General features: G+C 61.3%; 52 protein-coding genes and 1 other RNA gene (2 of these 53 running past the window's edge). 13 read left to right on the forward strand and 40 right to left on the reverse strand.

Annotated elements, in window-relative coordinates:
• A protein-coding gene (locus AB4Z24_RS00525) for an AsmA family protein (RefSeq protein WP_441705039.1) crosses the window boundary here: on the reverse strand, positions 1-440 show its beginning. The gene continues 3,595 nt to the left of window position 1, outside the view; 440 of the gene's 4,035 nt are visible here — the first part of the coding sequence; the start codon lies at positions 438-440; its stop codon lies beyond the left edge, outside the window.
• A gap of 570 nt (positions 441-1,010) precedes the next feature.
• On the opposite strand from AB4Z24_RS00525, the gene AB4Z24_RS00530 reads away from it, so the two are divergent.
• The gene (locus AB4Z24_RS00530; RefSeq protein ID WP_441705040.1) at positions 1,011-3,455 is read left to right on the forward strand and encodes an ATP-dependent helicase; all 2,445 of its coding nucleotides are present in this window, start codon (positions 1,011-1,013) and stop codon (positions 3,453-3,455) included.
• A 264-nt stretch (positions 3,456-3,719) separates the two neighbouring features.
• Entirely contained in the window at positions 3,720-3,917 is a 198-nt protein-coding gene (locus tag AB4Z24_RS00535) for a hypothetical protein (protein ID WP_441705042.1), read from the forward strand.
• An 80-nt stretch (positions 3,918-3,997) separates the two neighbouring features.
• On the opposite strand, the gene AB4Z24_RS00540 is transcribed toward AB4Z24_RS00535, so the two are convergent.
• Positions 3,998-5,185, reverse strand: coding sequence for a J domain-containing protein (locus tag AB4Z24_RS00540; protein ID WP_441705044.1), 1,188 nt, complete (start codon positions 5,183-5,185; stop codon positions 3,998-4,000).
• Positions 5,186-5,587: 402 nt separating this feature from the next.
• Between AB4Z24_RS00540 and AB4Z24_RS00545 the strand changes: the two genes are divergently transcribed.
• From AB4Z24_RS00545 to AB4Z24_RS00560, 4 genes are all read left to right on the forward strand, one after another.
• Positions 5,588-7,039, forward strand: coding sequence for a DUF3754 domain-containing protein (locus tag AB4Z24_RS00545; RefSeq protein WP_441705046.1), 1,452 nt, complete (start codon positions 5,588-5,590; stop codon positions 7,037-7,039).
• A 14-nt stretch (positions 7,040-7,053) separates the two neighbouring features.
• The gene (locus AB4Z24_RS00550; protein WP_441705048.1) at positions 7,054-7,929 is read left to right on the forward strand and encodes a 50S ribosomal protein L11 methyltransferase; all 876 of its coding nucleotides are present in this window, start codon (positions 7,054-7,056) and stop codon (positions 7,927-7,929) included.
• A gap of 45 nt (positions 7,930-7,974) precedes the next feature.
• On the forward strand, positions 7,975-9,786 hold the full coding sequence (locus AB4Z24_RS00555; protein WP_441705050.1) for an aminopeptidase P family protein: 1,812 nt from the start codon (positions 7,975-7,977) through the stop codon (positions 9,784-9,786).
• 84 nt (positions 9,787-9,870) lie between these two features.
• Positions 9,871-10,053: a hypothetical protein gene (locus AB4Z24_RS00560; RefSeq protein ID WP_441705052.1), complete on the forward strand. Its 183-nt coding sequence runs from the start codon at positions 9,871-9,873 to the stop codon at positions 10,051-10,053.
• Positions 10,054-10,067: 14 nt separating this feature from the next.
• Here the strand turns inward: AB4Z24_RS00560 and ligA are convergent, their stop codons facing one another.
• From ligA to AB4Z24_RS00655, 19 genes are all read right to left on the reverse strand, one after another.
• Complete coding sequence (gene ligA, locus AB4Z24_RS00565) at positions 10,068-12,209, reverse strand: NAD-dependent DNA ligase LigA (protein ID WP_441705054.1); 2,142 nt, start codon at positions 12,207-12,209, stop codon at positions 10,068-10,070.
• Positions 12,210-12,311: 102 nt separating this feature from the next.
• The gene (locus AB4Z24_RS00570; RefSeq protein ID WP_441705056.1) at positions 12,312-13,181 is read right to left on the reverse strand and encodes an outer membrane protein assembly factor BamD; all 870 of its coding nucleotides are present in this window, start codon (positions 13,179-13,181) and stop codon (positions 12,312-12,314) included.
• Positions 13,182-13,414: 233 nt separating this feature from the next.
• Positions 13,415-14,356 carry a UDP-3-O-acyl-N-acetylglucosamine deacetylase gene (lpxC, locus tag AB4Z24_RS00575; protein ID WP_441705058.1) on the reverse strand — a complete coding sequence of 314 codons (942 nt, stop codon included), beginning with the start codon at positions 14,354-14,356 and terminating at the stop codon, positions 13,415-13,417.
• 377 nt (positions 14,357-14,733) lie between these two features.
• Positions 14,734-16,281 carry a cell division protein FtsZ gene (ftsZ, locus tag AB4Z24_RS00580; RefSeq protein ID WP_441705060.1) on the reverse strand — a complete coding sequence of 516 codons (1,548 nt, stop codon included), beginning with the start codon at positions 16,279-16,281 and terminating at the stop codon, positions 14,734-14,736.
• Positions 16,282-16,377: 96 nt separating this feature from the next.
• Positions 16,378-17,634 (reverse strand): cell division protein FtsA, encoded by a 1,257-nt coding sequence (ftsA, locus tag AB4Z24_RS00585; protein ID WP_441705061.1) that lies wholly within the window; start codon positions 17,632-17,634, stop codon positions 16,378-16,380.
• 11 nt (positions 17,635-17,645) lie between these two features.
• Complete coding sequence (locus tag AB4Z24_RS00590; RefSeq protein ID WP_441705063.1) at positions 17,646-18,650, reverse strand: cell division protein FtsQ/DivIB; 1,005 nt, start codon at positions 18,648-18,650, stop codon at positions 17,646-17,648.
• A complete protein-coding gene (locus tag AB4Z24_RS00595; RefSeq protein WP_441705065.1) occupies positions 18,638-19,591 on the reverse strand; it encodes a D-alanine--D-alanine ligase in 954 nt (317 codons plus the stop codon). The genes AB4Z24_RS00590 and AB4Z24_RS00595 overlap by 13 nt, the downstream gene beginning before the upstream one ends.
• 39 nt (positions 19,592-19,630) lie before the next feature.
• Positions 19,631-20,608 carry a UDP-N-acetylmuramate dehydrogenase gene (gene murB, locus AB4Z24_RS00600; RefSeq protein WP_441705067.1) on the reverse strand — a complete coding sequence of 326 codons (978 nt, stop codon included), beginning with the start codon at positions 20,606-20,608 and terminating at the stop codon, positions 19,631-19,633.
• Positions 20,608-22,044, reverse strand: a complete 1,437-nt coding sequence (murC, locus tag AB4Z24_RS00605) for a UDP-N-acetylmuramate--L-alanine ligase (protein ID WP_441705069.1) — start codon at positions 22,042-22,044, stop codon at positions 20,608-20,610. The genes murB and murC overlap by 1 nt, the downstream gene beginning before the upstream one ends.
• 50 nt (positions 22,045-22,094) lie before the next feature.
• A complete protein-coding gene (gene murG / locus AB4Z24_RS00610; protein WP_441705071.1) occupies positions 22,095-23,231 on the reverse strand; it encodes an undecaprenyldiphospho-muramoylpentapeptide beta-N-acetylglucosaminyltransferase in 1,137 nt (378 codons plus the stop codon).
• A gap of 11 nt (positions 23,232-23,242) precedes the next feature.
• Complete coding sequence (locus AB4Z24_RS00615) at positions 23,243-24,424, reverse strand: FtsW/RodA/SpoVE family cell cycle protein (RefSeq protein ID WP_441705073.1); 1,182 nt, start codon at positions 24,422-24,424, stop codon at positions 23,243-23,245.
• Positions 24,421-25,836: a UDP-N-acetylmuramoyl-L-alanine--D-glutamate ligase gene (murD, locus tag AB4Z24_RS00620; RefSeq protein WP_441705075.1), complete on the reverse strand. Its 1,416-nt coding sequence runs from the start codon at positions 25,834-25,836 to the stop codon at positions 24,421-24,423. The genes AB4Z24_RS00615 and murD overlap by 4 nt, the downstream gene beginning before the upstream one ends.
• 140 nt (positions 25,837-25,976) lie before the next feature.
• A complete protein-coding gene (mraY, locus tag AB4Z24_RS00625; RefSeq protein WP_441705076.1) occupies positions 25,977-27,059 on the reverse strand; it encodes a phospho-N-acetylmuramoyl-pentapeptide-transferase in 1,083 nt (360 codons plus the stop codon).
• Between the two features lie 38 nt (positions 27,060-27,097).
• Positions 27,098-28,519 carry a UDP-N-acetylmuramoylalanyl-D-glutamyl-2,6-diaminopimelate--D-alanyl-D-alanine ligase gene (locus tag AB4Z24_RS00630; RefSeq protein WP_441705078.1) on the reverse strand — a complete coding sequence of 474 codons (1,422 nt, stop codon included), beginning with the start codon at positions 28,517-28,519 and terminating at the stop codon, positions 27,098-27,100.
• A 7-nt stretch (positions 28,520-28,526) separates the two neighbouring features.
• Complete coding sequence (locus tag AB4Z24_RS00635; protein ID WP_441705080.1) at positions 28,527-29,972, reverse strand: UDP-N-acetylmuramoyl-L-alanyl-D-glutamate--2,6-diaminopimelate ligase; 1,446 nt, start codon at positions 29,970-29,972, stop codon at positions 28,527-28,529.
• Positions 29,973-30,080: 108 nt separating this feature from the next.
• Complete coding sequence (locus AB4Z24_RS00640; protein WP_441705082.1) at positions 30,081-31,790, reverse strand: peptidoglycan D,D-transpeptidase FtsI family protein; 1,710 nt, start codon at positions 31,788-31,790, stop codon at positions 30,081-30,083.
• A complete protein-coding gene (gene ftsL, locus AB4Z24_RS00645; protein WP_441705084.1) occupies positions 31,780-32,079 on the reverse strand; it encodes a cell division protein FtsL in 300 nt (99 codons plus the stop codon). Before ftsL ends, AB4Z24_RS00640 begins: the two co-directional genes overlap by 11 nt.
• A gap of 40 nt (positions 32,080-32,119) precedes the next feature.
• Positions 32,120-33,154, reverse strand: a complete 1,035-nt coding sequence (gene rsmH / locus AB4Z24_RS00650) for a 16S rRNA (cytosine(1402)-N(4))-methyltransferase RsmH (RefSeq protein ID WP_441705086.1) — start codon at positions 33,152-33,154, stop codon at positions 32,120-32,122.
• Positions 33,151-33,654 (reverse strand): division/cell wall cluster transcriptional repressor MraZ, encoded by a 504-nt coding sequence (locus AB4Z24_RS00655; RefSeq protein WP_441705087.1) that lies wholly within the window; start codon positions 33,652-33,654, stop codon positions 33,151-33,153. Before AB4Z24_RS00655 ends, rsmH begins: the two co-directional genes overlap by 4 nt.
• A gap of 548 nt (positions 33,655-34,202) precedes the next feature.
• On the opposite strand from AB4Z24_RS00655, the gene AB4Z24_RS00660 reads away from it, so the two are divergent.
• Positions 34,203-35,087, forward strand: a complete 885-nt coding sequence (locus AB4Z24_RS00660) for a DUF2189 domain-containing protein (protein ID WP_441705089.1) — start codon at positions 34,203-34,205, stop codon at positions 35,085-35,087.
• Positions 35,088-35,104: 17 nt separating this feature from the next.
• Here the strand turns inward: AB4Z24_RS00660 and AB4Z24_RS00665 are convergent, their stop codons facing one another.
• The 17 genes from AB4Z24_RS00665 to AB4Z24_RS00745 all read right to left on the reverse strand — a co-directional run bounded on the left by AB4Z24_RS00665 (position 35,105) and on the right by AB4Z24_RS00745 (position 49,518).
• The gene (locus tag AB4Z24_RS00665) at positions 35,105-35,995 is read right to left on the reverse strand and encodes an alpha/beta hydrolase (RefSeq protein ID WP_441705091.1); all 891 of its coding nucleotides are present in this window, start codon (positions 35,993-35,995) and stop codon (positions 35,105-35,107) included.
• Between the two features lie 111 nt (positions 35,996-36,106).
• Positions 36,107-36,560, reverse strand: an RNA gene (gene rnpB, locus AB4Z24_RS00670) — RNase P RNA component class A.
• A gap of 260 nt (positions 36,561-36,820) precedes the next feature.
• Positions 36,821-37,285 carry an SRPBCC family protein gene (locus tag AB4Z24_RS00675; RefSeq protein WP_441705093.1) on the reverse strand — a complete coding sequence of 155 codons (465 nt, stop codon included), beginning with the start codon at positions 37,283-37,285 and terminating at the stop codon, positions 36,821-36,823.
• A gap of 20 nt (positions 37,286-37,305) precedes the next feature.
• Positions 37,306-37,770, reverse strand: a complete 465-nt coding sequence (locus AB4Z24_RS00680) for an SRPBCC family protein (RefSeq protein WP_441705095.1) — start codon at positions 37,768-37,770, stop codon at positions 37,306-37,308.
• On the reverse strand, positions 37,757-38,086 hold the full coding sequence (locus AB4Z24_RS00685; RefSeq protein ID WP_441705097.1) for an ArsR/SmtB family transcription factor: 330 nt from the start codon (positions 38,084-38,086) through the stop codon (positions 37,757-37,759). The genes AB4Z24_RS00680 and AB4Z24_RS00685 overlap by 14 nt, the downstream gene beginning before the upstream one ends.
• Positions 38,087-38,190: 104 nt before the next feature.
• Positions 38,191-40,401, reverse strand: a complete 2,211-nt coding sequence (gene eutB / locus AB4Z24_RS00690) for an ethanolamine ammonia-lyase subunit EutB (protein WP_441705099.1) — start codon at positions 40,399-40,401, stop codon at positions 38,191-38,193.
• 188 nt (positions 40,402-40,589) lie between these two features.
• Positions 40,590-40,901, reverse strand: coding sequence for a hypothetical protein (locus AB4Z24_RS00695; protein WP_441705101.1), 312 nt, complete (start codon positions 40,899-40,901; stop codon positions 40,590-40,592).
• A gap of 142 nt (positions 40,902-41,043) precedes the next feature.
• Positions 41,044-41,874: a pentapeptide repeat-containing protein gene (locus AB4Z24_RS00700; RefSeq protein ID WP_441705103.1), complete on the reverse strand. Its 831-nt coding sequence runs from the start codon at positions 41,872-41,874 to the stop codon at positions 41,044-41,046.
• 151 nt (positions 41,875-42,025) lie between these two features.
• Positions 42,026-43,708 (reverse strand): phosphoethanolamine transferase, encoded by a 1,683-nt coding sequence (locus AB4Z24_RS00705; RefSeq protein WP_441705105.1) that lies wholly within the window; start codon positions 43,706-43,708, stop codon positions 42,026-42,028.
• Positions 43,709-43,749: 41 nt separating this feature from the next.
• A complete protein-coding gene (locus AB4Z24_RS00710) occupies positions 43,750-44,520 on the reverse strand; it encodes an N-acetylmuramoyl-L-alanine amidase (protein WP_441705106.1) in 771 nt (256 codons plus the stop codon).
• Positions 44,517-45,242 (reverse strand): TerB family tellurite resistance protein, encoded by a 726-nt coding sequence (locus tag AB4Z24_RS00715; RefSeq protein WP_441705107.1) that lies wholly within the window; start codon positions 45,240-45,242, stop codon positions 44,517-44,519. Before AB4Z24_RS00715 ends, AB4Z24_RS00710 begins: the two co-directional genes overlap by 4 nt.
• Before the next feature lie 162 nt (positions 45,243-45,404).
• Positions 45,405-45,719 carry a DUF2852 domain-containing protein gene (locus tag AB4Z24_RS00720; RefSeq protein ID WP_441705108.1) on the reverse strand — a complete coding sequence of 105 codons (315 nt, stop codon included), beginning with the start codon at positions 45,717-45,719 and terminating at the stop codon, positions 45,405-45,407.
• Positions 45,720-45,795: 76 nt separating this feature from the next.
• Positions 45,796-46,230: a DUF2852 domain-containing protein gene (locus AB4Z24_RS00725; protein ID WP_441705110.1), complete on the reverse strand. Its 435-nt coding sequence runs from the start codon at positions 46,228-46,230 to the stop codon at positions 45,796-45,798.
• 150 nt (positions 46,231-46,380) lie between these two features.
• Positions 46,381-46,755: a hypothetical protein gene (locus tag AB4Z24_RS00730; RefSeq protein WP_441705111.1), complete on the reverse strand. Its 375-nt coding sequence runs from the start codon at positions 46,753-46,755 to the stop codon at positions 46,381-46,383.
• Between the two features lie 95 nt (positions 46,756-46,850).
• Positions 46,851-47,504 carry a TetR/AcrR family transcriptional regulator gene (locus tag AB4Z24_RS00735; protein WP_441705113.1) on the reverse strand — a complete coding sequence of 218 codons (654 nt, stop codon included), beginning with the start codon at positions 47,502-47,504 and terminating at the stop codon, positions 46,851-46,853.
• Positions 47,505-47,560: 56 nt separating this feature from the next.
• Positions 47,561-48,247 (reverse strand): extensin-like domain-containing protein, encoded by a 687-nt coding sequence (locus AB4Z24_RS00740; RefSeq protein ID WP_441705115.1) that lies wholly within the window; start codon positions 48,245-48,247, stop codon positions 47,561-47,563.
• Between the two features lie 509 nt (positions 48,248-48,756).
• Entirely contained in the window at positions 48,757-49,518 is a 762-nt protein-coding gene (locus AB4Z24_RS00745; protein WP_441705117.1) for an alpha/beta fold hydrolase, read from the reverse strand.
• A 107-nt stretch (positions 49,519-49,625) separates the two neighbouring features.
• On the opposite strand from AB4Z24_RS00745, the gene AB4Z24_RS00750 reads away from it, so the two are divergent.
• From AB4Z24_RS00750 to AB4Z24_RS00765, 4 genes are all read left to right on the forward strand, one after another.
• Positions 49,626-49,868 (forward strand): zinc-finger domain-containing protein, encoded by a 243-nt coding sequence (locus AB4Z24_RS00750; RefSeq protein ID WP_290993746.1) that lies wholly within the window; start codon positions 49,626-49,628, stop codon positions 49,866-49,868.
• Between the two features lie 42 nt (positions 49,869-49,910).
• Positions 49,911-51,095, forward strand: coding sequence for an FAD-dependent monooxygenase (locus AB4Z24_RS00755; protein WP_441705119.1), 1,185 nt, complete (start codon positions 49,911-49,913; stop codon positions 51,093-51,095).
• 2 nt (positions 51,096-51,097) lie between these two features.
• The gene (locus AB4Z24_RS00760) at positions 51,098-51,544 is read left to right on the forward strand and encodes an NUDIX domain-containing protein (RefSeq protein ID WP_441705120.1); all 447 of its coding nucleotides are present in this window, start codon (positions 51,098-51,100) and stop codon (positions 51,542-51,544) included.
• 98 nt (positions 51,545-51,642) lie between these two features.
• Positions 51,643-52,326 carry a MarC family protein gene (locus AB4Z24_RS00765; protein ID WP_441705122.1) on the forward strand — a complete coding sequence of 228 codons (684 nt, stop codon included), beginning with the start codon at positions 51,643-51,645 and terminating at the stop codon, positions 52,324-52,326.
• Here AB4Z24_RS00765 and AB4Z24_RS00770 read toward each other — a convergent pair.
• Complete coding sequence (locus AB4Z24_RS00770) at positions 52,323-53,099, reverse strand: gamma-glutamyl-gamma-aminobutyrate hydrolase family protein (RefSeq protein WP_441705123.1); 777 nt, start codon at positions 53,097-53,099, stop codon at positions 52,323-52,325. The two genes, AB4Z24_RS00765 and AB4Z24_RS00770, sit on opposite strands and share 4 nt — an antisense overlap.
• A 311-nt stretch (positions 53,100-53,410) precedes the next feature.
• Here AB4Z24_RS00770 and AB4Z24_RS00775 point away from each other — a divergent pair, with 311 nt between their 5' ends.
• Both AB4Z24_RS00775 and AB4Z24_RS00780 read left to right on the forward strand, forming a co-directional pair.
• On the forward strand, positions 53,411-54,529 hold the full coding sequence (locus AB4Z24_RS00775) for an acyl-CoA dehydrogenase (RefSeq protein ID WP_441706033.1): 1,119 nt from the start codon (positions 53,411-53,413) through the stop codon (positions 54,527-54,529).
• Positions 54,526-55,737, forward strand: a complete 1,212-nt coding sequence (locus AB4Z24_RS00780; protein ID WP_441705125.1) for a CaiB/BaiF CoA transferase family protein — start codon at positions 54,526-54,528, stop codon at positions 55,735-55,737. Before AB4Z24_RS00775 ends, AB4Z24_RS00780 begins: the two co-directional genes overlap by 4 nt.
• 4 nt (positions 55,738-55,741) lie before the next feature.
• On the opposite strand, the gene AB4Z24_RS00785 is transcribed toward AB4Z24_RS00780, so the two are convergent.
• On the reverse strand, positions 55,742-56,883 hold the 3' portion of the coding sequence (locus tag AB4Z24_RS00785; protein ID WP_441705127.1) for a putative bifunctional diguanylate cyclase/phosphodiesterase. It continues 727 nt past the right edge of the window; only the last 1,142 of its 1,869 coding nucleotides appear in the window; its start codon lies beyond the right edge, outside the window; its stop codon occupies positions 55,742-55,744.

The following is a 56,883-nucleotide window of genomic DNA, read 5'->3' on the forward strand; positions in this document are numbered from 1 at the left end:
ACCGAGCGAAGCGCCACGTCATGCGGCACGAACGGCAGATCGCCCGGCTTTAACTCGATGTTGGTCCAATTCCCGCCGCCCCTATCATCGACGGCAAGTGTCAGAACCGGCTTATCGAGTTCGATTTGACTCGCTTCCAATACCCCGCGCAGCAGCGCGGGCCCCGAAAGCCACATCGTGAAGCTCTCTGCGCGGACGAACGGCTCGCCCGTCTGACCGGTCAGGTTGGAGATGCGAACTTTCTCGAAGCGAACGTATGGGACTGGAAGTAGCTTCAGGTTGACGGAACCACCGACGCGGACATCACGGCCAAGGACCTTCGAAGCCTCCTCCTCGAAGACGCCGCGATATCCGTTCCAGTCGACGAAATTGGGTACGGCAAAAAGCGCCGAAAGAACAACGACCAGGAGGCCGCCAAAATATAATAGCCCATTGTTCATGAACGTCTCTTTGAGCCGCGCCCGAAACGCAAAGCACACTGGCGGACATCATTGAAATAACGTCCCTGCCTTGTACACCTGTATGGCACGGCGGCAGTTCACTCTGAACTTGAAATTTGGCTCAATTCCAACGGGCATGTACCGGTACGCCCACAAATTGAATTGAGAACCTTAGATCATAAGCTTAGCGGATTTGTAAATGTCATAGAAGGTCGTGGAATTTTCCACGCTGGCGAGATCGACAATTGACGGCTTACGATCGACTTCGCCACTCGCGAACGGCAATAGAGCGATCCCAAGGTTCGATTCGAAATCGTCATAATCCGACCCGCGGTTTTGAATGAGCTCGTGACCGTACAATCCTGACGGAGCAGTCTTCCGAGAACGGCAGCCAAACGCTTCAGGCAGCCCTCGCATAGACCCGAACACGGAACATGTACTTTGTCTGGAATGTTCGTCTTTTCAGACGTTTGAATAGCTGTGGATCGTTTTGACAAAACGCTGGCCGCGAGCCCGCGGCGGGGCGCCGCGCCGGTTGTACGTTCAGCCTCGGTGGTTTACCTGAGTGCCATGACCTCAATTCAGAAACCGGGCGCCGCCGGCAGCGGAGATTTGCCGCACGATGACGACCCGCCGTTCGATCTGCCAGAGGCGCCCCGAGCAGCGCGCCAAGATGACAGGAACAGCCCGTCCATTTCTGCGCGCGCGATAGCGGCGTCGCGCGGCCAGCCGGCCTATCTCGAAGGCCTCAATCCCGAGCAGCGCGACGCCGTCGAAACGACGGAAGGTCCGGTCCTGGTGCTTGCAGGCGCCGGCACCGGCAAAACGCGCGTGCTGACGACGCGCATCGCGCACATTCTTGCAACGAGCCGCGCCTACCCGTCACAAATTCTCGCTGTCACATTCACGAACAAAGCCGCGCGCGAAATGCGCGAGCGGATCGGCACGCTCATCGGCGGCACGCTTGAAGGCATGCAGTGGCTCGGCACCTTCCATTCGATCGGCGTCAAGATCCTCCGCCGCCATGTCGAACTAGTTGGCCTCAAACCAGGCTTCACGATCCTCGACGACGACGATCAGGTGCGCCTGCTGAAACAGGTCATCGAAGCCAACGGCATCGACAAGGATCGCTGGCCTGCGCGTCAGCTCGCCAACCTGATCGACAGCTGGAAAAATCGCGGCCTGACGCCGGATAAGGTTCCTGAAGGCGAAGCCTACAATTTCGCGGCGGGCCAAGGCGCAAAACTGTACGCGGCCTATCAGGCCCGGCTGAAGGATCTCAACGCCTGCGATTTCGGCGATTTGCTTCTCGAATGCCTGCGGCTGTTCCGCGAGCACCCCGACGTGCTCGCCGACTACCATCGTCGTTTCCGCTATATTCTGGTCGACGAGTATCAGGACACCAACGTCGCGCAGTATCTATGGCTGCGCTTCCTAGCGAAGGGATCGCCGAACATCTGCTGCGTCGGCGACGACGATCAGTCGATTTACGGCTGGCGCGGCGCCGAGGTCGATAACATCCTGCGTTTCGAGAAGGATTTCCCCGGAGCCAAAGTCATCCGGCTCGAACGCAACTATCGCTCGACCGGAAATATTCTCGCCGCCGCGTCCGGCCTCATCGCCAAGAACGATGGCCGGCTCGGCAAGACGCTCTTCACCGACGGCGCCGCAGGCGCGAAGGTCAGCGTTGCGAACTTCTGGGACGACGAAGCCGAGGCCCGCGCCATCGGCGAGGCGATCGAGCAGTTTCAGCGCAAGAGCGAACGGCTAAACGATATGGCCGTGCTGGTGCGAGCGTCGTCCCAGATGCGCGCCATCGAAGATCGTTTCATTACGCTCGGCCTTCCTTATCGCGTCATCGGCGGTCCGCGCTTTTACGAACGTCAGGAAATCAAGGACGCGATCGCCTATCTCGACGTCGTTGCGAACCCCGCCAACGATCTCAAATTCGAGCGCATCGTCAACGTGCCGAAGCGCAGCCTTGGCGACACCACCGTGAAGCGCATCCACGAGCTCGCGCGCGCCCGCGCCATTCCGCTCTATCAGGCGGCCCGCGAGATCGTCGAAACCGACGAACTGACGCCGCGCGCACGCAAATCGCTGTTCGACCTGACGCAGTCGTTCGAACGCTGGCGCGCAAGCCTGGAACAGATGCGCCACACCGATCTCGCCGAGCTGATCCTCGATGAATCCGGCTACACGGCGATGTGGCAGGCCGACAAAAGTCCGCAATCCCAGTCGCGACTCGAAAACCTGAAAGAACTCGTGCGCTTCATGCACGACTTCGACTCGTTGCAGGGCTTTCTCGAGCACGTCTCGCTCGTCATGGACGCCGAGCAGGGCAGCGACGGCGACCGCGTCTCCCTGATGACGCTCCACGGCGCCAAAGGATTGGAGTTCGGCATCGTCTTCCTGCCGGGCTGGGAAGAAGGCCTGTTTCCGCATCAGCGCTCGATGGACGAAAGCGGCAAGGCAGGCCTCGAGGAAGAGCGCCGGCTCGCCTATGTCGGCATCACGCGTGCGAAGCGGATTGCCAAGATTTCGTTCGCGCAGAACCGCCGGACGCATGGCCTCTATCAATCGGCGCTTCCGTCCCGCTTTGTCGACGAGCTGCCCGTCGCGACCGTCGAAGTGGTCGAAAGCGAGATGCCGTTCGGCGGCAGGCCTGATCCGTTCGGCTATGGTGGAGGCTTCGGGCAAAGCCGCTTCGATCGCGCGGGCGGATCGGAACCGTTCCGCTCGACGTACAATACGCCCGGATGGCAGCGCGCCCAGCAATCCTGGAGCAGCAGCAAGAAGGATCCGAAGAAGAGATCCCGAGGACCGTTGACGCTCGAAGGCGAACTTGTAGCCGCATCAACCGCCGACGCGCCGTCGTTCAAAAAAGGTACGCGCGTGCGCCACGAAAAATTCGGCGAGGGAACGGTAACGGCCGTCGACGGGAACAAGTTGACCATCGAATTCGATGATGGTTCGACGAAGCGCGTTGTCGCGAGTTTCGTCGATCTTGTGTGACGGATTTGCGAAAGCAAATGCTCAGGCGATGTCTAATTCTCGCCGCGAGTTTCTTCTTATTGCCGTAATTGCAGGACATGTTATCCCCAGCTCGTTGAGCGTGGGGGTTCATCAGCTAAATCAAAACTTTACGACGCCGGGTTGCCGGCGTTGATCGGACGCGTTTGCGTTTTAAGTCCCTGATCTGAAATAAATTTTCAGGGACGTGAAACCGAAACGGGGGACCGTTGTTTGGGAGGGTAGAGTCCTTGAAAGGAGCTATCCATGAGCACTTACCGCTTCCCGTTAAGGGGTAAGATAGGCGTCGTGCGCGGACAGGACGGGGACGTTCCCGCGCGGCGGATTGGTGTTCAGCGTGATTTGAGCCGGGCAAATCGCAGGAACTACCTGCTGACTGATACGACGCCGCTGACCGAGGAGGAAATTCGAAATCTTCCGGTCGCCCATCGCTACTCATCATGAGTTGAAGAAGAACTGAGTTTGGACTCGAATGAACGGCACCGCTTGGATCTGAGCGGTGCCGTTTATTTTGTCGATTTCGTTCAAGCCGCCTCTGCTTGCCTGACCTTCAACAAATCCCACGCGGCATTGACCTGCTTGATGCGCTGTTCGCGATAGCGGCGGTCAGCTTCATCGCGCGCGTGATCCGGATGCCAGGACATCCGCAACGCATCGACGATCTTCTTGACGGCAGCGTCCGGCGCATCGGAATTGAGTCCAAGGATGCGGTAAGCCTCATACACCGTCGATGGCGCGTCGTGCTCCGCTATGTCCGCGCTCTCATCGTGAGACGCCGGCGCGGCCCCGTGCGCAATGCGCGCGATACGATCGAGATCGCGTGTGATCGCGCGAACCGACGCCCGTAACTTCTCTGGCGCGATTTGCCCAACGCGACGTCCAAGCTCCGCCGCGCGGTCGTACAAACTATCGAGTTCCGATGCGAGCACATCCCGCAACAGGAGATCGCCCGGAAGGCCGGCAATGAGAGTCTCCGTTTCGTGCAACCGTGTGTGCACGTGAGCCAACGGATTGGCATCTTCCCCATCATCGCCGTCGTGAGCCGTTGCCGCCCTCCAACTTTCATAGCTTTTGCCAAAAGCCGAGGTTCCACGGGCAAACGATGCCGCCCCAAAATCTCTGAGGCGCGCAGCCAGCGATCCCGTCCATCCGGCGAATTGCAGGAACTCGAATGATCCGAGTTGCCGCCGCCGCACCCAGAACAGGCATGCCGCCATCAGAGAGACAAGAAGCATTGAGACAACGCCGGCAACTTTGAACGCATTCCCGGGAGCAGCCCCGGAAGCCGATGCCGCCGCCGGATCGACGACCGTAATCCAAGGCTTCGTCTCAGGCTCGGGCTCGCGTTCGGAACGCAGCGCAGCCGGCTCGATGACGGCATCAGGGGAAAGCTCCTGTGATGCGACATGCGCCAGCGTCGTGGCATGCCCGAACCCTGGGAAAACGAAACGGCCCCTGAGTTTGCTCACGGGCGCGTATCCGGGTGGAAGTTGATCCGGTAGCCGCACGCCCGAAGCACGCGCTGATGCCGCGACCTTGGCCCAGGCGACACGCTGGCCCGCGCATTCGATCGAAAATTTGTAGACCATCATCGTCTCGCACGTCCACGCGGCCGAGCCGGTGCATGACGGAAAAGCGAGATCCTCCCGAGGACCGATGATGCGATAGGTCGTCTCTTCCGACGGCGAGAGGCGTGGAGCACCTCGATCCATCGTGCAACTGTAAGGTAATACGAGCTCGTCTGCCGCAACGGCACCGCACCCAAGGGCCATGCAAACTGCAAAGCCCGAGGCCAAGAAACGCAAAGCCCCCATAATCGTCCGCCCCCGAAAGCGAAAATTCCCCTCTAATTCCAGTTGTGCAAGATCCTAGCCCAAGATCGTGTCTACTAAGCCAAAGCCGAAAGTTATGAACCGAAAAATTGTGCGCGCCATGGAACTTAGTGATGTATCATCAACCTCAGGTAGGGCTGGCCAATCCGCATCGGTCTCGGCGAAATGCTCGTCATCATTCCGCGACGAAGGGTTGCCAGGCTCGCGTGATCTCCAGCGACCCGCTATGAACTTCATTGCGTAAGAAGCTGGGATCGAAACAAAAAGTTCGGGGAGTTGTGTATGGCGTCGGCAGACTTTGCGGAAGGCCGATTAGAGCGGAGGCAAGGCCTTTTTCAGCGGCTGGCGGATCTCACGGACTTCGAAGCGAAGCCAGCCGAGGTTCCAGAAGACGCCAAGCGCCAGCCGATCGACATTCTTGAGCCCGACGATACGCGCAAACGTGAGCGCTTCATTCCCGTGACACGTTTTGCCCTACTTGACCGCCTGACGAAGCCTTATCTTTGGCCGGCCGGACAAGCCGCCGACGCGCGCCGCTTCTTTCGCTATCTCGATTACTGGCGCCAGCAGCAGTACTTCGCATTGCTTCTCGATCTCGAGCAGACCTATGAAGCATTTTCCCCCGACAGCGACCTGCTGATGACGCGCAGCTTTTCGGACGATGAGCGTGCGTCGTTACAGCACCGGGTTTTCGAAGGCGTCGAAAGCCTGCTGCAGCGGGCCAACTACGAACGCATCGATCCGAGCAATATCGAACTCATTATGACGCGCGATAGCCACTACGGCCTCGATCTGTTCGTCGATATGGAAGAGTTCGAGCGCATCTCGATCTTCTATCGCGGCGCGTCGAACCGGAAGTATGAGCGGCGCCGCATTCGCAAGTTTTTGCGCAAGGAAGAATTTGACGTTCCGATTTTCCAGCGGCTCTTCATCATGTTCAAGTTGAAGTCGGTCGAAACGTGCGTTGAAGAAGCCATGCGCGACATGAAACTCTCGCGCGAGGCGGCGGAGAAACACGTCGCCCGCAACCGCGCGCATTTCCCGAAGAGCATGAACGAGAAGAATATTTACCTGAAGCTCTTCAAGAACCTTCCGCGCACGGACGTCGAGATGATCTTCCCGAACACCAAAGTCCGCTTCCGGCCGTTGGATAAGCTTCGTCTCGGCGTTACGGCAAGCGGCGGCATCGGCATGGGCGCGGCAGGCGCGGCCGGCAAGGTCGCGCTTCTGATGAGCAATCCGATCGCCGCGCTTGGCGCGCTGGCGGGTCTGGGCGGCATCGCCGCCCGGCAAGCCATGGGCTTCCTCAACCAGAAGCAGCGCTACATGGTCATCATGGCGCAGAACCTCTATTTCCACACCATGGCCGACAATCGCGGCGTCATCCTCAAAATCGCGGCCCGCGGCGCCGAAGAGGACGTGAAGGAGGAAATGCTGCTCTACAGCGTTCTCGCCAAGGAAAAGTCGACGCGTACCGATCTGCCGTCCATCGACCTCGCCATCGAGAACTACCTGACCCGCACCTTCGGTGTGAAAATCGATTTCGAGATCGACGACGCGCTCGATCGTTTGATCCGCGACGGCATCGTCGTCGAAAAGCCGGATGGCTCCTTCGTCACGTTGCCACCGGCCGAGGCGGCGAAGCATATCGACGCCAAGTGGGACTTGTTCCTGGATCACCTACCCGACCCCGTCAGCACGGAAGGCTATGAGTTCGAGGGCCGACCGGCCTAGAACTGAAAAATCGAATGGCATTCAAAAAATTTGCGGCGCAGTTTGGCGACCGTTCACTTGCTTATGAGACCGGCAACGCGCTGCAGGATCTGCTCGAGCCGCCGCCGGACGCACTGACCGTTTTCGAAGACGGACCCGATCGCTGGCGGCTCGAAGCCTACTTCGATGCCGATGCGGGCGATCGCGATCTGGCAACCGAGCTCGGGCCTCTCGTGCAAGGCCCGCTGCCCCCGTTCACCGTCGAGACCGTGCCCGACCTCAATTGGGTCGCGATTTCTCAAGCGGCACTGCCGCCCGTCCATGCGGGCCGCTTCACCATTCACGGTAGCCATGACAAGGGCCGCATCGCTGGCGGTCCGAATGCTATTTTGATCGACGCCGGAGAAGCCTTCGGCACCGCACATCACGCGACGACGCTCGGTTGCCTCCTGGCGATTGACAGGCTGACGCGCGCAAAGTCCTTCAACTGGGTCTTCGACCTTGGCTGCGGTTCGGGCGTGCTGGCCATCGCGGCATCGAAGGCATTGCCGTATGCAGAGATCATCGCCGCCGACATGGACCCCCAATCGGTGAAGGTCGCCACGGAAAACGTAAGGCTCAACGGTGCCGCGAGCCGTATCGCGCTCGTTGTTGCGAGCGGCATCGGACACCCGAAAGTTCGGAGCCGCGCCCCGTTCGACCTGTTCATTGCTAATATCCTGGCTGGGCCTCTGATCGGCCTCGCGCCTGCAATCTCCCGCTCGGTCGTGCCCGGCGGAACGCTGGTGCTCTCGGGTATTCTGATTCCACAGGCGCCGGAGGTCCTCGCCACCTACCGAGCCCACGGCTTCTCGCTCGTCCGCCACGACCGCTTGACGGGATGGTCCACGCTGACGCTCGAACGGCGCTGAAATCCGCCATTGCCCGCTTGAGCACTGCCGCTTAGAAACGCACCCATGCTGCAGACATTCGAATCCTCGTCCGAGCCGGACCGCGTCGCCGAACGCGTGAAGGCGCTTCGTGCACTGATGGCACGCACAAAGCTCGATGCCGTTCTCGTCCCACGCGCCGACAGGCATCAGGGCGAATATGTTCCCGCCTCTGCCGAGCGTCTGAAATGGCTGACCGGATTTTCAGGCTCCGCCGGGATCGCGATCGTCACGAAACGGGCAGCCGTCCTGATCGTTGACGGCCGCTACACCGTGCAGGCCGGATCCGAAACCGACACAGACATCTTCGAGGTCTCGCTGCTGCCTCGCAACAAGATCTCCGAATGGCTGACCGGGCATCTGGCCAATGGCCAAACCATCGGCTTCGATCCCTGGAACCACACCACCGGCGAGATCGAACGGCTGCAAAAAGCCATCTCGGCGAAAGGACTGAAGCTCAAAGCGCTCGCCAGCAATCCGATCGATAGCATTTGGGGAAAGGCCCGGCCCGCACCTCCGCAAAATCCGGTCATTGCACAGCCGATCGCGTTCGCCGGCAGAACACCCGTCGACAAGCTCTCTGAGTTGCAAGCGCGGCTGAAGGAGGAAGGCCAAGGCGCTGTCATCCTGACGCTGCCGGATTCCATCTGCTGGCTCTTCAACATTCGCGGCAGCGACGTCGCCCACAATCCGGTCGTTCTGGCATTCGCAATCGTACCGGCGAGCGGCAAAGCCGAACTCTTCATCGCACCCGATCGTTTCGATCCCGAGGCACGCGCCGCCGTCGCGCCGGTCGCGAAGCTTCTCCCGCCCGAAATGCTCGCAGCCCGATTGAAAGAGCTGAAAGCGAAGGGCAAGCGCGTCCGCCTCGATACTGAAACCGCCGCCTATTGGTTCGGCGCGAAACTCGGACCAAAGCTCATCGCCCGCGGACAAGACCCCTGCATCGTCCCGAAGGCGATCAAGACCGATGCCGAAGTGATCGGCGCACGCGCCGCCCACCTGCGTGACGGTCACGCCGTCGTCCGCTTCCTCGCCTGGCTCGACGATTGGGCCGCCGACGGAACGCTGGACGAGATTACGGCCGTCCAAAAGCTCGAAGAATTCCGGCGCGACACGAACATGCTTCGCGACGTCAGCTTTCCGACGATCTCGGGCTCAGGGCCGAACGGCGCCATCGTCCATTATCGCGTGACGGAAGACACCAACCGGCGAATGAGCCCGGGTGAACTCTTCCTCATCGACAGCGGCGGCCAGTATCCGGACGGCACGACCGACATCACGCGCACGGTCGCAATCGGCGAACCCAGCGAAGACATGAAACGGCATTTCACCGCCGTTTTGAAAGGCCATATCGCCGTCGCGACCGCGCGCTTTCCGAAAGGCACGCGCGGCATCGATCTCGATCCTTTCGCACGGCGCGCGCTTTGGCAGATCGGCGCCGATTTCGATCACGGAACCGGCCATGGCATCGGCAGCTATCTTTCCGTGCACGAGGGACCGCAATCGATCTCGCGTGCAGGGATGGCGCCGCTCCACGCCGGAATGCTGATTTCGAACGAGCCCGGCTACTACAAAGTCGGCGAGTACGGCATCCGCATCGAGAACGTCGTGCTCGTGACGCTGCCCGAACCCGTCGAGGGCGGCGAGCGTGAGATGATGGCCTTCGAGACGCTGACGCTCGCGCCGATCGATCGCCGGCTGATCAATTCAAAAATGCTGGATACGAGCGAGCGTGATTGGCTCAACGCTTACCACAAGCACGTCTACGACACGCTTGCGCCTGGCCTCGATCCCGCGGCACGCAACTGGCTGAAGCAGGCAACGCAGCCGGTCTAGTTCGCGCTGCGCCTGTCCCATCGGTTACAGCGGAAAACACCCGCCATCGTTACATCTCCACATGCACACGCATGAGGGAGAGCAATGATGTTTTCAATCTACGAACTGACGGCAGCACCACATTTTCCGCAGCCCTTGAAAGCCGCGGCAGGCATTGAGCGCCCAGAAAACATCGTCACACTTTTGGCGCTGGCGGCCGAGGGCGACCACGGCATCGAAATCACGATGCGCGACGGCGAGATGTTCATCGCGCTGAAGTCGAGCTGAACCGGAACGATCGATCAGCTCTGACCGACGAGCGCAATCCACCCGTCCTCGTCGAGCACCGTCACACCGAGCGCACGCGCGTTGTCGAGCTTCGATCCGGCCTCGGCGCCCGCGACGACGTAATCCGTCTTTTTCGAAACGGAACCCGAAACCTTTGCACCAAGCCGTTCCGCCTGTGCCTTCGCCTCATTCCGCGTCAGCTTCGTCAGCGTTCCGGTGAAGACGACCGTCTTGCCGGTAACGGGCGAAGCTTTCGTCTGCAGCCGCTCGTAGGGCTTGACCTTCACTTCCGACAATAGCGCATCGACCTGTTCTTGATTGTGCTGTTCGCCAAAGAAATCGACGAGCGCGTCGACGACCGTTTCGCCGATACCTTCGATATTATCGATGTCCTCATAAGCATCGCTGCCCTTGCCGCCCAGGACGGCAGCATCCACGGCCGCGCGCAAAGCTTCGAGCGTTCCGTAGGCCTTGGCGAGATCCTTCGCCGTTGTCTCCCCGATATGCCGAATGCCGAGTGCAAAAAGAAAACGGTCGAGCGCAACCTCACGACGGGCATCGATCGCGGAAAAGAGCTTGCGAACCGATGTCTCCTTGAAGCCCCTGACCTTCGTCAGCGGTTCATCCGAATCCCGATCCCGCATCTCGAGCGTGAAGATGTCGGCCGGCGACTTGATGCGCCCGGTGTCGAAGAAAAACTCGATCTTTTCCGCCCCGAGCCCGTCGATATCGACGGCGTTGCGCGAAACAAAATGCTTGAGACGTTCCTTCACCTGCGCCGGACAGATAAGCCCTCCCGTGCAGCGGCGAACGACGTCAGCTCGGCCCGTTTCTTCCACAGACTCACGCACGGCGTGACTGCCGCAAACCGGACAGACCGTCGGAAATTCGAACGGTTTTGAATGCGACGGCCGCTTGTCGAGCACGACTTCGACAACCTGCGGAATGACATCGCCCGCGCGCTGGACGACGACGGTATCGCCCTCGCGAATGTCTTTCCGCGCGATTTCGTCCTCGTTGTGCAGCGTCGCATTCGAAACGACGACGCCGCCGACAGTGACAGGTCGAAGTTTCGCGACCGGCGTGAGCGCTCCGGTGCGCCCCACCTGAATATCGATCTTTTCGAGCACCGTCGTTGCCTGTTCGGCGGCGAACTTATGCGCAATGGCCCAGCGCGGCGAGCGCGAGACGAACCCCAGCCGCTCCTGATAGTCGAGCCGGTTGACCTTGTAGACGACGCCGTCGATATCGTAGCCGAGCGACGCGCGCTTGCGCTCGATATCGCGATAGAACGCGAGCAGGTCTTCGGTCGTCGTCGAAACGCGCATCATCGGATTGATCGGCAAGCCCCACGCTCCGAAACTCGCAACGACGCCGGCTTGCGTATCCGCCGGAAGCTCCGAGGCGGCCCCCCAGGTATATGCAAAAAACCGCAGCGGCCGTTTCGCCGTTATCGATGGATCGAGCTGGCGAAGCGATCCGGCAGCCGCATTCCGGGGATTGGCGAATACCTTGTCGCCGCTTGCCGCCTGTGCCGCGTTGAGCTTTTCGAAATCCTTGTGTCCGAGATAGATCTCGCCGCGAATCTCGATCAGGTCGGGAATATTCCGGCCCTTGAGCTGATGCGGAATTTCGCCGACCGTCTTGATGTTCGCCGTGACGTTCTCGCCTTCCGTGCCATCGCCACGCGTCGCCGCCTGGACGAGCACGCCGGCTTCGTAGCGTATGGAAATCGAAAGCCCATCGATCTTGGGCTCGGCCGTGACCTCCAAAAGGTCGTCGTCGCCGAGCTTCAAAAAGCGGCGCACCCGCTCGGCGAAATCGACGACATCCTGATCGTCGAACGCATTGCTGAGCGACAGCATCGGCACGTCGTGCCGAATCTTGCCGAACGCAGCGACAGGCGCCGCCCCGACCTTGTTTGTGGGACTATCGGAACGGCGAAGCTCCGGATGAGCATTTTCCAATTCGGCAAGGCGGCGGCGGAGCGCATCGTACTCCGCGTCCGAGACCTCGGGCGCGTCATGCCGGTAATAGAGATCGTCGTGGTGGGAAATCTCGGCCGCCAGCCGAGTGATTTCCGCCCCGGCCGTTTCTTTCTTTGCAGGCGCGGATGCGCGGCCCTTGGATGTCTTTTTCGAACCCGCTGGAGACATGACGATCTCGGATAACTTGCGAAGCAAAGCAAAAAGCGCGGCGGATATCCGGCCGCGCTTCAAACTCTAGCACGATGTGATTTTCAGACGAAAATCGGCAAATCAGCCGTTGCCAAAGCTCATTTTAGGTACGCTCAGCTTCGGCACGGCGTTCCATGTCTTGGACAGCCAGGAGTCGCCGTCCTCGCGCGGGGCCAATCCACCGTTCGCCAAGAGCGTGTAAGAATCCTTGTACCATTTGCTGTCGGGATAGTTGTGGCCAAGCACAGCCGCAGCGTTCTGAGCCTCTTTGGTGATGCCGAGCGCCATGTAGCACTCGACCAGGCGCGCCAGCGCTTCTTCGACGTGCGCCGTCGTCTGATAGTCGCTCACCACCGTCTTGAAACGGTTTATCGCGCCCACGTAGTTGTGCTTGTCGAGGTAGTACCGGCCGACTTCCATCTCGTTGGCCGCGATGTTGTCCTGGCAGATGCGGATCTTGTTGTCGGCATCACGCGCATACTCGCTGTCGGGATAACGGCTCTTCAATATCTTGAACTGCTCGAGCGCCTTGCGCGCCGGCGTCTGATCGCGGTTCGCGGTTTTCAAGTCGTCGAAATAGGCGGACGCGATGATGTGGTGCGCCAGTGGCGCTTCCTTCGTCCCCGGATGCATCGTGATGTAGCGCTCGGCCGAGGCGATTGCCTCAGGCGACTTTCCGGCCCGATAGTAGGCGTAAGCCGCCATGACGATGGACCGGCGCGCTTCCTGCGAATACGGGTGCTCGCGATCGACGGACTCGAACTTTGTCGCGGCGTCTTCGAAACTGCCCTTGGCCATCAGCGCATCGGCGTCAGCATACATCTTGCTGGGCGGATCCGGATTGAGAGCCGATGTATCGAGCTTGTTGCCCGAGCAGCCGGCGACGGCAAGCGTCATCGCGACTGTTGCAGCCCCAAGAACTTTCTTGATGTCTCGCGTCGATATCATCATGCGCCGCGTTGCTTCCCACACAGGCCGACGTTGTCTCAACGCCAGCCAAATCCTATCGACGATCGCATGCGGATAGCACCCCGAAGCTCGCCCCGAAAGGTGAATCGCCAGCATATCCCCGCCAACGGCCCACCTCCGCTAGGCTATCGCCAGAATGTGGTGCATTCCGGGCTGCCGAACGAGAGAATCTCGCCTGGGCCGTGCGCCAAATCGAACAGGGAATAAGCTTGCGCTTATTCCGCTGCGACGACGGTTTGCGGGACCAGATGGACCGGCGAACGGGTAGCGCGTGCACGCGGTGCCTGCGCGATTTCCCAGTTCGAAGCGTCAGCGAACAGGGCCTGCAGAACCATCGAATTCAAACGATGGCCGCCCCGGTAGGAGCGATAAGCCCCGAGCAGCGGCATACCGGCCAGCGCCAGGTCGCCAACGGCGTCGAGCATCTTGTGGCGGACGAACTCCTGCGGATAGCGGAGCCCTTCCTTGTTCATGACCTTGTCTTCGCCGATCGCCACGGTGTTCGTCAGATCGGCGCCGAGCGCCAGACCGGCTTTCCAGAGCTTCTCGACGTCGCTCATGAACCCGAAGGTACGGGCGCGAGAAAGCTCGTGACGGAACACGCCCGGGCTCATCTCGTATTGCAGACGCTGCCTGCCGATGACTGGAGACTGGAAGTCGATTTCCACGTCCATGCGGAAACCGGCGTGTGGGTCAAGCGTGCCCCAGCAGCCATTTTCCTCGACGCGAACCGGCTTCAGAACCTTGATATATTTGCGCGGCTCGGAAAGCTCCCGGATGCCGACCCGATCGATGGCGTCGACGAAAACCGCCGAACTGCCGTCCATGATCGGAACTTCTTTGCTGTCGATCTCGATATAGAGGTTGTCGATGGAGAGGCCGCGAAGGGCCGCCAGAAGATGCTCGACAGTTCCGACCGTTGCTCCGGCGTCATCGCCGATGACGGTACAAAGTGTAAGATTTTTGACGTTGGCTACGTGTGCCGCGATTTCCGAAATGACTTTTCCTCGTTTTGTAACGAGAAAGCGGAGCCCAGTATCAGCCTCTGCCGGATGCAGTGTGAGTGATACCGGAGCTCCGCTGTGCACCCCCGTGCCTGTCAACTGGATCTCGCGGGCAAGCGTGGTTTGCCGCGCACCGATGAATCGATTCGACATACAGCGCCGTCCCTCATTCTTTTGGCGGGCCGCTGCTCCCCAGCATAAATGCGGCCTACCAACCCCCTGACCCCGTTTGGACGATCCCCTTTAAAGTTCAGGGCGAGCCAGCCTTATTTCGGCCGTGTCTGCTCTGATCAAAAGGCGCATCGCAAGTGGTCGATGCACAAAAGCTAACTGCTTCGCCAAACACCGACAAATCACGCTTTCTTACACTGTGTTACGCTTTGGCAACCATGCTTGACGTCGTCGCCGTCTTGATGCAGCCCCATTTTCTGCGCGTTTTTGGCGAGAAAAATCACCTGCCCTCGGCACGCATTTTTCACGATTTAAGATCGAAAGCATAGCGCATTGTAGACATTTGTTGTGCGTACTTTCTATTTTCTTCCCCGCCCCGCGAAACGTTCAAGAAGTCCAGGTTTTCTGGGCTCTTCTGCATCTCTCGAACTCGCGCGCGGCGACGCTCCGTGATGCGCATTCCATTCCTTCTGCGCCTGCGGAGGAAATTCTTCGATGCCCGGCAGACGGCGCCCTCCGCGATGAATTTCGGCGGGTGCCTGCGGCTCGAATCGGGAGTCGTAATGTTGGCCCTGAGACCCCGACGGAAGGGGCGGCGTCCGTAACAAAGCATTTCCGGAGAGGGGAGGAAAATTTTCCAGGCCGTCTTCGATCATGACGTTTCCGGGCGCAATCCAGCTGTCACGATTCTGTCGTGGAGTTTCGCTGTGGACAGGTTGCGAAATATTCTGGCCGTGAGCACCTGCCGGAGGCTGCAATGCTTCGGCCAGCCGTCTTTGCAGATCCCCCGACGGCGGCGGAGGAGGAATGGATGCGCCCGGCGCATGAACCGTGGGCCGCGGCTGCTGCATTTGAGGCTGGGGCGCGGCAGCCTGCTGCGCGACGGCCTGTGCGCCCGCGATCGCGCGCAATCCGCCCTGCTGACCGACGATCGATTCAGCCGCCCTGTTCATGCCGGAGGCGACGATCGACACCCGCAGGCGATCACCGAGCTGCTCTTCGAACGTCGCGCCCACGATGATGTTCGCATCGGGATCGACTTCCTGCCGGATCCGGCTCGCCGCTTCGTCGACTTCATAGAGCGTCATCTCCCGGCCGCCCGAGATGGAGAGCAGAAGCCCCTTGGCCCCGCGCAGCGTCACGTCGTCGAGCAGCGGATTGGCAATAGCCTCTTCCGCCGCGAGGATAGCCCGGCGCTCGCCCGTCGCTTCGCCGGTTCCCATCATCGCCGTGCCCATGCCGCTCATCACGGTTCTGACATCGGCGAAATCGAGGTTGATCAGGCCTTCCTTCAGCACCAGCTCGACGATGCAGGCGACGCCCGAATAGAGCACCTGGTCGGCCAGCACGAACGCTTCCGCGAAAGTCGTCCGCTCGTTCGCGATACGGAACAGGTTCTGGTTCGGAATGACGATGAGCGTATCGACGAGATGGCGAAGGCTCTGGATGCCGGCTTCCGCGATGCGCATGCGCCGCGCGCCTTCGAACTGGAACGGCTTACAGACGACGCCGACCGTCAGCGCCCCAAGCTCGCGCGCGATCCGGGCGATGACTGCGGCAGCGCCCGTGCCCGTGCCGCCGCCCATGCCGGCGGCGATGAACACCATATGTGCACCGGCAATATGCGTGCGAAGTTCTTCAAGCGCTTCTTCTGCTGCCGCTTCGCCGATCTCCGGCCGGGCACCCGCACCGAGGCCCTCCGTCAGGTTGACTCCGAGCTGGATGCGATGTTCGGCACTCGAAGCTTCGAGTGACTGCGCATCGGTGTTCGCGACGACGAATTGCACGCCCTGCAATCCGGCTGCGATCATGTTGTTGACGGCGTTGCACCCGGCGCCCCCAACGCCGATCACGGTGATCCGCGGCTTGGCGTCGACCAGCTTCGGCAATTGCAGCTTGATGCTCATAGCTTCCTCGACATTGATAGTTTGCCGTTTCGCGTGATTACGCTGGGCTCCCGCGCCCATCACTTCGGCGATTTCAACTCGTTCTGCGACACGTCTTCAAAACCCGCCCTTGAGCCATGTACCGACGCGGCCGAGATACCCCTGCGTCACCGTCTTCCGGCCCCGGGCGACGTTCAATTCGCCTTCGCCTCGAGCCGCAATCATTGCCAGCCCCGAGAGCGTAGCAAGCTGTGGTCCCGCGAGGCTTGCGTTGAGACCGGGAAGATCCGTCGGCCGTCCAATGCGCACGGTTCTGCCGAACTCGTTCGCGACGACCTCCGGCAATCCCAGAAGCTGGCTGGCACCGCCCGTCAGAACAACCTTGTCTCCCGCGTATCGGCTTGCCGCGTTGAGCGCCAAACGCTCACGCACAAGCCCCATGATCTGCTGCACGCGCGGACGGACGATATCCGTGAGCCGCGCTCTGCTGGTTTCGTAGCTCGCATCGTCCTCTTCGCCCGAGATAGGGTAGGAGAACGACTCGTGCTCGTCGGACTGGGCATTGAGAAGTGTGCCATAAAGCGTTTTGATTCGCTCGGCTTCGGCGAGTGGTGTCTGCAACGCCTTGGCGATGTCGTAGGTGATGTGCTGGCTGCCGACCGGAATGACGTCGGTTCCCGTGAACGCACCATCGGCGAACATCGCAATGGACGTCGTTCCGGCCCCGAAATCGATGCAGGTGACGCCGAATTGGCGCTCCTCGGCCGTCGTTACCGCAAGCGCGCTCGCGTAGGGAGCAGCGACCAAGCCGTCGCAACTCGCGTAACACCTGTCGACCAGCACAAGCAGGTTGCGCAGCGGCGCCTCGTCTGCCGTGACCGCGTGCAGCCCCGCTGAAAGCCTGCGCGCCGAAAGTCCGAGAGGATCGCGGACACCGGTTGCCCCATCGACATCGTAGCCAAGACGATTGAGATGTATTAGCGTCCGTCCATTGCGCTCGGCATAGCTTTCCCCCGCCGCCATCAGCCGCGCGAGGTCGTCGTGAGTCACGCTACCTGTCTCGACCTCGGTTCGCGCCGTGCAATGAACCGACGACAGCCGCCCGGCCGCAATCGAAAGCGTGAAACCGCCGACCGAGATACCAGCCGCGCGCTCGGCTTGACCGATGACGCCGCGAACGACCGACTCGGCCTCGTCGAGGTCCGTCAAAACGCCCGCTTTGATGCCCTTCGAACGCTGCATGCCGAGGCCCGCCAGCCGCAACGACGGCTTGGCTGCACCAGCGCTGTGTTCAGCCACCACGACGGCGGCAACAGTCTTGCTGGTGCCGATATCGAGAAGCCCGATGGTCCGGTAATTGCGCCGATCCGCCACAAAAATCTCCGTTAGGGCCGTTCTGAAACCAGAGACACGGTCTGCGCACCCGCCTTCGACGCCGTCCGTCCTGAATTGCCATCCAGAGGCCGGATCGCAATCCGGCCCGGCGTGCGAACATCGACGATCATCGGCGATCCCTTGAGCGCCGACGTGGCCTCTCGCGCCGTCGCGACTTCTTCGAAGCCTTCGATCTCGCGATCGGCGCCGAGTTCGAGCGCGGTGCCGTTCTTGAGCACGATCCGCCAGCGGCGCTCGGCGATGCGTTCCCCGTATGCGTACTGCCGTTCGATCTGCGGGTATTGCCGCAAGGCTGAGAGCATCAGGATGGCTTCGCTCTCGGCGCCTTCGCCGCTGACCCGCGGCAAATTCCAGTTGGAGCCGCGAGCGGCGGGTCCAAGCGTGCGTCCCGTGGCATCGACAAGAAAACTCGTTTCACCACGCTGCAAAAGGAAAGCCGGCGTCCGTTCGCGAACGACGACGTCGAGAGTTCCCGGATAAACGCGCGTGATCTGCGCGGTATCGATCCAGGAAATCCGTTCGATCCGTTTCAGCGCCGCATCGGAATCGAACGCCGCGAATGTCTTGACGTTCGGAAGATCGAGCGCGTCAAAAACATCGGAATCCGACGAATAGTGCTGGCCCGAAACATTTACCTGATCGATTCCAAATCCTGCAGCGACCATCACGTCGTTGACCTTCGCAGCGAAATCGATCGCGCCGAGTTTGCCGAGCGGCAACGCGTACGCGGCTGCACCGATGAAAATCAAAACGCCTGCGGCGATGGCCGAAGGCTTCACCCAGCGCTGCGCGCGCCGCGACCTGCGAAAGCGGCGTTCGCCGCGCGGAATTTGTAGAGCGAAAGGTGAGCGCTTGGCCGCGCCGCCGGCGACGCGTTTGCTGACCGTCGCGACGCCGCGCGTCTCGGCCATCCAGTGAGCAGCATCCGGTTCAGGCGTTGGCGCATCGTGTGCTGCCCGCCACCAGAACCGTTGCTTGCTCTCTACCTGTTGCAACTCGCGTCCTCGACCATCCATCGGACGAGGTCACCGAACGACCAGCCGGCATACCCCGCCAGCTCAGGCACCAGGGAGGTCCCCGTCATGCCCGGCTGAGTGTTGACTTCGAGGCAGATCAGCTCGTTGGTTCCGCCCGCGGTATCGTCGAAGCGGAAGTCAGCCCGCGATACGCCGCGACAGCCTAAAGCTTGATGCGCCCTTAAGGTTAAGGAACGGACCAACTGGTAAATATCTGGTAAAAGTTGTGCAGGCAGCTCGTGCTTGGAACCGCCCGGAGCGTACTTCGACTCGTAATCGTAGAAAGCGAGTCCCCTTAAGGGCACAATCTCGATCACGTCCGTCACAAAATCGCCGATGACAGCGCAAGTTAGCTCGCGGCCCGCAATATAGCGCTCGACCATCACGATCTCATCCAGCGGGCCCCCGGCGGCGATGGAATTCGGCGGCCGCTCCGTATCCGGCGGCACGATCACGACACCGACGCTCGACCCCTCCGTCACCGGCTTGACGACGTATGGCGCGGGCATCACGTGGCCTCCGAGAGCCTCCCCGCGCGTCACGAGCTTGGCTTCGGCGACAGGCACGCCGGCAAGCTTCATGATGTCCTTCGCCCGCTCCTTGTGCATGGCGAGCGCCGAGGCGAGCACACCCGAGTGGGTGTAGGGAATTCCCAAAAGCTCGAGGATGCCCTGCACACAGCCGTCCTCGCCGAATTTTCCGTGCAGCGCGTTGAAGCAGACGTCCGGTCTCAGCTCCTGCAGCCTGCTCGCAAGATCGCGGTCGACGTCGATTTCGGTGACCGTGTAGCCCTCCTGCAGAAGCGCTTCGCCGACTGCCGCGCCCGAGTTCAAACTCACCTCGCGTTCGGCGGAAAGCCCGCCCTTCAAAACCGCGACGTGGATACGCGTGCGCTTGGGCACCGGGCCGAGTTCGTTCATGGCTGGCTCGCTTAGGTCAGAGATGCATTCGCAGTTTGATCAGTTTTGGCTGGCGTGAATAGCGGCACTTTCCGCCGCCAGCGCCTCGCCGACAGGACGGCCGGGCTTCGGAATGCCGAGCCGGATGATCTCCCAGTCGAGCGTGATCCCGGAGGTCGCCAAAACGCGCGCGCGCACCGTCTCGCCAAGCGTTTCGACGTCTTCGCCGCTAGCCTGCTTGTCGTTGATCAGGAAGTTGCAGTGCATCTCGGAAACTTTTGCTCCGCCGACGCGCAATCCCCGGCAACCCGCTTGATCGACCAGCTTCCAGGCACTGTGGCCCTGCGGATTCTTGAACGTCGAGCCGCCCGTCCGTTCTTTGATCGGTTGATTTTTCTCCCGATAGTCGGCGACTTCGTCCATCTCTTTCAGGATTTCTGCCGGATCACCCGGCTCGCCTTCGTACGTCGCCTCGGTGAAAATCCAATCTTTCGGGATGCCCGAGTGGCGATAGGTGAAACCCATGTCTGCCAGCGAAAGCACATGGATATTGCCTTCCGGATCGACAGCCCGCGCACCAACGAGGCAATCCTTCGTTTCCCGTCCGTGCGCGCCCGCATTCATGCGCAGCGCCCCGCCGATCGATCCCGGAATTCCGCGATAGAACGCAAGCCCACGAATTCCCGCGTCCGCGGCGGCGCGCGCCACTTTGACGTCGGGAACGGCGGTGCCGGCCCGTAGGCGCTGGCCATCGACCTTGATTTCGCTAAGGCCGCGCCCAAGCCGGATAACGGCGCCAGGAACGCCACCATCCCGCACCAGTAGATTGGACCCAAGCCCGATGACCTGAACGGCAAGCTCGCGCGGCCTGTGCTTGAGGAAGTAGGCGAGATCGGCTTCGTCCGCCGGCATGAAGAGCACTTGCGCCGGCCCCCCGACGCGAAACCAAGTGACATCGGCAAGCGACGCGTTCGCGCTGAGCCTTCCCCGGAGATCCGGCATGGCGGAAGCAAGTTCGCCGGTGATGTCATCGAACATCAGCCGTTGCTCCCGGTCCGCTGCGGCGCTTCCGCGAGCCATCCCGGCAATGCGTTCGCCCATTCCGTCGAATTCCCCGCGCCGAGGCAGATGACGATGTCGCCCGGCCGCGCCAGGCGTTTGATCGCCGGGACGAGCAGGCTCGGATCATCCACGGCTTCGGCCGGCCGTCCCCCGAGCGTCCGGATGCGATCAGCCAAAGTCCGGTTGTCGATGCCCGCAATCGGACTTTCGCCCGCCGTATAGAGCGGAGCAACGACGACGCTATCTGCATCCTTGAAGCACTGCGCGAACTCGTCGAAGAGATCGCGAACGCGCGTAAACCTGTGCGGCTCGACCACCGCGATCACGCGGCCCTTGCTGCCGCCCCGCGCCGCCGCCAGCACCGCGGCGATTTCAGCCGGATGATGGCCGTAGTCGTCGTAGATGCCGACGCCGTTCCATTCGCCGGCGAATTGAAAGCGCCGTTTGACGCCGGAAAATCCCGCCATCGCGGCTTTGATCTTCGCGTCCGGCAAACCCGCATGCGTCGCGACCGCTATGGCCGCAAGCGCATTAAGCGCATTGTGCGAACCGGGAATCGGCACCGACCAGCCTTCGAGCCGTCGCGCGCCGCCCTTGACGTGCGCCGCAAGGACCGCATCGAAAGTCGTCGTGTTCCCGTCGATGCGAACCGACTGAAGCACGAGATCGGCGTCCTTGCTTTGACCGTACGTCAGAAGCTTGCGGCCGTCCGCCCGAAGGTTCAGCCGCTGGATCACGTCCCGAACAACCGGATGATCGATGCATGCAACCGCGAGGCCGAAGAATGGAATGTTCCGCAAAAACGCTTCGTATTCGCGGTGCATCGCCTCGACCGACCCGAAATAATCGAGATGCTCGGGATCGATATTCGTCACGATGCCGATTTCGGTCGGCAACCGCGTGAACGTGCCGTCACTTTCATCTGCCTCGACGATCATCCACTTGCCCTGGCCAAGCCGGGCATTCGAACCCCACGAATTGATGATGCCGCCGGTGATGACGGTCGGCTCTTCACCCGCTTCCGTGAAGATGTGCGAGAGGAGCGACGTCGTCGTCGTCTTGCCGTGCGTGCCTGTGACCGAGATCGTCGAATAAAGCCGCATCAGCTCCGCCAGCATCTCAGCGCGGCGGATGATGGTCAGCCCTTTCTGGCGGGCCGCGACGAGTTCCGGGTTCAGCGGCTTCACCGCCGTCGAGATGACGACATAGCGCGCGCCGATGAGGTTTACCGGATCATGGCCGACAAAAACGCGAATGCCCTTGGCCCTGAGCCTTTTGACATTGGCGCTCTCCTTCTGGTCGGAGCCCTGAACTGTGTAGCCTTTGGCAACCAGAATTTCGGCGATGGCGCTCATGCCGATGCCGCCGATTCCGATGATATGGAAAGGCCCGATGTCGCGGGGCATCTGCATGGATGGAAATTACCTCGATGAGTCTAACTGGGGCGCCGGATCATGACGTCTCAGGGTTTCGAATGCTCTCGCCGTGCACGAGAATACGTCTTCTCAGCTAAAGCGAGCGTAAAGTCGGCCAAATTCCGGACGGCGTCCGGACGTCCAGCGGTTTTAGCCGCCTTGGCCGCCGTCGCAAGGGCGGCCGGCGCCTGCAAAAGCTTTTCCAACTCGTCCGCGATGCGTTCCGGCGATAGATTCCGCTGTTCGAAGCACCATGCGCCCCCCGATTCGGCAAGGCGGCGCGCATTGTTGAGCTGATCGTTGTCGAGTGCATGCGGTAACGGCACGAGGATCGACGGACGGCCGATGACCGTCAATTCGGCGACGGTCGATGCACCCGCTCTGCCGATGACGAGGTGCGCCGCCGCCATCCGCGCCGGAAGGTCGGCGAAGAACGGCGCGACTTCGGCGCTGATGCTGGCCTCCGAGTAGGCTTCGATTACCCGTTCCAGATCCTCTTCACGCGCCTGCTGCACGACACGCAGCCGCTTCCGGAGCTGATCGGGAAGCGCGAAAAGTGCCAGCGGAACGGTGTCGGAGAAAAAGCGTGCCCCCTGGCTGCCGCCGAAAATCAAAATGCGGATGACATCGTCATCGGACAGCGGTTCGTAGCGCCGCGCCGACGCATCGATCACGGACTGGCGAACCGGATTGCCAGTCAGCACGGCCTTCTCGGCGAGCTTGCCTTCGAGAAACTTCGTCCGCTCGAACGATGTCGCAATCGCCGTCACGCGCTTGGCAAGCAGCTTGTTGGCGCGACCGAGCACGGCGTTCTGCTCGTGAATCGCCGTCGGAATCCCGCGCAGCCGGGCCGCGACGAGCGGCGGGAGCGTCGGATAACCACCAAAGCCGATGACGGCGGCGGGCTTCACTTTGCCGAGTATCGAGAAGGCGGCGCGCGTTCCGCGGGCGAGCGAAGTCGCTGTCTTGGCAATCTCAGAAGGCGCACGCGAAGCCAGTGTGGCGGACGGAACCTGATAGACGTTGCGCGCCGGAAAGCCACTGCCGTAGCGGTCCCCGCGCATGTCGGTCATCAGATCGACGGCTATGCCCCGGCGTTTCAGCTCTTCAGCCAGAGCGAACGCTGGAAAAAGATGCCCACCCGTTCCGCCTGCGGCAAGCATGATCGATTGCACGCCGGTCATTCAAATCTCGCTCATGATTTCGGTGTTGGTCTTGCGAGTTGTACTTCGTCGATCGCCGGAATCCATCGCGGCTTTTTGAGGCGTTGTGGATCGGGGCGCCGGCGCGTCAGCGCCAGCAGCATCCCCGCCGTGACAGAAAGCGCCAGCATGGACGACCCGCCCGCCGAAATGAACGGCAGCGTCATACCCTTCGGTGGCAACAAGCCGATGTTCACACCCATATTGATGAGCGCTTGAAGCGCGAAAACGAGCGCCAGACCTTGGATCGCCAGACGGTCGGCCGCATTCGGCTCGCCGGCCGCGCGCCGCATCGCCTTGATGGTTATGAACGCGAAGACACCAAGCAGCGCCACACAGGCGATAGCGCCATATTCTTCGCCGATCACCGCGAAGATGTAGTCGGTGTGGGCATCCGGAAGGATCGACTTGATCGTGCCTTCACCCGGCCCCCGTCCGAACAGGCCACCCTCGGCGAACGATTGGATCGCGCGCCCCGCCTGCGAACTCTCGAGCGGCGCCGAACCGAAGAATTTCGCGAACCGCGACTGCACGTGCGGAAAATATTCATAAGCGAGCCACATGCCCCCGCTGCCCGCGAGAACCAGCAACCCGGCCCCGATGGCCGGCAGCCCCGCAAGCAGATAGAGAAGCCCAGCGGTCGAGCTGATCAGCACCGTCTGTCCGACGTCCGGCTGCGCGACGAGGATGCCCGCGAAGAAAGCCCAGAGGGCCAACGCGAACGGCAGAGCCGGCATATCGCTGCGGGACGACGCCTCCCCGAACAGCCACGCGACGATGACGATGAAGGCCGGCTTCGCAAACTCCGACGGCTGCACCGAATAGCCGGCGAAATTCAGCCACCGCTGCGCGCCCTTGATTTCGGCCCCCGAGAACAGCACCGCGATCATCCCGGCGACCGCGACGAGAAAGAGAACCGCTGCGAGGCGCCGCACGCCGTTCGGCGAAAAAAAGGAAATGACCAGCATCAGCGCCGTGCCGAGCGCCGCGAAGAAAATGTGGCGCTCGACGAAGTAATAGGTGGGCAAGCCCTTCTTCAGCGCAACGGCGGGCGAAGCCGCGCCCGACAGCACGACACCGATCACGACGAGCGAAACGAGCGCGATCAGCAGGCCCCTATCGATCGTAAACGACCATTCTGCGAGCAAACTGCGGTCTGCGCGCGAGAGCTTCATGAGACCGCTCGCATCGCAATCCCGGGAAGCGAAGCGACAAGGCCTCGAAAACTTTCGCCACGAACTTCGAAGTTCCGGAACTGATCGTAACTCGCGCAAGCGGGAGACAGCAGTACGACCGGCTCTGCGCTGTCGCTCGATTGTGCATCGCGCGATGCAGCCAACACGGCTTCATCGAGCGTGCCGCTCCGCACGAACGGCACCTTGCCCTCGAGCGTTTGTGCGAATTCGTCCGCCGCCTCGCCGATCAGATAAGCCTTGGAGATACGCCCGAAATAGGGGGTGAGGCTATCGATACCGCCAGCCTTCGGCTTGCCGCCGAGGATCCAAAAGATGTCGCGAGGAAATGAACTGAGCGCCTTCTCGGTGGAATCCGCATTCGTCGCCTTGCTGTCGTTGACGAAGAGCGTCCTGCCGAGACGGCCGATTTCTTCGAGCCGATGCGGCAGGCCTGGGAACGACGACAACGCCCCCTGCCAATCGAGGTCAGTCGATCTGCCGAGTGCGTTCAGGCACTCGCGCACGGCCGCAACTGCGGCCAGCGCATTCTGCCCGTTATGCCGCCCGCGCAACGTCGGAATGCCCTTCAACGACCCGAGCTTGACGGCCAGCCCTTCCCGGTTGCTGCACACCACCGTGTCGTCGAGCAAACTGTACCCGGGAGCGATGGATTTCTCCGCGCTGAAGGCGATCGCCGGTCCGGCGACGATCCGCCGTCTAAGCATCGCCAATCCGTATTCATCGTCGATGCCGACCGCTGCAATATCGGCGCCCTGCACGATGCGCTCTTTGATGGCGGCGTAATTCTCGATCGTTCCATGCCGGTCGATATGATCGGCTGTCACGTTGAGCATCACGCCGACCGTCGGCTCCAGCGTCGGCGTCAGGTCGATCTGAAACGACGACATTTCGATGACGTGAAACCGTCCAGGCTCCGGCGGATCGAGCGTCAGTATCGGTCGCCCGATATTGCCGCCCATCTGCACATCGAGCCCGGCATGCCGGAGAATGTGCGTGACAAGCGCCGTCGTCGTCGACTTGCCGTTGGTTCCGGTGATCGCGATGAAAGGTGCGCCCGGCGAATGCAAAGCCCGCTCGCGCGTGAAAATCTCGATATCGCCGATGATCTCGACGCCGTTCTCGCGCGCCTTTTTGACCGTCCAGTGCGGTTCGGGATGCGTCAGCGGCACGCCCGGTGCCAGCACGAGGGCAACAAACCCCGCCCAATCCGCGATGCTAAGGTCGGCAAGCGGAATATCCCTGGCAATCGCGGCCTCGCGGGCCGCAACGCCATCGTCCCAGGCAGCGACTATGGCGCCGCCATCACGTAGCGCCTCGGCAGCCGCGAGCCCCGATGCCCCGAGCCCGAACACTGCAACGGATTTGCCTTGAAAAGACGTGGCGCGAATCATTGGCCCGACTCTACCGCATGTCGCGTCGTTTGGCGTCCTAGAGCAATTCCAGCAAAAGTGTGCAACGGTTTTGCGTCCGGAATTGCGTCAAAACCAAAAGGCTGGAGCGTTTTCGCGATTCAAAGAAAAGCGGAAACGCTCTAGCGCAGCTTCAGCGTCGAAAGGCCGACGAGCGCCAGAATGACCGAAATGATCCAGAACCGGATGACAACCGTCGATTCCTTCCACCCCTTCTGTTCGTAATGATGGTGCAGCGGCGCCATCTTGAACACGCGTTTCCCCGTCCATCTGAACGACAAAACCTGAATGATGACGGACAGCGTCTCGAGCACGAATAGGCCGCCGACGACCGCCAGCACGATCTCGTGCTTGATCGCAACCGCGATCGCGCCAAGCGTGCCGCCAAGCGCCAGCGAACCGGTGTCACCCATGAAGATCATGGCGGGCGGCGCATTGAACCACAGGAAGCCGAGACCGGCGCCGATCAGCGCCCCGCAAATGACCGAGAGTTCGCCCGTACCCGGCACGTGATGAATTTGCAGATAGCCCGCGAACTTCGCGTTACCGGAAAGATAGGCGATCACGCCAAACGTCGCTGCCGCGATCATCACGGGAACGATAGCCAAACCGTCGAGGCCGTCCGTGAGGTTGACGGCATTTCCCGCGCCGGCAATCACAAGCACGGCCATCAACACGAAGAACGGCCCGAGGTTGACCACGAAGTCTTTGAAGAACGGGAATGTGAGATCGGTGCTGAGCCCTTTCGGGCTGAGCATCATAAGCGCGAACCCGGCGATCGCCGCAACGAGGATTTCGAGCAAAAATCGGATTCGGCCGGAGAAACCCGCCGTCGTGCGCTTTGTCACCTTGAGAAAGTCGTCATAAAAACCGATGGCGCCATAAGACAGCGCCACGCCCAGCACGACCCAGATATAGCCGTTGGAAAGTTGAGCCCACAGCAGCGTAGACACCGTGACGCCCGCGAGGATCATCAGACCACCCATCGTCGGCGTGCCGCGCTTCAAGAGATGCGACTGCGGCCCATCCGTCCTGATGGGCTGACCCTTGCCTTGCTTAAGGCGAAGAAGATCGATGATCGCCGGCCCAAACATCAGCACGAACAGAAGCGCGGTGAAGATCGCACCGCCGGTCCGGAAGGTGATGTATCGAAAAACGTTCAGCGCACTGATCTGGTCGCTGAAATTGACGAGCTCGTAGAGCATGCGGTGAAAACTTCCTTCCCCCTTATGATCCACGCCGCCTAGGCAGCGGGCTCGTCGTTTCCAAATTGCGTCTTGAGCGCCGCGACCACGGAACCGAGGCGCGTTCCATTGGATGCCTTGACCATCACGACATCCCCCGCACGTAGATTTTCGGCAAGTGCGGTTCCGATTGTCGCAGACGACAAAGCGTAACCGCCTTTCTTGGCCGCGGGTAGGGCGTCGTAAAGACCTTTCATATGCGGTCCGCAGGCAAAAACCAGATCGACGTCCGCCTCGTCAACCGCGCCTTTTAGGCCCGTATGAAGTGCCGGCGCCTCACTGCCAAGCTCCAGCATGTCGCCGAGGACGGCAATACGTCGCGAATATTTGGCCCTTGGCACTGCGGCAAGCGTTGCCAGAGCGGCCCGCATCGAGGCCGGATTTGCGTTGTAGCTCTCATCGATTAGCAGCGCTTTCCCGTCGCCGATATGGAGCGTGCTGCGCGCCCCGCGTCCGCTTGGAGGAGCTAGATTGGTAAGAGCTTCGAGGCCCTTCCGGACGTCGGCACCGATGGCATAAAGCGCCGCGGCCACAGCCAGCGCATTTTCGGCAATGTGCCGTCCGGGAATTGCAAGATGAACAGGAAAGCTGCCGCCGCCGTTAATCGAGACGGTCATGTCGCTGCCGCTATCCGATGCCGTGAAATGCGCTCCCTGCACGTCGGCGCGGGCATCAAACCCGAAAGTCATCGGCTTAGCTCCGAGGCTCGAAGCGATTGCCTTGAGGCGGCCCGCATGCGGGTTGTCGAATTTGATGATCGCCGCGCTACCCGGCGCCAGCCCCTCGAAGATCTCGCCTTTGGCGTCCGCAATAGCCTCGACCGAGGGAAAATGCTCGAGGTGCACAGGTTCGACCGTCGTGATGATTGCGGCGTCGGGCCTGACCATCTTCGTCAGCGGTCGGATCTCGCCCGCGTGATTCATCCCGATCTCGAACACGCCGAATTTCGTCTCGCGCGGCATCCGCGCCAGCGTCAGCGGAACGCCCCAGTGATTGTTATAGGATTTTTCCGATGCGTGCGTTGCACCGAGCAGTGACAGGCACGCCCGCAGCATTTCCTTGGTGCCGGTCTTGCCCGCGCTCCCCGTCACGCCGACAATGCGCGCTTCGCCAGCAAGTCGCTTGCGCGCCGCCACACCCAGAGCTTCAAGACCCGAGAGCGTATCCGCCACGCGGAACAACGCGCCGTCTCCTGGCTGACGCACATAGGCTTCGCTCACCAGCGCCGCTGCGGCGCCCGCCTTGAACGCCGCCGAAACGAAATCATGTCCATCGCGCTGGTCCTTCAGCGCCACGAAAAGATCGCCCGGCTGCAACGAACGCGTATCGATGGAGACGCCGGTAATGGCTTCGCCCGACCCGCCTTCGGCATCAGCCGAGAGCGCGGCGCTCAATTCGGAAGAGGACCAGAGTGGATGCATCAGATCGTCAACTCGCGAGCGCCCGCCGGATTTCATCGTGATCGGAAAACGGCACGATGCGATCGCCGATGATCTGGCCGGTTTCGTGGCCCTTTCCGGCCACAAGCACGACATCCCCGGGAGACATCATTTTCACCGCCGTCGCAATAGCCTCTCCGCGATCCCCGATTTCGCGCGCGCCGGTCGCGCCGGCAAGAATTTCCTTGCGAATTTGCGCCGGGACCTCGCTGCGCGGATTATCGTCGGTCACGATCGTGATGTCGGCGCGATCGACGGAAATCCGCCCCATAATCGGCCGCTTACCCTTGTCGCGATCGCCGCCGCATCCGAATACCGAAATCAGCCGCCCCGTCGCGAAGGGTCGGCACGCGTCGAGTGCCGCCGCCAGCGCCTCGGGTTTATGCGCATAATCGACGATCGCCAGACCGCCGTTCCGCTCACCTATGATTTCAAGCCGTCCCGGCACACCCTTGAGGCCGCTGAGCGTCGCGAGTACCGCGCCCGTCTCTTCGCCGACCGCAATCGCGAGCCCTGCCGCGACGAGCGCATTCTCAACCTGATAAGCGCCGACGAGCGGCAGATCGACCGCGTACGTTTTGCCGCCCGCCTCGATGCCGATGTTTTGGCGGAAGCCCTCGCGCGTCAGCGATGTGCGCTTCAGCGTCTCACCCAGCGCCCCGACCGTCAGCACACGGAGCCCGCGCGCCTTGGCTGCGGCGAGAACATCCATCGCGTAAGCTCCGTCGGCGTTGATCACCGCCGGCTGACCGGGCTTCAGAAGCTCCGTGAAAAGCCGGAGCTTCGCATCGAGATACGCTTCGACCGTCGGATGATAGTCCATGTGATCGCGGCCGAGGTTCGTGAACGCCGCGGCCGCCAGCTCCACGCCGTCGAGCCGGTGCTGATCGAGCCCATGCGAAGACGCTTCGAACGCGAGATGTGTCACGCCTTCATCCGCCAATGCCGCGAGCGTCGCATGCAGCGTGACAGGATCGGGCGTCGTCAGTGAACCGTAGACCGCGCCACCCGGCTTCACGATGCCGACCGTCCCGATCGACGCTGCGCTATGGCCGAGAGCCGAAAAGATCTGCCGCGTGAAGTCCGCAACCGACGTCTTGCCACTCGTCCCCGTAACGGCGACGGCGCACGCGGGCTGTCTCCCTGCCAGTTTCGCCGCGATTTTCGCCAATGCCGCGCGCGGATTGTCGATTTCGATCAGTGCGACGCCCGGCGGAACCGTCACGCCTTTGTTCCGGCCGACGATGACCGCCGCAGCACCCCGCGCGACAGCGTCGGAAACGAACGACGCGCCGTCGACCTTGGTGCCGGGAAGCCCGGCGAAAATCGCGCCCGGCCCGACGGCTGCGCTCGCGGCGGTGATGCCCGTTACCTGGACATCCGCCGCGCCCGGCGGCAATTCGATACCGGCTGGAAGCACATCGCTAAGCCGCATGGCCCCGCTTATCGCCCTCTATTCGTCTGCCCTTACATTTGGCTCGGAGCTTGATACGGGCCCCCATCGAGGCCGTCAAATGCGGCCGAAAGTGGCTTCATCGATATGTCATTGACGCGCTGTAGCGAACTCCGGCGCAACGCCGAGCTGGGCTGCGACGCGCGCGATCAGCTCTCCGGTCACAGGTGCGGCGTTCGTACCACCCGTCCGGTGTCCCTTGGTGTCCGGGATGCCCTTCGGCTCGAACAGCACGATGAACGTCAGATACTGCGGATCGTCCGTCGGAAACGCGGCGAGAAACGAGGATATGACGGCATTGGACGTATATCCGCCCTTGCTCGCGATATCGGCAGTGCCGGTCTTCCCTCCGACCCGGTAACCCAGCACGTCGGCCTTCCCGCCCGTGCCGTCCTTATCGACGACGTTGGCGCGCATCAGCTCAGCCAGTTCGCGCGATGTCGCAGCGCTGATCACTGGTTTGCCATCGGCGGTCCCAGCGTCGAATTTTCTCAAGAACGTCGGATGCACGGTCTTGCCGCCATTGAAGAGCGTCGCAGCGGCAGCCGCGAACTGCAGCGGCGCAACCGCAATGCCGTGCCCGAACGAAGCGGTGATCGTCGTCGCCCGGTTCCAGCGCGAAGGAACCTGCGGCGTCGCGATCGCACCCGCCTCGGTCTGCATCGGCTCGAGGATGCCCGCCTTCTTCAGAAAGGCCTGCAGCCTCTCCGGCCCCGCCTCCAACGCCAGCATGCCGGCGCCGACGTTCGACGAATGCGTGAAAACTTCCGTGACGGTCAGCGGTTTGCGGGATGGGTGCATGTCCGTGACAGTGAACCGCCCGGCTTCCAGAGGCTGCCTAACATCGAGTACCGTATCGGGCTTTGCCAATCCCTCGTCAAAGGCCATCGCAAGAGTGAGCGTCTTGAACACCGAGCCAAGCTCGTAGGTCCCGCCCGTCATGCGATCGATGTGCTTGTCGTCGAGCGCCTGCGTCGGCCAGCTCGGATCGACCTGCGGCAGCGATGCACTCGCGAGAATTTCGCCCGTCTTGATGTTGAGAATTGCGCCCGCCGCGCCTTCCGGCTGATAGCGCCGCATCGCGTCGTCGAGTTCATCTTCGAGCGCGTGTTGAACGCCGAGATCGAGCGAGAGGCGCACCGGCGGTCGATTGGAAAGCACCGCCGAATGCACCGGATCGACGCCGACTTTGTCATCGATATATTTCTCGATTCCGGCGACGCCGCGGTTGTCGACATCGACGTAGCCGAGCGAGTGTCCGGCCATCTTGCCGCCGGGATAAGCACGCTTCAGCTCATAACGGAACGAAACGCCCGGCAAACCGAGATCGTGCACTTTCTGTGCAATGGCAGGCGACACGCCACGGCGCACCCAGACGAACCGGCGCGACCGGTCCGACAGCGCGCGCATCAGTTCGGATGCATTGAGATCGGGCAGCACGGTCGAAAGCTTTTCCACGACCTCGTCGCGATCGAGAACGACGCCCGGATCAGCGAAGATCGAGGGAGCCTCGAGATCCGTCGCGAGCAAACGCCCGTTGCGATCGACGATGTCGGGACGGCTGAAGCTCGTCGCCGCAACCGGCTCCGAAATCGCCAGCGCGATATCCGAATGCCGTCCGGCCGCCAGCACGAGCAGCTGCACGCCAACGACAGCGAATGCCGAAAATAATACGCCGTAGACGGCCGCCTCCGCGCGTCGCCGCGTCTGGCCGAGCCCGGACGCCGCATGCGTTCCCGCACCACGGATCATCTGCGCGCTCGCGCCCCCGATCAGAAAGTCTGCGCGATCACCGGCCATTGGCGCTGCCCTGGCGCTCACTGAGTTCGGAAACTTCCCGTCCATGCTGGAATTGCTCGGCCCGCGGCGGTCCAAGCCCGAGCCGCCGTGCCAGCTCATCGATTCTATCGGGACGCGCCAGCGTGCTGCGCTCGGCCTTCAAAACCGCGATATCGCTGCGGGCACGATCTGCCTGTCGCTCCTTCGCCTGAAGCTCGGCCTCAAGGCGGCGCGTGTCGTAGTTCAATGCATAAAGGAGCAGCGCACTGGAGACTGCAAAAAAGAAGGCGGCAACATTCAAGAGACGCATTTTGATACAATTCCCGTTCAGCTTGTCTCCAAGCTCAGCATTATCGGTGTCGAGGAACCCCCAATGCGTCCAGATCCAAGGGCCAAACCGCCGCGTCCGTGCGGGTTGCGGCCCGCAAACGTGCAGACCGTGAACGAGGGTTCACATCCAATTCACCTTTAGAAGGTGTTAACGGGCGGGAGTTAACAATTCGGAAACTTGGCTCGCGGGATTTTATCGATTCCGGTGGCAGATGCCGGGAAGCACCAGCCGTGCGCCCGCTTCGCTCGGTAAGAAACTTCTTCACGATCCGGTCTTCGAGGCTGTGAAAGCTGACGACGACCAGCCGTCCACCGGGCTTCAAGATCCGCTCCGCCGCCGCAAGCGCGTTCGCGAGTTCGCCAAGCTCGTCATTGACGAAAATCCGGAGCGCTTGAAACGTCCGCGTCGCCGGATGCCGCCCGTCGATCTTCCGCCCGTGGAAAACGCGCGAGACCGTATCGGCGAGTTCGAGCGTCCGCGAGTACTTCGCCTCATCCCGCCGCTTGACGATGGCGCGAGCGATCGCGCGCGAGCGGTGCTCTTCGCCGAACGTGTAAATGACGTCGGCGATCTCTTCTTCTTCCGCCGTATTGAGAAAATCCGCTGCACTCATACCGGAAACCGACATCCGCATGTCGAGTGGCCCATCGGATTGGAATGAAAACCCGCGCTCGGCATCGTCGAGCTGCATTGACGAGACGCCGATATCGAGCACGACGCCATCAGCCTGCCCGGCCGGAAGATTTTCGCGAACCGCCTCTTCCATCTGGCTGAACGGCAATTGGATGAGCGCCAGCCGACCGCCGGCGTCTTCGAGCACTGCCGTAGCGTTGGCGATTGCGGTCGGGTCGCGGTCGAGAGCGAGCACGTTGCAGTTGGCGGCCCCGAGAATGGCGCGCGTATAACCGCCCGCGCCGAAGGTGCCGTCGATATAGGTTTCACCGTCCTTCGGTGCGAGCGTCTCGAGAACTTCCGAGACGAGCACGGGAATGTGGCGCGAAGGCTTTTCAGCCGGCCCCTGCGAGGCTCCCTCTGCCCCGCCACCGCGCGTCATTCCCGTGCCCCCTCGTCGCCGCCGTCAGTTGACGGGCGGCTCCCCGCTGCAAAAAGTTTCCGCGTTACCTGAACTTTGCTCCGCGCCTCGGCGCGGCGGGCTTCGAAGAGTTTGGGCTCCCACATCTGGAATTTTTCACCAAGTCCAACAAACGAGACGGCGGCGTCCAGGTTGGCGTGGGCACGAAGGTTTTCAGGAAGGACGATGCGGCCGTCGCCATCGATCGAGAGAACCTGGACGTCACCGTAGAGTGCGACAGACAGTTCATCGCGCTCATCCGAATAGTCCGGCAAGCCCGCGAGAAGCCCGTCGATTTTCTTTGCAAGTCTTTCGCCGCCTGCATCGAGTGCTTGAGCATCGAGCGAGGGGTAGCAGTAGAGACCACCGGCGATGCCGCCGGCATACCCGTCGCGCTCGAGGACAGCGCGGAACGAGGCTGGAATGGAAACCCTGCCTTTGGCGTCGATCTTGTTTGTGAATGTCGAGACAAAGCGGTCCATCCCTCAGCTAACGGTTTTCGTCCTCCACTCAGCTACTGGCTACGCTTTGTCTTGTCGGTCGCCGGCTCCCCGCAGCGGAAGAGCCGAACCAAAATTGAGACCCTTCGTTTCGGACGGCAGGAGCGCGGGAAGCGTCCGTGTCACCGAAATAATCAAGTAAGGGGCCGTGGCGGTCGCTCGAATTTGGGCCCTCTACCAAATCGGCGCCCGGCCACGGTGTCCTGCCCGGTGCGGACGGGCCTTTATGGGATCGCATGGGATTTGATGGTCGTCAACGGAATATTAAGGATATTTCGTGGTGCGAAGCGGAATTGCATCATCTGTCCACAGCAACCGAACTTTCAGGCATCAGATAACGGATGAACATAAAGAAATAATATTTTGAAAATTATAGATTTTTATAAATCGAATGAACGGTAACGCAGTCCTGACTTGAAGCTTTCGGGGAAGAGCGCATCCTTTGCGCAGAAGGCGAGGCGGGGCGCTCCGATTGTCCGGTGCCAAAGGCCATCGATCACTTTGGCGCCACAACATCAGCAGGTGCCGATATGGCAAACACCGTTTCTCGATCCCCAACCGCACGACCCCACGCATACCCGGGCCGCGATTTCAGATGGCCCGCGTCCGTTATCTGGCGCGACACCGACCCTGCAGTCCGCAGGATTACGACAGCCGACGTCTGGAAATCGCTTGCCGAAGGCTACGATGACTTCCTCGCGATGCCGACCCACCTTGTTTTCGCGGGCCTCATCTATCCGGTCATCGGCATCATTCTTGCGCGCATCCTGTTCGGCTACGGATTGCTTTCCCTCGTCTATCCGATGGTCGCGGGCTTTGCGTTGCTGGGTCCGTTCTTTGCGGTCGGACTTTACGAGTTGAGCAGACGGCGCGAAGAAGGCCTCGACACCTCCGCGATCCGCGCATTCTCCGTCATCCACCGCCCTGGGATGGGCGGAATATTCGTGCTCGGCCTCGTGCTGGCGGCGATCTTCGTCGCCTGGCTCTACGCCGCGAACCTGATGTACACGCAGATCATGGGTGGCGAACCCGCATCCGTTTCGGACTTCATCCATGACGTCTTCAGGACCGGAAAAGGCACGGAACTCGCCATCGCCGGCAACTTGCTCGGCTTCATGTTTGCACTCTTCGTGCTCGTGACGAGCGTCGTGTCCTTCCCGATGCTCGTCGATCGCCATGTCAGCATCGGCACCGCCGTCCGAACATCCGTCCGCGCCTCGATTGAAAATCCGGGACCAATTGCCCTCTGGGGTTTGATCGTCGCCGCCGGACTATTGCTCGGCGCAATACCGCTGCTCGTCGGACTGGCGATCACCCTGCCGATCCTCGGCCACGCCACATGGCATCTCTACCGGAAGCTCGTCGAGCCTCCGGAACAAGCGGCGCCGATCCGAGACAGCGACGATACCGGCTGACCGTCACACGTTGAGCGCTAGTGCGCGCTCACGAAGTCGGAAAGCGCCGGCACAAGATTTTTAGCGAGAGGCAATCGCGGATTGCGGTACGTCGCAAAGTTTGCGGCCCGATCCGCGGGTGCCTCTCTCAACGCATGGTTCATGCCGTCGATCATGACGAGCTTGGCGTCGGGTTGGGCTGAGGCCAGGAGGCTGGCGTTCTCGACCGTAACCTGGAGATCGGTCGTCCCCTGCACGATCAGAACCGGATGCTTGACGCGCGAAAGCTCTGCCGCCGGATCGAGAGGCAGCCATGACATCAGGTAGGGCTGCACGCTCTGACGATAGAGGCTCATCAGTTCCGGCCGAATGTTCACGACCCGAATTCCCTGCTCGAGGCTTTTGGAAATTCTCTTCGATTCATCTTGCAGTTCGCTCGGAGCCCCGGCGGCGGAAAGCTGTCTCACAAGAACGCGTCCCGCAGACTCGCCGGCACCAGCGATCAGCATAAGACCGGCGACGTCCGCCTTTTGCGCGGCCATCGTCGCGATCAAAGCGCCTTCGCTGTGCCCGAGTAGGAAGATCCGGCCGGTGTCGCGCCTCGCGTGAAGAACGTTCAGCCATTCAACGGCGTCCACGACGTAGGTATCGAAGCGCAGATCTTCCTCGCGCAGTCCCGCGACGCGGCTCTGGCCAACGCCCCGCTTGTCGACGCGCAGCGAACCGATGCCGAGATTGGCAAGATCGTGCGCGAGATGCTTCAAGCTATCGTTGCGCGCGTCCGCCAGATTGCCGTCCCGGTCGACGGGACCCGAGCCCGCCAGGATCAGAACGGTAGCGTTTGAATGAGATTTGGATTTCGAACCGTCAGCGGTGATGAGCGTGCCGTGAAGCGCCCCCGTGCTGATCTCCCGTTCCGTCCATGCCATCGCTGGTACACATGTCAAAAACCAAGCAGCAACGAAGCTGAGCAACCGTATCAATTCGCACCCTCGCGAGTTGAGACGACCCGCCCTGTCCTTCAAGGCGAGTGAAAAGAAAATACCAGCTGGCCTATAAGCCGGGTTCTGTCTGGAGTTGGCCAAAGCTTCCTCCGCGACGACCATTCATCTGGGACGCCTGTCGCCAGACGCCTCGTGCAATCAACCCGGGTGGGTAGCGTGAGGACGCGCCTTGCGTCTGCGGTTTCCCGCTCCGCGCGCCCACCCCTATTTGATCTTGCTCCCGGTGGGGTTTGCCCTGCCGCTGCTGTTACCAGCAGCGCGGTGCGCTCTTACCGCACCTTTTCACCCTTACCGCCGGATTTTGCCCGAAGGCAGTCCGGCTTGGCGGTATGTTTTCTGTGGCACTTTCCCTAGGGTCGCCCCCGGCGGCCGTTAGCCGCCACCGTATTCCTCATGGAGCCCGGACTTTCCTCTGCCGGATGTCAGCTCGCGAGCCTTTAGAGCGCGTTTCGCCACAACGAAAACCGGCAGCGGCCGTCCAGCCAGCTGGTACAATGAGATAAGCGATGTCCACGACCAAACGTCAAGACCAGACTGCCTTCTCCCATCGGGAGAAGGTGCCCCGAAGGGGCGGATGAGGGGACTTTATCGTCCATTATCCAAGTCCCTCACCTGGCCTCCTCGCCGAAGGCGAGCCTCCGGCGCGACGGGCATCCTCTCCCGTTCCGGGAGAGGAAAAAAGGCTCCGTCACCTTCGGCCGAGTGAGCAAAGAGAATGAAGGCCGGAGATGACGGAGGTTTCCGGCCCGCTCACGCCGCCGATCTGCAAGTGGCCAGAAGCCCGGCCATCGGACCACCCGTCTCGAGCAGGCTCTTAAGGTTCGACAAAATCATCGGCCATCCGCCTGACACATCCTCAATAAGCTTCGACTCAGGCCTGTCGATCTCGTGCAGCACGGTGAGCTTCACGCCGCTCGGAACCTCTTCGATCTCCATCGAGCATCGAGAGAAGCCCTCGGCTCTGATTTCCGCGCTGCGTTCACCCCGCCAGCGAAAGACGAGACGCTTTTCCGGCTCGAAGTCGAGGACTTCGCCGTCGTGAGCGATGCTGCCGTCCGGCAAGACCATCTTCCACGCCCCCCCGATTTTCCAATCGCTCTCGAGCGTGACGCCGAACCAATATTGCTTCGTGAATTCCGGCTTGAGGAGTGCCTCCCACAGCTTCTCCGGGGTCGTGCGAATGTAGGTGACGTAAACAAAACGATCGTTTGCCATGGTGTTTCCTTCGAGGTTCTCTACGCCGCCGATTTGCATCCGCCCTTCGTCATCGCCAGCGGCTCGTTCGTCTCAAGAAGCGTCTTGAGGTTCGACAGGATCCTCGGCCAGCCGCCACCGACCGCCTCGATGACCTTCGACTTCGATTTGTCGATCTCATGGATGACCGTGAGCTTCGTCGCGCCCTCTACCGGCTCGATCTCCATCGTGCACCGGGAAAATCCTTCGGCGTTGAGTTCGGGCATCCACTCGTTCAACCACTTCAAGACGATCCGCCTCGGCTTCTCGACCTCCAGCACTTCTCCGCTGTCGGTGACGCGCCCGTCGGGAAAGACCATTTTCCAGGCCGAGCCCTTTTTCCAATCGCTCTCGAGCGTCACGCCGAACCAATATTGCTTCGTGAATTCCGGTGTCAGCAGCGCCTCCCAGAGCTTTTCGGGAGTTGTGCGGATGTACGTCACGTAGACGAACTTATCGTTTGCCATCGGACTTTCCTTCCAGGTTCTTCTTGAGTTCGTCGAGCGCTCTGAGACGCCCATGCTCAAATTTTCGGACCCACCGGTCGGCAATTTCGAAGATTGGCAGGGGATTTAGGAAGTGGAGCTTCTCCCTGCCGTCTTTACGTGTCGCAACGAGATTTGCGTCCTCAAGGATCGCGAGATGCTTGGTGACGGCCTGTCGCGACATGTCATGTCCTTCGCAAAGCTCGCCCAGCGTCTGGCCATTGCGCTGATGCAAGCTATCGAGCAACTGACGCCGCACCGGATCCGCAAGCGCTTTGAAAACGTCGTCCATGCTCATGAACCTAATATGCAACCATTTGGTTGCCTGTCAAGCCGCAAAAGAAACCCTTCGATGAATTTTGCCATCGAAGGGAGATCCCCCATCAAGTGGATTGGTGAAAGCTAAGCCCCCATCGCTATTCGCTGATTATGCGAGCGATCGTGAATGGCGCGCTCGAGACGATTGCCCGCGGCCTTCGCCGTCAGGATCTGATTGACGCGCTCGGCAATCTGCACGGCGGCTTCGCTCGGCGGCAACCCGCCCGAATAGATGTTCGAGATCACCGTGTATTCGTAGCGGATGTCCGGATTGCCGCTGAACTTCACCGCATCCTGTCTCGCGTCGTCGTCGAGACGATAGGCGATGTAAGCCGACATGCTGCGGGACGCCAGAGCATCGCCGCCCGGCCGTTCACCGATGAGATTGATGACGAGCTTCGGCTGCAACGCGTCGCCCAGCGCTTCGGCCAGCTTCACGCGGCCGTACGGCGCAAGGATCGGTTTTCCTGCCGAAATCCGCTGCTCCTTGAGCCCGTCGAGGAGCGCCGGAAGCAGATCCGGAATGTTGTGATGCACCGCTTCCGCGGAGAGGCCATCCGAAACGATGATCTGCACGTCGACGCGCTCCGGCGAAAGCTCCGCAACCATGTCATCCGACGGCTTCGCACCGCGGTCAGGATGGCTGAGATGCGCTTCCTTACTCTCGGCCGATGTCTTCACGCGGCGGAAATCGATGCCCGCCAGCCGCTCCGGCGTCACCTCGGCGTAAATCGCTTCGCGCGCTGCCGCGAGATTCGCCTTGATCGCGCGAGATACCTGTTCGGTCGGTCGCGGCCCCGCACTTTCGAAGCCGTAAGCTGCCGGCAAATTCTTGCGCAGCCGTTCGAATTCCTCATCCGAGCAGAAAATCTTCGGATTGCCCCAGTTCGGACCGCGCTCGACTTCGCCATCCTCATCGCGAACGAAAATCCCGCGCCCGATCGCCCATTCGAGGAATTCCGGCGCCGGCGTCAGCCCATGCACCTCCCGCATCGTCTGATCGTCGTGGCCGCACGTGTCGAAATACGCAAGCATCCGGTCGATCGAGAGATAGACGTCCATGAAATAGTTGGCGCCCGCCGCCGTCAGCAATTCGGCAGCGATCTGCTGGCCTTCCATCGTGATTTCGGAATGGAGCGTATAGCAGGGGGCCATCCCCATCGGCAGGCCAAGCAGCTTGCCCATGAAATGGTCTTGCAAATTCGAGACGATCATCTCGAAATTGGATCGATGCGTCTCCGGCCCGATGAAGCCGGTGACGTTGTTGACCATGAACGGATCGTAGCGCCGGGCGAGCCCATAGCAGAGCGCCTCCGTCGTCGTCATGTCGATGCCGTTGTGCTTGCCATAGGTCAGCTCGCTGCCCTGGCCGGTCTCGAAATACATGAATTGCGCCGCTTCGCTCGCCAGCGGTCCGTGCTTCGCCATCGTCGTATAGGCTTGGTCGAGCACGTCGGCCGTCACGTCGAACTCTTCGATCAGCGTCCGGTCCGTGCCCGCGAGTGACTGGAACATGATCTCGACCGGCGCACCGCTCTCGAGACAGGCGAGCTGCGTCTTTACGTGCGACAGCACGCAGATCTGCGTCGGCGCTCCCGTCTCGCGGCGAAGCTTGTCGAGATGCGTCAGCGTCTTCGAAATGTTTTCGACCGTATCGATCGCCGGATTGAGACCCAGCAGCGCGTCGCCCGAACCCATCGAAAGGCCTGTGTAGATCAGCGCCGACATCGCATCGAGATCGTCGGTCGGATGGTTGGGTTGCAGCCGCGATGACAGCGTTCCGGGTGCGCCGACGAGCGTGCGTGCCTTGCCCGAACGCTTCAGCTTCTTGGCGGCATAGACGAGTTCATGCACGTCCATCAGCTTGGCGATTGCTGCCGCCATCACGCCGGTCAGCGCTCCGCCAATGCGCTTGGCTTCGGAAGCCTTCGCTTTGAGCAGTAGATTTTTGATCTCGCCAAGAGTTTTGGGCGCGATCTCCGCAAAGGTATCGCGGTCAATGCCGTAATTAATCCGCATCACGGAATCGACGCGGCCTTGCTCGTCCGTCAAAGGGCGATCGTAGAGATGCTGCAGCGTCAAACGTGAGAGGATCGACCGTGCCGCCTCGCGCTCGACATCGTCCTTCGCCGCAAGACCGCAATTGCGATCCCCCGCCTTGTCGAAATCGGCGGCGCCGAGCAGCGCTTTCAAACCGAGAAAGCGGTACGGCCTGTCGAAAAGGGTGACTTCGTAGACTTCGTCAGGACGAGGTTCCGAAACCTCGATTTGCCGCCACGGCTGAAGATCGACCATGCGAACCGCCCTCGCTGCTCACGCGGCCGGTAGGGATCTGCCTGTCACCCAACAACAGGACTCGCGGCCGCCTGAACGCAACATTAGCGAAGTTCGTGGCGCGCAAGTCAAGTTCCTATTAAGCAAAATGCCCTTCGTGTGCGGCCAGACGCACTGGAAAGCCGCACGAACCGGACCAAGACGCAGGACTACTGACGAAGCTGACTGGCGCGGTGCGAGACTTCCGCCTGGCTGACTTCACCCTCTTGGACGAGCGCGTTGATGCAGCGGGATGAAAGCTTTTCGCCCGCTGCACGCATGCACTGGCGAACTTCCGGGCTATCGGAAGCAAACTGACTGCATAGCGCATAATAGTCACGCGAGCAGGCAAGCTTCACGCGAAGGCTGACGGCATTCGCCGTCGTTGCCCAAATCAATGGAACCGTCGTCGCGATTGAAAGCGCGATGACAAAAACACCCGAACGCGGACTGAACACACTGGCTGGCATCTGTGTCGCCATGTCGGCACTCCGGTATGGAAGTCGTTTTGAGAGGTTGGCAATATACTGTTTAACAACAGTTAATGACCATCCCATATCTGTCGAATGAGCGCAGCGATGTCAGCCTCGCGTCAGCGCCGGCCTCATCGAATACACGAGCGCGCTATCGCTGTGCGCGGTCGAGGTTGATCGCTTGTCCGAGACCTTTGGCCTCTGCGATGCCGATGGCGCCGACGAAATTCGCGCCGTCGAGATCAGCCCGCGTGAAGTCCGCGCCGGCGATGTCCGCGCCCGCGAAGTCGGCACGCGAGAGATCGGCATCTTTAAAGTTGACGCCCCGGAGATTGGCGCCCGCGAACTTCGCAAACCACAACACCGTGCGCTCCATGTTGGCGTCGGCCATCCGCGCTCCGGAAAAGTCGCAGTACTTGAGAACGTTTCGATAGGCAGTGGCAAGGGTTCCCTCACCCGGCCGCCCCTCGAACGGAAAGAAGTTCGCCCTCGACAGATCCGCTCCCCTGAAATCGGAGCCCGACAGTTCCGCCGACACATGCGCTTCCGTCAAATTCGCACCCGCAAAGCGTGGCGCATCGAGCGTGTTGCTGGACAAATCCGCATAGATCGTCGGACGCAGGATCGTCGCGCCGGTCAGATTGGCCCCCGAAAGATCGGCACGCATCAGCACCGAGCGATCGAGCCGGGTATGCGAAAGATCGGCACCCTTGAGATTGGCGCCCGTGAAGTCCGTGCCGTAGAAATCCGAGTGCGCGAGGTTCGCGCCTTTGAAGTTGAGCTCGGAAAGATCGAGATAGACGAGGTATTTGTTCGAGAAATCCGGCCGCACTCCGGGCTTCGCCTGAAACAGCAGGGTTGTGATGGTGCGGGCGTTCATCTCCGCCTTGGGCGCCACGGGCCCGAGAGGCTGATCCGCGAAGGCGGAAACCGCGCCAGCAAACAGGATGGTGAACGCCAGACCAGTCAACCTGCGGATCATGCTTGACCTTCCAAATGGCCGTTGCGCGTCGATCGTCACACGACCGATCATGCATGAGTCCGGATAGACCGGGGATATTATTTTCGCCGCGGGCTCACGCGAAATCGTCGCGTCAACGGAGCACCTGCTACGTTATTTCATTCGGGTTGAATCAGGACGCGGGCTTCCGGCAAGCCGCGAAGAGATCGAGTGAGGGATCGTAAACGCGGGTCGCCACACCCATGATCCCAAGGCTCGAATGAAAAAGATTGTCGTGTCCGACGCGGCTCCCGCTCCGGCCGAGAAGGCAGCCTTGCTCGATACCGCGCGACTCCTTCATCGCCGGCGAAAGCCAGACGACCATGGGCACATGGATCTGCGCTTCCGGCGCGATGGCGTAGGGCATCCCGTGAAGATACATGCCCTTCTCGCCAAGGCTCTCGCCATGATCGGACACATAGATCATGCCCGCATCGACGCCATGGCCCGCGGCGCCCTTCAACACGTCGATGAGCCGAGCCAGGACATGATCCGTATAGAGGATCGTATTGTCATAGGCGTTGACGATGCCCTCCAGATCGCACCGGCTGAACTGCGCATCCTTGCACGCCGGTCGGAACGTCTCGAACTTTTCCGGATAGCGCTTCCAGTACGCGGGACCGTGACTGCCCATCATATGAAGCACAATTACGGTATCCCGATCGAGCTTGGCGATGCGCTCTTCGAGACCATCGACGAGAATATCGTCGAAGTTCACGGTGCTCGCATAGAACGTCGGAACGTTATGCCCCGTCAGCGTCTCCGTCGCGATACGGGCGCACACGCCCTTGCAGCCCGCTTGATTTTCGCGCCACACAACATCGATGCCGGCGCGCTTCAGGATATCGAGGAGATTTTCGCGCCCATCCGCTTTCGCGTTCGTGAAAAGATCATGACCGAACCCCGAGAACATGCACGGCACCGACTGCGCCGTATCGGTGCCGCACGAGTAAGCTTGCCCATAATTGATGAGATCGCCGATCGACGCGAGCCCTGGGTTCGTCGGCCTTTGATAGCCGTTGAGCGAAAAATGGTCCGCGCGTGCGGTTTCACCGACCACGATGACGAACAGCGATTTGCGCCCGCCGCTGAAAGCGTTGCGCCGCGCATCCTCGCCATAGGGAGCAACGGACTTCGGCCGCATGCGCGCCATTTGCCGCCCATAGGCCGAGAGCGCCGAAACGATATTCACCGGCGTCAACGTCATTTTGAGTTTGCGGTGATCGCGCGCCAGCGAAAGGAAATCTCCCCAAGCCGGCACCAGCACGACAACGAGGATCACAAACGACAGAGCAGCCGCCTTGAGCTTGCCTAAAGCCTCGCTGCGAAACGATTGCTTCGTCCACGGCGTGAGCCAGAATAGGACCGCCGGAACCAGTCCGAGAAACACGACATACGCGACAAGCTTCAGCGTGATCAGATCGCCGGCTTCGCCAGTATCCGTCTCGAACACGTTGCGAACCATGTGTGCATCGATGACGATGCCGTATTCGTTCATGAAGTACGCGGCCGCTGCCATCGCCGGCAGGAACAGCAGCACGACAATGCGCAAGAGCGGCTTTACCGATAGCGCCAGCAGAACGAGATAGGCGACGATAACGATCGACACCACCGCCGAGCCGACGTGCAACCAATCGCTGAATCGGGATGGCTCAACGACCTCGAGAAATTTCCGCCAGAAGGGCTGATTGAGAACCAGCGCCGCATAGATCGCAACAATAAGCGCCAAAAATTCGGGGCGCCGCGGTTTGAACACGGTTGGTCCTGCTTCGGAATGGCTTGGGCTTGCCCGGCCGTTGGTGAACGTGCCGGACATGGGCCGGCTCGATCTGCATCAACAGCACCGGCCAAGCCTCGTCAAGCAGCGGCGCGCTTCCGTGACGCCTCGACCAACCGCTCGAGCGTAACTTCCGTCGACCGGTCGAGCCGGCCGTCAATCCGGCGGGGGCGAAAATGCAACTGGAAGGACTTCAGAACTTTTTCCGTCCCCGGATCGAGTGTACCCGTGGCGTTCACATCATAACCATATGAAGCAAGATGCTCCTGGGCCCGAAGAACGCGCGGACCCGAAGCCCCGGACCCTAGTCCAGGATCGTCCTCTCTGACCGGAGATGGCCGCACCCAGAGCCCAAGCCCTTCCTTCGCAAGAAGCAGCCAATTGAACTTTTCGCCGGGATCGATCTTTCGCCCCGGTGCCACATCGGAATGCGCAAGAACGTTATCCGCTGCGATGTGGTGACGCCGCACGATGTCTTTTGAAAGCGCGATGACGGCCGCCATCTGATCGGGTGGAAAATCCGGATAGCCGTGCTCGTGCCCAGGATTATGAATTTCGATACCGATCGAGTGCGAGTTGATGTCCGTCTCGCCGCGCCAATACGAGACGCCCGCATGCCATGCACGCTGCTCCTCCGGCACGAGCTGCGTAATGCGCCCGGCTTCGTCGACGACGTAATGGCAGGACACGCCGCTTTCGGAACGCCCGAGCCAATCGATCGCCTTCGCGGCCGAGCTCATGCCCGTGTAATGCAGAATGAGCAGCGACGGCTTCACGCCGCCGCGCCTTGCCTCACGATTGTCTGCGGGATGCACGTGATGGGAAAGCGGCGTGTCGGCTTTGAAGGTCACGTCGGCTCCAGAGCTCGTTCAACGCGCTGGCCGCGCTCTTCCAATATCGCCTCGTATGCCGCGGTGATGGCCGCAAGCCGGCGTTCCGCGCCCGCCAGGAATTCAGGCGGCACGCCCTTCGAGACCAGCGCATCCGGATGATGGCCCTTGACCAGCTCACGGTAGCGCGCCTTGATTTCCTTGTCGGATGCCGTCGGCGAAATGTGCAAGACTTCGTAGGGACTGTCGGCATCGACGACGAAGCTGCGCCGGACGCACCGGAATTCGCCCTTCGTCAATCCGAAGATCTCGGCAACGTGCGCAAGATAGCGATCCTCGTCGGGATGCAGAATGCCGTCGGCGCTCGCGACGTGAAACAGGCATTCGAGCACGGACAGCTTCAGCTCCGGCTGCCCTTCGAGAATGCGAGCGATCTGCGCCGCATAGGTTTCGTATCCGGCAACGTCCTGGCTCGCCAGCTCATAGAGCTTCCGGACGTGCGCGCATTCGCTATCGGGAACCTTGAATTGGCGCTTGAAAGCTTCGGCTTCGATCGGCAACGAAACGCCGTCGGCTTTGCTCATCTTGGCGGCGAGCGCGACCACGGCAATCGTGAAGGCGACACGCGACTGGGCTGGCGTATGTCCGCCTTCCAAGCCGAACGCCTCTTTGACGTGATCCAGCGCGGAGCGCAGTCCTCCGCTATACGCCGCAACGGCGTTCTTCAGAAATTGCCAGGGCATCTAAGGTCCGTGGGTTCTTACGCGTCAAACTTGCCAGCCCGCCGCGGCTGTCACGGGAAACCATAAACGACGCGCGACAGGAACACCCCTAAAATAACGGCAACATAGGCGAAAAACGGGAATTCCAGCTATGCAGCCGCCCGGAAAACCTAGCGGTCAGACTTAGGAAACGGAGGAGCCGCCGTTTTTCCGGCTCTGCAGAAAAGCCTGAAATGCCGAAGCATCCGCGGCGCGGCGCAGCTTCTCGAGATACGATCTGAACTCCTCGGCCTCGTTCTCGAGACGGGCTATCGTCGCGCGCCGGTAATCCTCGAACGCCGAGTTCTCCGGAGTGCGATCGGCCGAGCCGCAAGCGCCTGCCATCGCGCAACGCCGCCGTGCGAACGGCCGAAGCAAAATCACAGCGACCATGATGAGTAGCGCCATTCCCACAAAATGCAGAATGACGAACGGCAGGTGCAGAAGGTGATGAAACATCGGAATAGCTCCGTCGGCTTGAGAAGATAAAAAATTGGGGCCGCCCGTCAGGCAGCCCCGTTGAATTCTTCTTGGATCAGGCCGTCGCGCCCTCATTCGGTGCCGGACGCTCACGGCGCTCCGACATGAACTGATCGAACTCGGACTTGTCCTTCGCCTGCCGCAAGCGCTCGAGGAATGCGCGGAATTCTCGCTCCTCCTCCTCGAGCCGTTTCAGCGTCGCCTCGCGATAATCGTCGAATGCCTTGTTGCCGCTCGACGGGGCGCCTCTGCTGAAACTACGAAACTCGTCTTCGACGCGTGACCGCGCCCGCTCAAATCGATCGGCGAACCGGCTTTCCCACCGGCCGCGACCCCGTCCACCATGCCATCCGCAGTTCATGCGTCCACTCCAGAGCATATAGGCCAGAATGGCGAGGCCAGCCGGCCAGAAAACGATGAAACCTAAGACCATCGCGGCAATCCACGCCGGCCTGCCGAAGTCATCGAGCGTCTGAACCACTTGCGTCATCGCCACCCTCTCCTTGGTTAGGATGTAAATGTATTTTACATTCACATAGGTGGGAGGGCAAGTGGGCACGTCAAGAGCCGGTTGGGGTTTTTTGTTTCCCGCGGCAGGAGGCGCCGATCTCGATTCATCGGAGCCCGGCCGCTCGCCGGCCTACCGCCCGCCCTTCATCCGCTTCATCAGCTCGAGCGCGATTTCATTTTTGAACGCGAACGGGTCAACGGTGACGCCCAAAATCGTCTGGCAATGCGGGCAGTTGTAGCTTGCACCCGCGAAGACATTTCCCATCGCATTCGAGATATTGATCTGCTCTGCACGCACGTTGCCGACGATATTCTGACATTTAGGGCACTTGCCGGGCATTACCACCTCCGACACATCATCATCCGATATCGACCCCGAACGTCGCAGACGTTCGTTGATCGCATTCGTTTCGATGGCTGCTACGCCAACGCCTGAGCCAGCCAGCCGTTGCGGTCGGCAGCATTCCGCCGTCATCAACCGCAACTGATCGCGAGCGAGTCGCATCTCCCTATGCATTTGTAGGCAGAATATCGCCGGACGGACAATCAGCTCCGCATGTGACTATCCACACGCGTCAACGGTGTGCTCCCGCCGCCGCGCTAGCCGCCGCTCTTCCGTGGCCGTGCACCAAGCCCATCGAGATAAATGAGCACCGCCGCATCGAGGAGATCTTCGGGACTCATCGGAATGGGCCGGCGGGCTTCGTCACCGCGCGCGAAGAGCGACGCGATGCCGTGCGCTTCCGCCCAGATGTGAAGCGCCATCATCATGGCCGGTGGCCGTTTTGCTTCGGGCATTCCGGCAACGAGCGCCGAACAGGCGTCCTTCAAAACATTGAACGCGCGTTCCCCCGCAATATGGAGATCCGGAAACGCCTTGAACGACAGCCCGGATTCAAACATGGCCGAATACTGCGCGGGCTCGACCCTTGCGAAATCGAGATACGCCCGGCCGACACGCTCGAACGCTGTATATGGATCGGGGGTGCCACCCGCCCAGGCCTGTTTCAACTTCGCCTCGAACGCCTCGAACGCGCGCCGGGCAACGTCCGCCATCAGCGCATCGCGATCGCGGTAATGCCGGTAAGGAGCCGCCGGGCTGACCCCGGCCGCGCGCGCCGCCTCGGCAAACGTGAATCCGGCCGGTCCCTTTGCTGCAATCAAATCGAGCGCAGCCTTCATCAAGGCTTCGCGCAGGTTTCCATGATGATAGCCGCGCCGGCTTCCGGGTGGCGGATCGTGATCCCAAGTCATGCGGCGCTTCTAGCGGATTTGCATGCGATCTGCACGCTCTCACCCATGGCCGCCGATTACTTGCAGATATTCTTCAGCCCAGTAAGGCCATGATGTGCAAGGTCGAGATGGAAATGGTCGCTGTGCAAGCTGTTGTAGTTCGGACCAAGCACCGTCATGAAATATCCGCAGGCGCCGTCGTGCACGTTGCGCAAGAACGCCTGCTCACGTTCCGAGGCGCCCCATCCGCGCTGAACGCTGATCGACGAACCGTCCGCCAGAATGAAACCACCGATATCGATGGCGTTCGCATAGGCGTGCTCGGAAATCGTTGCCCCTTCGACGCTGTTCATCGGCCGGCACGAATAGGACGCGAGCACCGTTAGGCCGACGAGTTCCTGGCGAAAATAACGCCGCGCCGCAGGCTCGACCACGTCCCGCACCCAGCTATCGATCTGCGGGATCATGGGGCAGCGAAGCGATGCCGGCGGTCGGAGTTCGACGCGCCCGTTATCCGCGGCCGACATCTCGAACGGGCTTTCCGCGCCGCATACACTCGGACCACCCAGCGCCGACCGGGGACGGACGAATGCCGTTTGCCGCACGGCGCCCGACGCCAAGCAGGCCCTCTCTTCCGGCGAGCGCCAAGGATCGTCCTTGACCACGAAATTCGGGCCCGTCGCGCAGCCCCATAGCAGCCCTAGTCCCGAAAGCATCAGGACGGCCGACGGCACAAGAACGCTGATACGAAAACGCGAGACCATGACGGCCTAAATAGACGGCGGTTAAGGTTAACAGCCGGTTAAACGGCGGGTCGATCCTGATTATCCGTGATTTTTCAGACGGATTTGGGCCTGAGCCATGTCGAACCGAAGGCGGACTGCGGCGGCCCTGCGTCGGGCGACATCGTGGCGGTCAAGCCGCAGAAGGCTGCCGGCTCAAAGTTATCCACAGTCAATTGAAGGCCGACATAAGCCTGAAATCATCGCGTCACTCAGCACGGATATTCGGCAAGGGCCCTGAGAGGTGCTGGGGCGGGCTCGAAACTTGTACCGCGTGCGAGCTGGAATACGCCGTCCTCGCGTCTTCGATCGGGCATGTACTGAGTACCGATCAGAAGACGCATCGACGGATGTAAAGCACTCGACGGGGCCCCTGACTGGCCTCGGCGGGGGCGTGTGCCCTGGTCGACCTTGATCCCGGCTTCGCGACATCCCCCGTGTCAGCCCGGTCATCAGGTCACCAGGCGCGCCGTCTTCCGGCAGGCAACCGCTCAAGTCGAGGTTTCGAAAAAGGCCAGCGTTTCGGCCTTGAAGCTTCGGTCGCCGACCGCGCGATTATGATCCTTATCCGGAATTGTATACGCACGCGCCCCCGGAATGAGCGCCGCGAGTTCATCCGCCGAGCCGCCGATCACATCGGTCGAGCCCACAGCAACAAGTACGGGTGCTGCGATTTCGCTCGCCATTTCCGCCGAGATCGGTGCCCGCGACGACCGGATGCAAGCGGCAAGCGCCTTGAGATCGCTTTTCGTCTGTTCGGCGAACGCACGAAATGTCCGCGCCGTCGGATTTGTGACGTCCTCGATGCTCGCCGCTTCAAGCGCACGTGCGATGGGACCTGTGCCCGCCATGCCGCGCACCATGTTGATGCCGAGACCGCCGAAGACGACACGGGCCACACGCTCCGGGTGGGCAACCGCCAGGAATGCCGCAATCCGCGCGCCCATCGAGTAGCCGATCACGTTCACCCGCCCGATACCGAGATGATCGAGAAGGCGACGCGCATCCTCCGCCATTAGCGGCGCGCCGTAGTCGACGAGGTCGTACAGTTTTTGGCTTTCGCCATGGCCGCGGTTGTCGAACGCAATGACGCGATAGCCGGCCTTGGTGAGAAACGAGACCCATCCCGTATTCACCCAATTCGTCGCAACATTGGAGGCAAAGCCGTGGATGAGCAGAACAGGAAGCTTGCCGTCGCCGCCTCCGGTATCGAGATAGGCAATTTCGACGCCGTCGCTGTCAAAGAAGTCCATGCCGCCCGCTACCGCTCACCTGCTGGAAAGTCTTTATGTCCCCTACCATCACGGATGCCACGAGGATATGGTGCGGCCAAACATCTCCTGTCTTGGAAGGGTGAAGCATGGCCGGAGCCGTAATTCCACACTTTGCAAACGACGTTGGCGCAGAGCGGATATTCGTCGGCGTCAAAGAGTTCAATTGCATGGGCGCCCGGTCACCGTTCGACCATCCGCATGTCTATCTCGACATGGGTCAGGACAATCAGATTCTCTGCCCCTATTGCTCGACGCTCTTTATTTACGACCCGCGCCTCAAAGCCGATGAAAGCGATCCAAAGGGCAGCCTCGTGGCTGACGCTGCCTGACGCCATGAGGGCGAGCCGATCCATCGCCTCGGACGCGGGCTGATGTCGGCGAACCCCAGAAGCGCAATCGTAGCCGGTGCCGGCATCGGCGGACTAGCCGCAGCCATCGCGCTGGCTGAGCGCGGCATCGACGTCCTCGTTTGCGAACGCCGCTCCGAATTTCCGGAAGAAGGCGCCGGTATCCAGATCGGACCGAATGGCTCGCGCATCCTTCGCGATCTGGGCGTCGCGAAGTTCCTCGAAACGAAAGTCGCACACCCCGACGCACTCAGCGTGCGCGATGGCGCAACAGGCCGCGAGCTGACACAACTGCCTCTTGGGTCTTGGATCGCGGAGCGCCACGGCGCACCCTATTGGACGGCCCACCGGCGCGACCTGCATGTCGCGCTAAGAGCACGCGCCGAAGCCGAACCTCGCATCACCATCTCGCGCGGAACCGGCATCGTATCCTTCGAAAACCGAGGCGACGGCATTCGCGCCACCGCCGCCAACGGCGAAACTTTCGACGCCACTCTTCTGGTCGCCGCCGACGGCCTCTGGTCCGGCCTCAGAGAACAATTCGGCGGCAGTCGAAAAACGGATTTGATCCCGGTCGGCAAAACCGCCTTTCGCAGCGTTGTACCGGCTGAAAATTTGCCGCCCGAACTCGTTCCGAACGCCGTGCATATTTGGCTCTCGCCCGGCGCGCATGTCGTCCACTACCCGGTCAACGGCGGCCAGGACATTGCCCTCGTCGTTATCGCGGATGATGTCGCTCGCGTCGAAGGTTGGGATTCCCCGATCGTTGCCGACGTCGTCAAAGCGAAGGTCGGCACTTTCGCCAAACCTCTCCGCGCACTGGTGAACTCCGCTGACAATTGGAGAAACTGGTCGCTCTACCGCATGCAGCAACTCGCGCATTGGACATCCGGCCGCGCCGCACTTCTCGGAGACGCCGCCCATCCCGTTCTGCCGTTTCTCGCCCAGGGCGCCGTCATGGCCCTCGAAGATGCGATCACGTTGGCAAACGCTATTTCGGCTCGCGACGGCGACATTGAACCGGCACTCGGCGAATACGAGCGGGCACGCCACGCCCGCGTCGCAAAGGTAGCGGAAGCATCCGAGCGTAACGGCCGAATCTATCACATGAAGGGGGCGTCCGCCCTTGCCCGCAACACCGCGATGAGAATGGCGCCACCGGCACGCGTCATGAGCGGATTCGACTGGCTCTATGGCTGGAAACCATGAGCATGCTGACGCGATTGACGACCCTTCTGTCGAAACGCGATGACCTCGTTACGCTCGGCGCGCAAGGGATCGTCGTCGATGACGCCTCGCGCGTACTCCTCGTTCGCCACGGCTACCGTCCGGGCTGGCATTTCCCCGGTGGCGGCGTCGAACGCGGCGAGGAAATCGAAACGGCGATTACACGCGAGGTGCTCGAAGAAACCGGCGTCGTCATCCTGGAGCCGCCTGAGCTCATCGGGATCTATTCGCATTTCGAAGACTATCCGGGCGATCACATCGTGCTGTTCAGAATTGACCGCTGGCGCCGTGATAGCATTCCGGCCCCGACTGCCGAAATCGCCGAGCACGGATTCTTTGCGATCGACGCCTTGCCCGATCTGGTGTCGCCCGGCACCTTGCGGCGCTTGAACGAAGTCTTCGGCAAGAGCGAGCCGTCGTCATCATGGTAGCAGCGCGCCGGCATAGCTATCGCTGGCAAATTTTCGCCGCTAAGAAGATGCGGCCTGTGAAGCTGCGATCAGTCCACCTTTATCGATAGGCCCACCCCATGGAATATTGGAGCGCGATCACCGCAAACTTTCTGATTGCGTTTCCCGCCCTGTTTTCGATCGTGAACCCACTCGGCGGAGCGCTGATCTATAGCCAGATCACGATCGGCCGGCCGGTGAGCGAACGTACTTGGCTCGCTTGGCGCGTCGCCCTCTACTCCGCGATCGTGATGCTCGTATCGCTACTGATTGGCGCCACCCTGATGAGCTTTTTCGGCGTCAGCATCGACGCGTTGCGTGTCGCTGGTGGAGCGGTCGTCGCCGTCAGCGGCTGGCGCATGCTTTACAATCCGCAGGAAACCGAAGACCGCAAGCAGGACCACGCGACGACTGAAAAGGCGGCCGCATGGGGCAGCGATGTCGCCTTCTTCCCGCTGACGATGCCGTTCACGACAGGCCCCGGAACGATCTCGGTCGCGATCGCCTTGAGCGCCACGCGCCCCAATTCACCGGTCGCCGAGCTGCTGCCCTTCTACACCGGAGTCTGCGGCGCGGCTCTCGCCATCGCCTTCCTCGTCGGCTTTTGCTACGCCTACGCCGAGCGCGTCGTCGATTTGCTCGGACCCGCGCGTACCCGCATTCTGACGCGCCTCTCGGCGTTTCTGTTGCTCTGTATCGGCGTTCAGGTTCTGATCACCGGCGTGCAAGGCGCGCTCGAACACATCGTCGCCGCAAAGCACTAAGCGAGCGCTGCCTTTTCAGCGACGATGTCGGCGGCTTCGCGCATGCTCGCCCCCTTGAGCAGCAAGCCGAACCAGGTGAACAGCTCGCGCGAATCCGGATTGTCGGCGACACGCCATTCCGGATGCCATTGCACCGCAAGAATGCGCTCCCCGCTTGCCGGACGAATCCCTTCGACAATGCCGTCCGCGCTTGTCGCTTCAACGGTAAGTTTACTGCCGAGATCGTTCACGCCCTGAAAGTGTGCCGAGTTGACGACGATCGACGACCGACCCATCGTTCGCTCCAGGATGCCGCCGGACGCGAGGTCCACCCGATGTTCGAGCGCGAACATCTGATCCATCGGCAGCCCCGACGGCGTATGGTGAATCTGCGCCCGCTCGGTCTGGCCGAGATCGCGCCGGAGACTGGCGCCGTAGGCGACCGCGATCTCTTGAAAGCCCCGGCAAATGCCGAGCACCGGCCGGTCCTGCTCGACCGATTCCGATATCAGCCGGAACGCGGTCTCATCGCGACGGGGATCGAATGGCCCCTCCCCCGCATCGGCGCTCCGATAATGGCTCGGTGCAACGTTCGACGGGCTTCCGGTCAAGAGTATCCCGTCGAGACGGCTTAGAATGGACGCCGCGTTCGAGATTTCCGGCATCGAGGGCACCAGCACGAAGTCCGCACCCATGAAGGGCGCCGCCCGCAGATAACGTTCGGCAACGCCCTGCACCGGGTCCTCCGGAATACGCATGCAGCAAATGACGCCAACGAGAGGCCGACGAGACATGTTCCGCTTTCCTTCCACACCGCTTGAGACCGCTTGAGATATCTACCGCCGCATTGAATAAAAACTGCGCGAAATCGGCCGGCAGATCCTGACCGATCGGCCCGATACCACCACCGGCGCGAACGGGCAATGCACCAAGACGGCATCACAGACCAGCAGAATAGATCAGACTTACCTATTTCCCAATGCGCGGCTGACCCAATAGAGTGCGCGCCAACAACAAATCGATCCGGGAGTACGACGTGTCAGCAAGCTCAAGTTTCGTGTGGGAAGACCCCTTGCTGCTCGATGATCAGCTGACCGAAGATGAAATGCTGATCCGCGACACCGCGAATGCGTTCGCACAGCACAAGCTTCAGCCCTACGTCGTCGAAGCCTACGCGCAGGAAAAGACCGACCCCGATATTTTTCGCCAATTGGGCGAACTCGGACTCCTTGGTTGCACCCTCCCTGCCGAGTACGGCGGCTCCGGATCTAGCTACGTGGCCTACGGCTTGATCGCCCGTGAAATCGAACGTGTCGACTCAGGCTACCGCTCGATGATGAGCGTGCAATCGTCCCTCGTCATGTATCCGATCCATGCCTATGGCAGCGAAGAGCAGCGCCAGAAGTACTTGCCCAAACTCGCGAGCGGCGACTGGATCGGCTGTTTCGGTCTGACCGAGCCTGATGCCGGATCGGACCCCGGCGGCATGCGAACGCGCGCCGAAAAAATTCCCGGCGGCTACCGCCTCACCGGCTCCAAAATGTGGATTACCAATTCGCCAATCGCCGATGTTTTCGTCGTCTGGGCAAAGTCGGCGGAGCATGGAGATAAGATCCGGGGCTTCATTCTCGAAAAGGGCATGAAGGGCCTCTCCGCGCCGAAGATCGGAGGCAAACTTTCACTGCGCACATCCGTCACCGGCGAAATCGTCATGGACGGCGTCGTCGTCCCTGAAGAGGCGCTTCTGCCGAATGCATCCGGTCTCGCCGGACCGTTCGGATGCCTCAACCGCGCCCGCTACGGCATCGCTTGGGGCGCGCTCGGCGCGGCGGAATTCTGCTTCCACGCCGCGCGCCAATACACGCTCGACCGCAAACAATTTGGCAAGCCGCTCGCCGCCACCCAGCTCATCCAGAAAAAACTCGCCGACATGGAGACGGAAATATCGCTCGGACTCCAGGCGGCGTTGCGAGTCGGCCGCCTTTTCGACGAAGGACAAATTGCGCCAGAGATGATCTCCCTCATCAAGCGCAACAACTGCGGCAAGGCGCTCGACATCGCCCGCACCGCCCGCGACATGCACGGCGGCAATGGCATATCGGAAGAATTCCACGTCATGCGCCACATGCTGAACCTCGAAACCGTGAACACCTACGAAGGCACGCACGACATTCACGCGTTGATCCTCGGCCGCGCCATTACCGGTCTGCAGGCGTTCGCATGACGACATCGGAAGGTACGAAGCCGCTCGCGGGACTGCGCGTCCTCGAGCTTGCGCGGGTTCTTGCAGGTCCCTGGGCCGGACAGACGCTCGCCGATCTCGGCGCGCATGTGATCAAGGTGGAACGGCCGGAAGGCGGCGACGAGACGCGAACGTGGGGCCCACCGTTCGTCACCGGCAGCACTGGCGAAACCTCGGCCGCCTACTTCCACGCGACCAACCGCGGCAAGAAATCGGTCGCAATCGATTTTGAGAAGCCCGCCGGCCGCGACGCTGTGCTGGCGCTCGCGAAAGACGCTGACGTCATTATCGAAAACTTCAAAGTCGGCGGCCTTGCCAAATACGGCCTCGACTACGCCGCGATAAAAGCGATCAATCCCGGCGTCATCTATTGCTCGATCACCGGTTTCGGCCAGACCGGTCCCTACGCCCCGCGCGCCGGCTACGATTTCATCGTGCAAGGCATGGGCGGCATCATGGATTTGACTGGCTCGCCCGATGGCGAGCCGCAGAAGATCGGCGTCGCCTTTGCCGACATCTTCGCGGGCGTCTACGCGACAGTCGGAATTCTCGCCGCGCTGAATTCCCGGAACACGACCGGCGAAGGCGCACACATCGACATGGCCCTGCTCGACGCCCAGGTTTCAGTGCTCGCCAATCAGGCCATGAACTTTCTCGTTTCCGGCAAAGCCCCGCGCCGCCTCGGCAACGCCCACCCGAACATCGTCCCCTACCAGGTCTTCCCCGCTGCCGATCGCCCGATCATCATCGCGGCCGGCAACGACGGACAATTTGCGCGCGCCTGCGCGGTGCTTGGGCTTTCCGGCCTCGAACGGGACGAACGCTTCGATACCAACGCACGCCGCGTCGCGAACCGGGCGGCACTCGTTCCCCTCGTAGAAGCGGCAACGGCGAAAAGATCCTCCGGTGAACTCCTCGCGGACCTCGAAGCCGCTGGTGTCCCGGCCGGGCCCGTGAACCGGCTCGATCAAACCTTTGCCGATCCGCAAGTCGTCGCGCGAGGAATGCTCCAAGACCTGTCGCGCGCGGATGGAACCTCTGTACCCACGGTTCGGAGCCCAATCGTCATCGACGGCGAGCCCTGCGTGGCAAGCACCCCCGGCCCGGATCTCGGCGAGCACACGTCGGATGTTCTGGATCTGCTGGCGGTTGGACGCGACCCGTGGATGGCCTTCAGCGAAGGCGCATAGCGGATTAAATCTCGCGTAGCTTCGGCATGGCGCTCGAAAATGTGCGCGGTGATTTCGGCCCCGTCAAATGCGCGTAGGCATCGATCGGCAGAGGCTTGCCGAACAGGTAGCCTTGAATCTCATGGCACCGAAGAAGCCGGAGCATTGAAACCTGCTCCTCGCATTCGACGCCTTCCGCCACCACACGCAATCCCATCGCGCGGCCGAGCCCGATGACCGAATTGACGATGGCGGCTGCATCCGAATTTTTGATCATGTCGGAAACGAAGCTGCGGTCGACCTTTATGCGGTCGAAGGGAAATGCCCGGAGCGTGCTGAGCGACGAATAACCGGTTCCGAAATCGTCGATGGCAACGCTGACGCCGAGTTCCTTGATCTCGCGCAACGTCATCTGCGCGGTCGCCAAATCTTGGATGAAGAGGCTCTCGGTCACTTCCACTTCGAGCCGCTCTGCCGCGAGACCTGTTTCGGACAACACATCTCTCACGAGCTGAGCGAAATCCGACTCGACGATCTGGGCGGCAGAGACGTTGACGGAAACTCTAAGCTTGGCCTTCCATCGCGCGGCTTCCCTGCACGCTTCTCGAAGGACGAAAGCGCCCATGCCGAGAATGGCGCCGCTGGATTCTGCGGCCGGAATGAAATCCGCAGGCGAAATCGGTCCGTGTTCCGAGTGATTCCATCTCAACAGCGCTTCGAAACCGCCGACTGTGGTCGTCCGCGCGTCGACTTGCGGCTGAAAGACGACCGACAGTTCCCCCTTGTCGACCGCGAGACCCACGTCGCGCTGCATAATGCGGCGCCGATGCTGCTCCCGCTGCATTTCCGATTCAAACAGCGCGTACCCGCAGCCACCTCTTTTGACACGGCGCCGCGCCGTCTCCGCATGCGCGACCAACGTATCCTGATCTTTGCCGTCAGCCGGAAAATTCGAAACGCCGACCACAGCGTCGATCGAAATGCGCTCACCGCTTTCCAGATCGTAACGGCCGCTCAAGCCATCCACGATCGCGCGAGCAAACGGCTTGATGCCTTCATCGTCTTCGGAAAAGGTTTTCGCGACCAAAAACTCGTCGCCGCCCAAGCGGACGATTAAATCGGACTCGGAAGCGACCGATCGCAACCTGTCGGCAACCCTCTTCAGCA

Origin of the sequence: Hyphomicrobium sp. 2TAF46, from assembly GCF_052114865.1 — a bacterium.
Taxonomy (GTDB): Bacteria; Pseudomonadota; Alphaproteobacteria; order Rhizobiales; family Hyphomicrobiaceae; genus Hyphomicrobium_B.

Excerpts from the sequence above, each read along its gene's own strand:
- AB4Z24_RS00530 (WP_441705040.1), top strand. The coding sequence starts at position 1,011 with ATGACCTCAATTCAGAAACCGGGCGCCGCCGGCAGCGGAGATTTGCCG.
- AB4Z24_RS00535 (WP_441705042.1), top strand. The coding sequence starts at position 3,720 with ATGAGCACTTACCGCTTCCCGTTAAGGGGTAAGATAGGCGTCGTGCGC.
- AB4Z24_RS00540 (WP_441705044.1), bottom strand. The coding sequence starts at position 5,185 with ATGGATCGAGGTGCTCCACGCCTCTCGCCGTCGGAAGAGACGACCTAT.
- AB4Z24_RS00545 (WP_441705046.1), top strand. The coding sequence starts at position 5,588 with ATGGCGTCGGCAGACTTTGCGGAAGGCCGATTAGAGCGGAGGCAAGGC.
- AB4Z24_RS00550 (WP_441705048.1), top strand. The coding sequence starts at position 7,054 with ATGGCATTCAAAAAATTTGCGGCGCAGTTTGGCGACCGTTCACTTGCT.
- AB4Z24_RS00555 (WP_441705050.1), top strand. The coding sequence starts at position 7,975 with ATGCTGCAGACATTCGAATCCTCGTCCGAGCCGGACCGCGTCGCCGAA.
- AB4Z24_RS00560 (WP_441705052.1), top strand. The coding sequence starts at position 9,871 with ATGATGTTTTCAATCTACGAACTGACGGCAGCACCACATTTTCCGCAG.
- ligA (WP_441705054.1), bottom strand. The coding sequence starts at position 12,209 with ATGTCTCCAGCGGGTTCGAAAAAGACATCCAAGGGCCGCGCATCCGCG.
- AB4Z24_RS00570 (WP_441705056.1), bottom strand. The coding sequence starts at position 13,181 with ATGATGATATCGACGCGAGACATCAAGAAAGTTCTTGGGGCTGCAACA.
- lpxC (WP_441705058.1), bottom strand. The coding sequence starts at position 14,356 with ATGTCGAATCGATTCATCGGTGCGCGGCAAACCACGCTTGCCCGCGAG.
- ftsZ (WP_441705060.1), bottom strand. The coding sequence starts at position 16,281 with ATGAGCATCAAGCTGCAATTGCCGAAGCTGGTCGACGCCAAGCCGCGG.
- AB4Z24_RS00595 (WP_441705065.1), bottom strand. The coding sequence starts at position 19,591 with ATGAACGAACTCGGCCCGGTGCCCAAGCGCACGCGTATCCACGTCGCG.
- murB (WP_441705067.1), bottom strand. The coding sequence starts at position 20,608 with ATGTTCGATGACATCACCGGCGAACTTGCTTCCGCCATGCCGGATCTC.
- murC (WP_441705069.1), bottom strand. The coding sequence starts at position 22,044 with ATGCAGATGCCCCGCGACATCGGGCCTTTCCATATCATCGGAATCGGC.
- murG (WP_441705071.1), bottom strand. The coding sequence starts at position 23,231 with ATGACCGGCGTGCAATCGATCATGCTTGCCGCAGGCGGAACGGGTGGG.
- AB4Z24_RS00615 (WP_441705073.1), bottom strand. The coding sequence starts at position 24,424 with ATGAAGCTCTCGCGCGCAGACCGCAGTTTGCTCGCAGAATGGTCGTTT.
- murD (WP_441705075.1), bottom strand. The coding sequence starts at position 25,836 with ATGATTCGCGCCACGTCTTTTCAAGGCAAATCCGTTGCAGTGTTCGGG.
- mraY (WP_441705076.1), bottom strand. The coding sequence starts at position 27,059 with ATGCTCTACGAGCTCGTCAATTTCAGCGACCAGATCAGTGCGCTGAAC.
- AB4Z24_RS00630 (WP_441705078.1), bottom strand. The coding sequence starts at position 28,519 with ATGCATCCACTCTGGTCCTCTTCCGAATTGAGCGCCGCGCTCTCGGCT.
- AB4Z24_RS00635 (WP_441705080.1), bottom strand. The coding sequence starts at position 29,972 with ATGCGGCTTAGCGATGTGCTTCCAGCCGGTATCGAATTGCCGCCGGGC.
- AB4Z24_RS00640 (WP_441705082.1), bottom strand. The coding sequence starts at position 31,790 with ATGGCCGGTGATCGCGCAGACTTTCTGATCGGGGGCGCGAGCGCGCAG.
- ftsL (WP_441705084.1), bottom strand. The coding sequence starts at position 32,079 with ATGCGTCTCTTGAATGTTGCCGCCTTCTTTTTTGCAGTCTCCAGTGCG.
- rsmH (WP_441705086.1), bottom strand. The coding sequence starts at position 33,154 with ATGACGCGCGGTGGCGGGGCAGAGGGAGCCTCGCAGGGGCCGGCTGAA.
- AB4Z24_RS00655 (WP_441705087.1), bottom strand. The coding sequence starts at position 33,654 with ATGGACCGCTTTGTCTCGACATTCACAAACAAGATCGACGCCAAAGGC.
- AB4Z24_RS00660 (WP_441705089.1), top strand. The coding sequence starts at position 34,203 with ATGGCAAACACCGTTTCTCGATCCCCAACCGCACGACCCCACGCATAC.
- AB4Z24_RS00665 (WP_441705091.1), bottom strand. The coding sequence starts at position 35,995 with ATGGCATGGACGGAACGGGAGATCAGCACGGGGGCGCTTCACGGCACG.
- AB4Z24_RS00675 (WP_441705093.1), bottom strand. The coding sequence starts at position 37,285 with ATGGCAAACGATCGTTTTGTTTACGTCACCTACATTCGCACGACCCCG.
- AB4Z24_RS00680 (WP_441705095.1), bottom strand. The coding sequence starts at position 37,770 with ATGGCAAACGATAAGTTCGTCTACGTGACGTACATCCGCACAACTCCC.
- AB4Z24_RS00685 (WP_441705097.1), bottom strand. The coding sequence starts at position 38,086 with ATGAGCATGGACGACGTTTTCAAAGCGCTTGCGGATCCGGTGCGGCGT.
- eutB (WP_441705099.1), bottom strand. The coding sequence starts at position 40,401 with ATGGTCGATCTTCAGCCGTGGCGGCAAATCGAGGTTTCGGAACCTCGT.
- AB4Z24_RS00695 (WP_441705101.1), bottom strand. The coding sequence starts at position 40,901 with ATGGCGACACAGATGCCAGCCAGTGTGTTCAGTCCGCGTTCGGGTGTT.
- AB4Z24_RS00700 (WP_441705103.1), bottom strand. The coding sequence starts at position 41,874 with ATGATCCGCAGGTTGACTGGTCTGGCGTTCACCATCCTGTTTGCTGGC.
- AB4Z24_RS00705 (WP_441705105.1), bottom strand. The coding sequence starts at position 43,708 with ATGTCCGGCACGTTCACCAACGGCCGGGCAAGCCCAAGCCATTCCGAA.
- AB4Z24_RS00715 (WP_441705107.1), bottom strand. The coding sequence starts at position 45,242 with ATGCCCTGGCAATTTCTGAAGAACGCCGTTGCGGCGTATAGCGGAGGA.
- AB4Z24_RS00720 (WP_441705108.1), bottom strand. The coding sequence starts at position 45,719 with ATGTTTCATCACCTTCTGCACCTGCCGTTCGTCATTCTGCATTTTGTG.
- AB4Z24_RS00725 (WP_441705110.1), bottom strand. The coding sequence starts at position 46,230 with ATGACGCAAGTGGTTCAGACGCTCGATGACTTCGGCAGGCCGGCGTGG.
- AB4Z24_RS00730 (WP_441705111.1), bottom strand. The coding sequence starts at position 46,755 with ATGCGACTCGCTCGCGATCAGTTGCGGTTGATGACGGCGGAATGCTGC.
- AB4Z24_RS00735 (WP_441705113.1), bottom strand. The coding sequence starts at position 47,504 with ATGACTTGGGATCACGATCCGCCACCCGGAAGCCGGCGCGGCTATCAT.
- AB4Z24_RS00740 (WP_441705115.1), bottom strand. The coding sequence starts at position 48,247 with ATGGTCTCGCGTTTTCGTATCAGCGTTCTTGTGCCGTCGGCCGTCCTG.
- AB4Z24_RS00745 (WP_441705117.1), bottom strand. The coding sequence starts at position 49,518 with ATGGACTTCTTTGACAGCGACGGCGTCGAAATTGCCTATCTCGATACC.
- AB4Z24_RS00750 (WP_290993746.1), top strand. The coding sequence starts at position 49,626 with ATGGCCGGAGCCGTAATTCCACACTTTGCAAACGACGTTGGCGCAGAG.
- AB4Z24_RS00755 (WP_441705119.1), top strand. The coding sequence starts at position 49,911 with ATGTCGGCGAACCCCAGAAGCGCAATCGTAGCCGGTGCCGGCATCGGC.
- AB4Z24_RS00760 (WP_441705120.1), top strand. The coding sequence starts at position 51,098 with ATGCTGACGCGATTGACGACCCTTCTGTCGAAACGCGATGACCTCGTT.
- AB4Z24_RS00765 (WP_441705122.1), top strand. The coding sequence starts at position 51,643 with ATGGAATATTGGAGCGCGATCACCGCAAACTTTCTGATTGCGTTTCCC.
- AB4Z24_RS00770 (WP_441705123.1), bottom strand. The coding sequence starts at position 53,099 with ATGTCTCGTCGGCCTCTCGTTGGCGTCATTTGCTGCATGCGTATTCCG.
- AB4Z24_RS00775 (WP_441706033.1), top strand. The coding sequence starts at position 53,411 with ATGCTGATCCGCGACACCGCGAATGCGTTCGCACAGCACAAGCTTCAG.
- AB4Z24_RS00780 (WP_441705125.1), top strand. The coding sequence starts at position 54,526 with ATGACGACATCGGAAGGTACGAAGCCGCTCGCGGGACTGCGCGTCCTC.